The 57671-nt window shown below is 40.7% G+C and carries 43 protein-coding genes (2 of these 43 running past the window's edge); 27 read left to right on the forward strand and 16 right to left on the reverse strand.

Annotated elements, in window-relative coordinates; genetic code table 11:
- A protein-coding gene (ileS, locus tag AC1DOK_RS16525; RefSeq protein WP_477555400.1) for an isoleucine--tRNA ligase crosses the window boundary here: on the forward strand, positions 1–2131 show its 3' portion. It extends 959 nt beyond the left edge of the window; 2131 of the gene's 3090 nt are visible here — the last part of the coding sequence; its start codon lies off the left edge, out of view; its stop codon occupies positions 2129–2131.
- 61 nt (positions 2132–2192) lie between these two features.
- Here ileS and AC1DOK_RS16530 read toward each other — a convergent pair whose 3' ends face one another.
- The 4 genes from AC1DOK_RS16530 to AC1DOK_RS16545 form a co-directional block, all read right to left on the reverse strand.
- On the reverse strand, positions 2193–2462 hold the full coding sequence (locus AC1DOK_RS16530; protein WP_477555401.1) for a YqkE family protein: 270 nt from the start codon (positions 2460–2462) through the stop codon (positions 2193–2195).
- A gap of 199 nt (positions 2463–2661) precedes the next feature.
- Entirely contained in the window at positions 2662–3204 is a 543-nt protein-coding gene (locus tag AC1DOK_RS16535; protein WP_477555402.1) for a DinB family protein, read from the reverse strand.
- A gap of 65 nt (positions 3205–3269) precedes the next feature.
- Positions 3270–4217, reverse strand: a complete 948-nt coding sequence (locus AC1DOK_RS16540; protein WP_477555403.1) for a helix-turn-helix transcriptional regulator — start codon at positions 4215–4217, stop codon at positions 3270–3272.
- A gap of 55 nt (positions 4218–4272) precedes the next feature.
- Positions 4273–4473 (reverse strand): hypothetical protein, encoded by a 201-nt coding sequence (locus AC1DOK_RS16545; protein WP_477555404.1) that lies wholly within the window; start codon positions 4471–4473, stop codon positions 4273–4275.
- Positions 4474–4773: 300 nt separating this feature from the next.
- On the opposite strand from AC1DOK_RS16545, the gene AC1DOK_RS16550 reads away from it, so the two are divergent.
- The 3 genes from AC1DOK_RS16550 to AC1DOK_RS16560 all read left to right on the forward strand — a co-directional run bounded on the left by AC1DOK_RS16550 (position 4774) and on the right by AC1DOK_RS16560 (position 7921).
- Positions 4774–6078, forward strand: a complete 1305-nt coding sequence (locus AC1DOK_RS16550) for a serpin family protein (RefSeq protein WP_477555405.1) — start codon at positions 4774–4776, stop codon at positions 6076–6078.
- Between the two features lie 71 nt (positions 6079–6149).
- Entirely contained in the window at positions 6150–7064 is a 915-nt protein-coding gene (locus AC1DOK_RS16555; RefSeq protein ID WP_477555406.1) for an ABC transporter ATP-binding protein, read from the forward strand.
- Entirely contained in the window at positions 7064–7921 is an 858-nt protein-coding gene (locus tag AC1DOK_RS16560; RefSeq protein WP_477555407.1) for an ABC transporter permease, read from the forward strand. Before AC1DOK_RS16555 ends, AC1DOK_RS16560 begins: the two co-directional genes overlap by 1 nt.
- Positions 7922–8011: 90 nt before the next feature.
- Here AC1DOK_RS16560 and AC1DOK_RS16565 read toward each other — a convergent pair whose 3' ends face one another.
- The 4 genes from AC1DOK_RS16565 to AC1DOK_RS16580 all read right to left on the reverse strand — a co-directional run bounded on the left by AC1DOK_RS16565 (position 8012) and on the right by AC1DOK_RS16580 (position 12630).
- Positions 8012–8818 carry a histidinol-phosphatase gene (locus tag AC1DOK_RS16565; RefSeq protein WP_477555408.1) on the reverse strand — a complete coding sequence of 269 codons (807 nt, stop codon included), beginning with the start codon at positions 8816–8818 and terminating at the stop codon, positions 8012–8014.
- Positions 8819–8852: 34 nt separating this feature from the next.
- Positions 8853–9755, reverse strand: a complete 903-nt coding sequence (locus AC1DOK_RS16570) for a LysR family transcriptional regulator (RefSeq protein WP_477555409.1) — start codon at positions 9753–9755, stop codon at positions 8853–8855.
- Positions 9756–10146: 391 nt separating this feature from the next.
- On the reverse strand, positions 10147–10947 hold the full coding sequence (locus AC1DOK_RS16575) for an HAD-IIA family hydrolase (RefSeq protein ID WP_477555410.1): 801 nt from the start codon (positions 10945–10947) through the stop codon (positions 10147–10149).
- A gap of 6 nt (positions 10948–10953) precedes the next feature.
- Complete coding sequence (locus AC1DOK_RS16580) at positions 10954–12630, reverse strand: PAS domain S-box protein (RefSeq protein ID WP_477555411.1); 1677 nt, start codon at positions 12628–12630, stop codon at positions 10954–10956.
- Positions 12631–12763: 133 nt separating this feature from the next.
- Here AC1DOK_RS16580 and AC1DOK_RS16585 point away from each other — a divergent pair, with 133 nt between their 5' ends.
- A complete protein-coding gene (locus AC1DOK_RS16585) occupies positions 12764–13606 on the forward strand; it encodes a VanW family protein (RefSeq protein WP_477555412.1) in 843 nt (280 codons plus the stop codon).
- 8 nt (positions 13607–13614) lie between these two features.
- On the opposite strand, the gene AC1DOK_RS16590 is transcribed toward AC1DOK_RS16585, so the two are convergent.
- The 3 genes from AC1DOK_RS16590 to AC1DOK_RS16600 all read right to left on the reverse strand — a co-directional run bounded on the left by AC1DOK_RS16590 (position 13615) and on the right by AC1DOK_RS16600 (position 20234).
- Positions 13615–14592 (reverse strand): LacI family DNA-binding transcriptional regulator, encoded by a 978-nt coding sequence (locus AC1DOK_RS16590; protein ID WP_477555413.1) that lies wholly within the window; start codon positions 14590–14592, stop codon positions 13615–13617.
- Positions 14593–14701: 109 nt separating this feature from the next.
- Positions 14702–18046: a GH36-type glycosyl hydrolase domain-containing protein gene (locus tag AC1DOK_RS16595; RefSeq protein ID WP_477555414.1), complete on the reverse strand. Its 3345-nt coding sequence runs from the start codon at positions 18044–18046 to the stop codon at positions 14702–14704.
- 25 nt (positions 18047–18071) lie between these two features.
- The gene (locus AC1DOK_RS16600; protein WP_477555415.1) at positions 18072–20234 is read right to left on the reverse strand and encodes a glycoside hydrolase family 3 N-terminal domain-containing protein; all 2163 of its coding nucleotides are present in this window, start codon (positions 20232–20234) and stop codon (positions 18072–18074) included.
- 464 nt (positions 20235–20698) lie between these two features.
- On the opposite strand from AC1DOK_RS16600, the gene AC1DOK_RS16605 reads away from it, so the two are divergent.
- From AC1DOK_RS16605 to AC1DOK_RS16635, 7 genes are all read left to right on the forward strand, one after another.
- Complete coding sequence (locus tag AC1DOK_RS16605) at positions 20699–21967, forward strand: sugar ABC transporter substrate-binding protein (RefSeq protein WP_477555416.1); 1269 nt, start codon at positions 20699–20701, stop codon at positions 21965–21967.
- An 87-nt stretch (positions 21968–22054) separates the two neighbouring features.
- Positions 22055–22942, forward strand: coding sequence for a carbohydrate ABC transporter permease (locus AC1DOK_RS16610; protein WP_477555417.1), 888 nt, complete (start codon positions 22055–22057; stop codon positions 22940–22942).
- A 16-nt stretch (positions 22943–22958) separates the two neighbouring features.
- Positions 22959–23816 carry a carbohydrate ABC transporter permease gene (locus tag AC1DOK_RS16615; RefSeq protein ID WP_477555418.1) on the forward strand — a complete coding sequence of 286 codons (858 nt, stop codon included), beginning with the start codon at positions 22959–22961 and terminating at the stop codon, positions 23814–23816.
- Between the two features lie 165 nt (positions 23817–23981).
- A complete protein-coding gene (locus tag AC1DOK_RS16620) occupies positions 23982–24440 on the forward strand; it encodes a chemotaxis protein CheX (protein WP_477555419.1) in 459 nt (152 codons plus the stop codon).
- 104 nt (positions 24441–24544) lie between these two features.
- Positions 24545–25327, forward strand: a complete 783-nt coding sequence (locus tag AC1DOK_RS16625; protein ID WP_477555420.1) for an SDR family NAD(P)-dependent oxidoreductase — start codon at positions 24545–24547, stop codon at positions 25325–25327.
- A 94-nt stretch (positions 25328–25421) separates the two neighbouring features.
- Positions 25422–26882 (forward strand): DEAD/DEAH box helicase, encoded by a 1461-nt coding sequence (locus tag AC1DOK_RS16630; RefSeq protein WP_477555421.1) that lies wholly within the window; start codon positions 25422–25424, stop codon positions 26880–26882.
- Between the two features lie 118 nt (positions 26883–27000).
- A complete protein-coding gene (locus AC1DOK_RS16635) occupies positions 27001–27543 on the forward strand; it encodes a hypothetical protein (protein ID WP_477555422.1) in 543 nt (180 codons plus the stop codon).
- A gap of 2 nt (positions 27544–27545) precedes the next feature.
- Here AC1DOK_RS16635 and AC1DOK_RS16640 read toward each other — a convergent pair whose 3' ends face one another.
- Positions 27546–30458 (reverse strand): MMPL family transporter, encoded by a 2913-nt coding sequence (locus tag AC1DOK_RS16640; RefSeq protein ID WP_477555423.1) that lies wholly within the window; start codon positions 30456–30458, stop codon positions 27546–27548.
- Between the two features lie 191 nt (positions 30459–30649).
- Between AC1DOK_RS16640 and AC1DOK_RS16645 the strand changes: the two genes are divergently transcribed.
- The 7 genes from AC1DOK_RS16645 to AC1DOK_RS16675 all read left to right on the forward strand — a co-directional run bounded on the left by AC1DOK_RS16645 (position 30650) and on the right by AC1DOK_RS16675 (position 38515).
- Entirely contained in the window at positions 30650–31225 is a 576-nt protein-coding gene (locus AC1DOK_RS16645; protein ID WP_477555424.1) for a TetR/AcrR family transcriptional regulator, read from the forward strand.
- Positions 31226–31338: 113 nt separating this feature from the next.
- Positions 31339–32271 carry a sugar-binding protein gene (locus AC1DOK_RS16650; RefSeq protein WP_477555425.1) on the forward strand — a complete coding sequence of 311 codons (933 nt, stop codon included), beginning with the start codon at positions 31339–31341 and terminating at the stop codon, positions 32269–32271.
- A gap of 3 nt (positions 32272–32274) precedes the next feature.
- Complete coding sequence (locus tag AC1DOK_RS16655; protein WP_477555426.1) at positions 32275–33738, forward strand: sensor histidine kinase; 1464 nt, start codon at positions 32275–32277, stop codon at positions 33736–33738.
- Complete coding sequence (locus AC1DOK_RS16660; RefSeq protein ID WP_477555427.1) at positions 33713–35023, forward strand: response regulator; 1311 nt, start codon at positions 33713–33715, stop codon at positions 35021–35023. Before AC1DOK_RS16655 ends, AC1DOK_RS16660 begins: the two co-directional genes overlap by 26 nt.
- 215 nt (positions 35024–35238) lie before the next feature.
- Positions 35239–36609, forward strand: coding sequence for an ABC transporter substrate-binding protein (locus tag AC1DOK_RS16665; RefSeq protein ID WP_477555428.1), 1371 nt, complete (start codon positions 35239–35241; stop codon positions 36607–36609).
- 98 nt (positions 36610–36707) lie between these two features.
- Positions 36708–37694 carry a carbohydrate ABC transporter permease gene (locus tag AC1DOK_RS16670; protein ID WP_477555429.1) on the forward strand — a complete coding sequence of 329 codons (987 nt, stop codon included), beginning with the start codon at positions 36708–36710 and terminating at the stop codon, positions 37692–37694.
- Between the two features lie 50 nt (positions 37695–37744).
- Positions 37745–38515, forward strand: a complete 771-nt coding sequence (locus tag AC1DOK_RS16675) for a carbohydrate ABC transporter permease (protein ID WP_477555451.1) — start codon at positions 37745–37747, stop codon at positions 38513–38515.
- Between the two features lie 122 nt (positions 38516–38637).
- On the opposite strand, the gene AC1DOK_RS16680 is transcribed toward AC1DOK_RS16675, so the two are convergent.
- The gene (locus AC1DOK_RS16680) at positions 38638–39933 is read right to left on the reverse strand and encodes an aminotransferase class I/II-fold pyridoxal phosphate-dependent enzyme (protein WP_477555430.1); all 1296 of its coding nucleotides are present in this window, start codon (positions 39931–39933) and stop codon (positions 38638–38640) included.
- A gap of 248 nt (positions 39934–40181) precedes the next feature.
- On the opposite strand from AC1DOK_RS16680, the gene AC1DOK_RS16685 reads away from it, so the two are divergent.
- Positions 40182–40664: a GAF domain-containing protein gene (locus tag AC1DOK_RS16685; protein WP_477555452.1), complete on the forward strand. Its 483-nt coding sequence runs from the start codon at positions 40182–40184 to the stop codon at positions 40662–40664.
- 703 nt (positions 40665–41367) lie between these two features.
- Here the strand turns inward: AC1DOK_RS16685 and AC1DOK_RS16690 are convergent.
- Together AC1DOK_RS16690 and asd are read right to left on the reverse strand one after the other, a co-directional pair.
- Positions 41368–42630, reverse strand: a complete 1263-nt coding sequence (locus tag AC1DOK_RS16690) for an MFS transporter (RefSeq protein WP_477555431.1) — start codon at positions 42628–42630, stop codon at positions 41368–41370.
- Positions 42631–42659: 29 nt separating this feature from the next.
- Positions 42660–43454: an archaetidylserine decarboxylase gene (asd, locus tag AC1DOK_RS16695; protein WP_477555432.1), complete on the reverse strand. Its 795-nt coding sequence runs from the start codon at positions 43452–43454 to the stop codon at positions 42660–42662.
- Positions 43455–43503: 49 nt separating this feature from the next.
- Here asd and AC1DOK_RS16700 point away from each other — a divergent pair, with 49 nt between their 5' ends.
- The 5 genes from AC1DOK_RS16700 to AC1DOK_RS16720 all read left to right on the forward strand — a co-directional run bounded on the left by AC1DOK_RS16700 (position 43504) and on the right by AC1DOK_RS16720 (position 54413).
- Positions 43504–44400 (forward strand): DUF6612 family protein, encoded by an 897-nt coding sequence (locus tag AC1DOK_RS16700; protein WP_477555433.1) that lies wholly within the window; start codon positions 43504–43506, stop codon positions 44398–44400.
- Between the two features lie 135 nt (positions 44401–44535).
- Entirely contained in the window at positions 44536–51180 is a 6645-nt protein-coding gene (locus tag AC1DOK_RS16705) for a WIAG-tail domain (protein ID WP_477555434.1), read from the forward strand.
- Positions 51181–51472: 292 nt separating this feature from the next.
- Positions 51473–52597 carry a CgeB family protein gene (locus AC1DOK_RS16710; RefSeq protein WP_477555435.1) on the forward strand — a complete coding sequence of 375 codons (1125 nt, stop codon included), beginning with the start codon at positions 51473–51475 and terminating at the stop codon, positions 52595–52597.
- Positions 52598–52787: 190 nt separating this feature from the next.
- Positions 52788–53108: a hypothetical protein gene (locus tag AC1DOK_RS16715; protein ID WP_477555436.1), complete on the forward strand. Its 321-nt coding sequence runs from the start codon at positions 52788–52790 to the stop codon at positions 53106–53108.
- A gap of 90 nt (positions 53109–53198) precedes the next feature.
- Complete coding sequence (locus AC1DOK_RS16720) at positions 53199–54413, forward strand: glycosyltransferase family 61 protein (protein ID WP_477555437.1); 1215 nt, start codon at positions 53199–53201, stop codon at positions 54411–54413.
- Here AC1DOK_RS16720 and AC1DOK_RS16725 read toward each other — a convergent pair.
- Positions 54391–55089: a class I SAM-dependent methyltransferase gene (locus tag AC1DOK_RS16725; protein ID WP_477555438.1), complete on the reverse strand. Its 699-nt coding sequence runs from the start codon at positions 55087–55089 to the stop codon at positions 54391–54393. The two genes, AC1DOK_RS16720 and AC1DOK_RS16725, sit on opposite strands and share 23 nt — an antisense overlap.
- A 577-nt stretch (positions 55090–55666) precedes the next feature.
- Here AC1DOK_RS16725 and AC1DOK_RS16730 point away from each other — a divergent pair.
- Positions 55667–56830, forward strand: a complete 1164-nt coding sequence (locus AC1DOK_RS16730; RefSeq protein ID WP_477555439.1) for a glycosyltransferase family 61 protein — start codon at positions 55667–55669, stop codon at positions 56828–56830.
- A 29-nt stretch (positions 56831–56859) separates the two neighbouring features.
- A protein-coding gene (gene galU / locus AC1DOK_RS16735; protein WP_477555440.1) for a UTP--glucose-1-phosphate uridylyltransferase GalU crosses the window boundary here: on the forward strand, positions 56860–57671 show its 5' portion. Its footprint extends 85 nt past the window's final position; only the first 812 of its 897 coding nucleotides appear in the window; its start codon is at positions 56860–56862; its stop codon lies off the right edge, out of view.

Consider the following 57671-nt stretch of genomic DNA (forward strand, 5'->3'; position numbering starts at 1 on the left):
GGAAGACGATTATAAAGTTGCTAGACAGAATGGTATTGGCATGCTGAGCGTTGTGGATAATGCGGGCAAATATACGGACGATGTAACTGATTTTGCTGGACGTTTCGTTAAAGATTGTGATATCGATATCGTTAAGCTGCTTGCTGAACGTGGGTTATTATTCTCTAAACAAAAGTATGAGCATAGCTATCCTTTCTGTTGGCGCTGTAAATCACCACTACTCTATTATGCGATGGAGAGCTGGTTCATCGAAACAACGGCAGTTAAGGAGCAATTAATCGCCAATAACAATCAAATCAATTGGTACCCGTCTCACTTAAAGGAAGGTCGCTTTGGTAAATTCCTAGAGGAGCTAGTGGATTGGAATATTAGCCGTAACCGTTATTGGGGAACACCTTTAAATATCTGGACATGTAACAGCTGTCACTCAGAATATGCACCTAACAGCTATGAGGATTTGAAGAAGCATGCAACAGAAGAGATTGGTGATCATTTGGAGCTTCATAAGCCTTATATTGATGACGTGAAGCTGCGTTGTCCCAAGTGCGAGGGTACAATGGAACGGACCTCTGAAGTGATCGATGTATGGTTTGATAGTGGCTCGATGCCGTTTGCGCAGTACCATTATCCATTCGACAATCAAGAGATGTTCCAAGAGCAATACCCTGCTGATATGATCGTAGAAGGAATTGATCAAACTAGGGGCTGGTTCTATAGCTTACTTGCAGTTTCGACACTGTACAATGGTCAATCTCCGTATAAAGCCGTTCTAGCTACAGGCCATGTACTCGATGAGAGTGGGCAGAAGATGTCCAAGAGTAAGGGGAATGTCGTTGACCCTTGGGAGATTATCGAGGAATATGGTACGGATGCATTCCGCTGGGCTCTGCTTGCTGATAGCGCACCTTGGAACAGTAAACGATTCTCGAAACAGATTGTAGCAGAGGCTAAGTCGAAGGTTATCGATACCCTGAATAATACGCATGCATTCTTTGCACTATATGCGTCGCTTGATTCATTCCGTCCAGAAGAACATCCTTTGCTGCCTAAGACCAATAAGCTTGATCGATGGATTATTTCCCGATTGAATTCGTTGATTAACAACGTTCGCGCTGGACTCGATACCTATGACTTTATGAATCCAGCTAAACTAATGGAAGCTTATATCGATGAACTCAGTAACTGGTACATTCGCAGATCGAGAGATCGGTTCTGGGGAAGTGACATGACAGAAGACAAAATCGCTGCTTATCAGACATTACAAGAGGTTTTATTGACATTAAGTAAGCTTATTGCTCCTTTTGCGCCATTTATTTCCGAGGAAATATTTGAGAATTTAGGTTGGCGAGAAAGCGTGCATTTAACTGATTATCCAACCGCGGATGAATCCTTAATTGATCTTCAATTAGAAAAGGAAATGCAAACGACTCGACAAATTGTAGAGCTAGCTCGTAATATTCGTAATGAAGTGGCGATTAAGACACGTCAACCATTGTCTGAGATGTTCATTTCCATGGATGAGGATTTTGATCTGTTAGGATACAGCACGATCATCAAGGAAGAAATTAATGTCAAAGAAATTCATGTCGTTCACAGCGATAGCGATTTTGTTGAGTTTTCCTTAAAGCTTAATCTGAAGGTTGGCGGTCCTAAGTATGGCAAACACGTAGGATTGATCCAAAAGCATCTACAAGGACTTACGCCAGATGAGGCTCGTAAGGTTGTTGAGCAAGGTTACGTAGATCTACAGGTAAGTGATGAAGAGAAGCTGCATATCACAAGTGATGAACTGCTTACACAAAAGCAATCTAAGCAAGGCTTTGCATCTGCGTCTGGATACCAAATGGCGGTTGCGCTTAATACAGAAATCACCCCTGAATTGGAACAAGAAGGTTTAGTACGTGAGGTAGTCAGAGTGATTCAAGATTACCGGAAGAAGCTGGATCTGCCGATTGAGGAACGGATTAACTTGGTGCTTGATGTTGATTCGGAGGTTAGAGAAGCGATTGAACGCAATGAAAGCTTGCTCCGCGACAATGTACTACTCTTGAATCTATCCTTTAGTAAAAAGGATGGAATGGAGTATGCGACATTCGGTGATAAGGCCGTAGGGATGCTGCTTGATAAATAAAATAGTATAAAAATAAAATAAGCTCTTGTGGATCTAGCCAGATGGTCAGATCCACGAGAGCTTATTTAAATTTGCGCCAATCCATCTTACTATTTTCAAGTAGATGCTCAAAATTATTATCGAGTCGCTTTTGCTCTTCCTTACGAGCTTCTTCGGCTTTTTGTCTGGCTTCTTCTTTCTGCCTTGCTTCCTCAGCCCTCATGTCATCTGCTTGAGCTTTAAGCTTATTGACAAGCTCGGGATTTAATAAATCCTTCAGCGTTGCTGGTTTATCCTCTTGGGAAGCTCCTTTCCGAGTAGAAGCGGGGACCTGTCTTTTTTTCTTAGCCATATTAATCACCTCGGTAGTTAGTTATCAACATTTTAACACAAATGAAATATTCCTGTTATAGTTCCATAATGTTGATCGGGTAATATAATTAACAAGACCCCCTTTTAATATAAAAATCTTGAGGACCTGCCCCGTAGGGAAGGTCCTCCTTTTTTTATGATATAGATTTTATATCGCTAGCTTTCTTTTTAATTCTTATTTATTTACTGTTGTACCAATCAATGAGTCTTGCTTTCTGGTGCAGATGGTGACGGTAATGCATTTCGACCAGTGTGAACCATTCTATGGCATTTAATTCACCGAATCTGGGGTGAGGAATGGTTTGATTACTAGGTATAGCATGGAGCGTAGGTTCAATTTCATTCATCCTTTGAATAACAAGTTGAATGCCCTCTGTTAGCTGCTCTTTGGTTGCAGGCTGTTCAGGGGTATATTCATTGGAAGCTGGTACGGAAATACGGATTGGAGGAAAACTACCTAATGCGAAAATCGCATTTCCTTGCTCTGTCTTGGCTTTAGATGCATCACCGCTATGAGGCTCTTGCATGCGACAGGCTTCAATATTGCGAAGCTGCATATAAAGAGCAGATTGAATCAGATGGAGGTGCATTTGTCCAAGCGACCATTCTTCTTCGCTCGGCTTGCAGACAAGTTGTTCAATGCTGAAGTTGTCTAATTCCTTCAAGTATTGAGTGGCTGTTTCTTCAAATCGCAGTAACGTTTGTTTAGTATTCGTAATCATGTAGGATAACCCCTTTCATATTTAAACTATCCCCAATATACTAAAACGCTACTGACAACAGTATGTCAGTAGCGTTTTAGTATATTCTCAGCATGATCACGGATAAGCTTCTTTAGTGAATCAGGTTCAAGTATCTCTGCATTCGCACCAAAGCTTAGTACCCAAGGTAATACTTCCTCGGCCGTCCTTACTCGAAGGGTAACTAGTAAGCTGTTTTTATTGTTCTCGATTGATTCTGTATAGTAGTACGAATTAATTGTCCATTGATCCGCAACTTTGGAATCGATAAGAACACGAACAAGCGTATGACGATCGTCAACAGGTTTATAGGAACGTAGTTGAAAATCAGTTGGCCGTATGAATTTCTCCTCTAACAACTGAAGCTCTGTCATACGACTTAAGCGAAAATGACGAATACTGTTCCGTAAATTACAAAATGCAATTAAAGCCCATGAATTATTAACGTATACAAGTGCATAAGGATCCACAGTTCGCGTGCTATGGCGCTCATCATTAGCCGCTGATACACCTTTCATGTAATGAAAGTGTACCTTGCGCTCTTCAAGTACAGCACGACGAAGAGAAGCAAGTGCCTCTAATTGAAGTTCTACATTAAGTGAGATTTCAGAATTAATTAGCTTCAGCCCTTGCCTTACACGCGCAGTTTCTTCTTGTATTGCTCTAGGTAATATAGCTTCAATCTTCGCCCTAGCTACCCGTGCTTTGATTCGGTAATCCTGATCAAATTGCTGCTCTACAAAGTCGATACCAAGTGACAGTGTTATAGCTTCTTCTGTAGTCAAACACACGGGAGGAAGAAAGTAGCCCTCAAGCAAACAATAGCCTTGACCAGGAGAACTAATAATCGGTACGTTCGCTTCGCTTAGAGCTTGGATATCTCGATATATCGTCCTCCTACTTGTTTCGAAGGTAGCTGCTAAATCTTCAGCACGCTGTATTCCTTTGCTCTGAAGCTCTAGAATAATGGCGAGTAGACGATCTGTCTTATTCATAATCCCAACCATCTCCCTCTAAGATTCATTCTTCATATAAGGCTCAACACCAAAATCAGTACTTGAAAAATTGTAATGGTGCCGATAGATTACCGCTGCGTGGACGGATTGTCCTTACGATCGCTGTTGCCCCCAGATTTCTTGATCGTATACCGCATATAGCGGTAGAAATCCGGTGGCAAAGGCGAACGCTTCGCTTCTCCAGGACAATTCCGTCCCCTCCGCTACCATCTGCATATAGTTCTGTCTTTAGCAAGCACTGATTATGATTCAGAGCCTCGTATAATATACTGTTGTTTACTTAAAACAAACGTATGTACATCGTATTTTTAACACAAATGAAATATTCCTGTTATGGTTCCATAATGTTGATCGGGTAATATAATAAACAAGACCCCCTTTTAATATAAAATTCTTGAAGACCTGCCCCGTTGGCGAGGTCTTCCTTTTTTTTGGGGGGATACAGAACAGTTAAAGCAACAATTGAGAGTAGACATTCGTCTAATAAGCATAATTCAAAATTGGAATATCGCAAGATGTAAGGGAGGATTGTAGCATGACAGATACAATACGTAAGACCATTACTTATATATATACGGCTATCTCTGCAGTTGCAATTGTTCTCTCATTTGCTGTTATTTACAGTGATAAAGCAGGACAAGTTCCTACTATTGAGGCGGATAGCCTGCAACAAAATATTCAGCCGAATCAAGTCGAACCAGTCAAGCTGAGTGAACCATTTATTGAAGCTACATCAAATTTTTCAATAGAGTTATTCAAACAAGTTAACAAGAACGAAGAGAATGTGCTGCTATCCCCAACTTCAATCTATTTAACACTTGGAATGACAGCTAATGGCGCAGCGGATAACACATTGAAGCAATTCGAGACTTTGCTTGGCGGGGATAAGCTTATATTAACTGAGCTCAATCACTATTATTATTCGCTAACGAATAAGCTTAAGAATATATCTTCAGGTACAATGAATCTCGCAAACTCGATTTGGTATCGCGATGATAAGTCCTTGCAGATTGAGGAGGCTTTTATACAGTCGAATGTTGATTATTACGGTGCATCTACATATAAAGCCGATTTTAACTCTGACCAATCCATTACAGACATAAACAATTGGGTTCGGATGAATACGGATGGATTAATTGACAAAATCATAGATCAGATTAATGAAGATACCATGATGTATCTGATGAACACGGTGTTATTCGAAGCGGAATGGGATCGTATTTACCGAACTGATCAAATTCGTGCCCAATCATTTGCAATCGATGATAGCTCTGAGATCACGGTTGATTATATGTATTCGGATGAGTTTGGCTATCTGCAAGATGATCATGCACAGGGTTTCGTGAAACCATACAAGAGAGAAAGTCCATATAGCTTTGTAGCTATGCTTCCTGATAAAGGGGTTGAACTACAGGAGTATGTCAAATCGATGAGCGGTGATAAGTGGTTAAGCTTGATGAAGGGTAAGACTGATGAGATCGTGGCGGTAGCTATACCAAAATTTAAGATTGCCTATGAAGCATCGCTTACTGAGCCTCTACAGGCAATGGGATTAACGGATGGATTTAGTGAGTCTAAGGCTAATTTCAATCGTATGGGGCATTCAGATCAAGGTAATATGTATATAGGTGATGTGTTGCATAAAGCCTACATCCAAGTGGATGAACGTGGCACCAAAGCAGGTGCTGTAACGATGGGAGAAATAGCTTCAGAGAGTGCGGTGGTGAACCAAAAAAGAGTGATTCTTGATCGACCATTCCTGTATGCGATTATCGAGAACAAGACCAGTTTACCTATATTTATTGGTACCGTAACTAATCCTGCAGAGACTAAGTCCTAATAGACTTATATAGACAAATCAAATAATTCCATCTATGATCAAGGAGGAATGTCTAAGAAAGGTGATGACAATTGAGCAAAGTAATTGAAGTTTCTAACTTGAGAAAATCATATGGTAGCATAGAAGCTGTCCAAGGAATTGATTTCTATGTTGAGCAAGGATCTTTGTTTGCTTTTCTTGGTCCCAATGGCGCAGGTAAATCGACTACAATTGATATCATATGTACATTATTAAAACCTGATAGCGGCAAAGTAGTGATCAATGGATATACGCTAGGTAGGGATGATGACAAGATTCGATCTACAATTGGTGTTGTATTTCAGGACAGTGTACTTGATCCCTTGTTAACCGTTAAGGAAAATTTGCTTACAAGAGGTAAATTCTATGGTTTCTCACGCGGACAACTGCAAGAAGCAGTCGAACAGGCTGCCGTTGCTGCGGATGCTGTGGAATTTATGAATCGCCCTTATGGTAAATTATCTGGTGGTCAGCGTAGAAGAGCAGATATCGCAAGAGCACTTGTAAACACACCTCAAATTCTATTCTTAGATGAACCTACGACCGGTCTTGATCCTCAAACACGGAAGAGTGTATGGCAGACGATTCAGAATCTACAAGCTGAGAAGGGAATGACCGTATTCCTCACCACGCACTATATGGAGGAAGCAGCGAATGCCGATTATGTTACGATCATTGATCATGGCAAGGTTGCCGCTAAGGGGACCCCTTCCGAACTGAAAGGACAATATAGTGCCGATTATTTAAAAATCAATCCGAGCGACATGACACAATTAGTCCACATACTAGATGAATCGGATACAGATTACACCTTTATCGGCGGTGTATGTTTTATTAAATTAACTTCTACGTTGGAAGCTATACCACTTATTAATCAGTGTGAACCATACATAACAAGCTTCGAAGTCGTTCGTGGTACGATGGATGACGTGTTCATTTCCATTACGGGTTCAGAGGTGAGAGAATAATGATTAATATGGCTATGCGGAATCTGAAAATATTTTTTCGCGACAAAACGGCTGTCTTCTTCTCCTTACTTGCCGTATTTATCATTATTGGTTTATATGTACTGTTCCTAGGAGATACACTTGCAGCCAACTTCACAGAACTCGGGGACAATGCTAAGCATCTTGTGAATAGCTGGATTATGGCAGGATTATTAGCCGTAACCTCGATAACAACCACGATGGGTGCGTTCGGGATTATGGTGGAGGATCGTTCGAAGAAAATACTTAAGGATTTCTCTGCTTCTCCAATTAAACGTTCGTCCCTAGCCGCCGGATATATTTTGAGCTCATTTGTAATAGGAATAATCATCAGTTTGATCGCATTTGTACTAGCTGAGATTTATGTCGTTGCGTATGGTGGACAATTGCTATCGCTCCTCAGTTTCGTTAAAGTGTTAGGTTTGATTGTGCTTTCTGTAATCTCGGGCAGTGCGATGGTATTCTTTATGGTTTCATTCTTTAAGAGCCAGAATGCTTTCGCGACAGCTAGTACTGTCATTGGTACTTTAATCGGATTTATAACGGGTATTTATATACCGATTGGAGCACTTCCAGAAGCCGTACAATTTATTGTCAAAATATTTCCAGTCTCTCATTCAGCCGCTTTATTACGTCAAGTATTCATGGAACAACCCATTGCTACGGCTTTTGCAGACGCACCAGCTGAAGCTTTAGAATCATTCAACGAAACGATGGGCGTTACTTATCGCTTTGGCGATTATACGGCAGGTGCAGGTGCGAGTATAATCGTACTTATTATTACAACAGCAGTGTTCTATGGCCTTGCGATACTAAGTCTTTCACGTAAAAACAAGTAATAGTTTAGTCTTAGTAGACTACTTAAGATGTAATGTACATGCAGAAAAGCCAGTCCACTTTATTGAATGGGCTGGCTTTTCTTTATCCTATTATATGGAGACAACTTGTCTTTGCTTTTGTTTAAAATAAACCCATTCTTTAAATCCGATCTCCTGGAGACGTTTGCGTACAAGTTCAAATTCATCGCCGACCCGCGATGCAACGTGAGCATCCGATCCAAAGGTAACATCTACACCGTAGTGTAGTGCCATTTCTAGCATGCTGTCTGAAGGATACCAGCCACCTACATCTTTGGTCTTTCCTGAAGTGTTAATTTCAATTGCCAGCTTACATTCACCAATTACTTGCAAAGTTTGCTCGACTTTTGGTGTAAGCAAATCGCTAAAAGCAGGATAGTAGGCTTTCATCGCGTCAATATGACCGAGGATTTGGAACATACCGCTGCGAGCTGATTGTTGAATAAGATTGTAGTAATCCTCTTTATGTTCGATTTGTTGCTGCTCATTCAACTTTTTCCACCGGTTGCGATTGAAAATACTGACCCCACCGACCTGGTGAACCGAACCAATAATATAATCGAATGGATAGCGTGCATATATATCGGAATAAAGCGTCGCATGTTCAGGGAAAAAGTCTGATTCTACACCAAGCAGTACATCAATTTTTCCTTCATATTCAGCCTTTAGTTGAAGTACTTCTTCTACATATTGCTGGAATTGGCTTTTGGCCATAGCGACGTAGGGAAAGGCATGATCTTCATTTGAGCCGAAGTAGGGGGAATGATCAGAAATGCCAATTACTGATAAACCTTCTTTTATTGCAGCTTCAATATAATTACGAATTGTTCCTTCTGCATGACCGCATCGTTCATTGTGTGTGTGTAAATCAAATTTCATTCAATGTACCTCCCTAATCGCCATGAAATTGATTCTATTCTGTACCAATAAATTGTGTTTCAGGCATTCCCTTTAGGTCGCGCAAAAATTGCTGCATAGCAGAATTGACGTATCTGCCTGATTTGAACATGAGACCTACTGGATGTGTGGTATCAAATTCATCTACCTTCACGCACGCAAGCGTACCTGTACGCAATTCTTTATTAGCTGATAGCTTGGAGATAATGGACGCCCCTAAGTTAAGCTCAACCATCCGTTTCACTTCCTCAGAGCTTGATAGCTCCATCACTACATTAGGTACAAATCCATAGGATTTAAATACTTGTTCTACAAATCGTCTAGCTGCTGTTTCAGGTGTAAGAAGGATAAATGGAACGTTCCGTAGATTCTCGACGGAAAGATGATTGTATTTACTGAGAGGATGCTCATGAGACACAATCATTTCGAATGTATCGTAATACAAAGGCGACATCTCTAAGTTCGGGTTTTTATCGAATAAATAACCAATCCCAATATCAATGGAACCATTCTCAACCGCGGTCATGATCTGGGCTGAATTCATGGAGTGAATGGTTGTTTTAATATTCGGGTATTCCTCTTGAAAGTAGGACAGAATTCGAGGCAGGATTTGCATGGCAATTGAAGTTGTTGTCCCGATTTGAATATGTCCTTGTGGTATTTGACTCATGTCAGCGAGTTTTTGTTTGAGTTCATCAACAGTTCTTAATATCTTTTCAGCATGTTCCAAAAAACATTTTCCACTGTCCGTTAAAGTAACAGGCTGATTGCGATCAATTAGTACGGTTGCAAATTCATCTTCTAGACTTTTAACTTGAGCGGAAACCGCTGGCTGAGTTAAATTAAGAATTTCACCTGCCTTGCGGAAACTCATCGTTTTCGAGATCGTTAATAAGGTTTCCAATTGATTTATGTTCACGATTATGCCCCCCATTATTATAGATAAAATTTATCAAATATATTATGGATATAATTAAAGTTTCTCATAACCATTATATGTCATCATTCATAAGTGGGCAATGCAATTTAAATAGGAAGGATTGTTTTTTTGTTGTTAATATATGGTTTAAGTAATATTCATGATTAGATTATATGTACAGAGCAGCGAGCTTTATCCAGATGAAACAGCAATGGTGCCGATAGATGACCACTGCGTGGACGGATTGTCTTTACGATCGCTGTGATCTGCATATGGCTCTGTCTTTAGCAAAAACTGATTATGATTCAGAGCCATAAATTAAGCGCCAAGATCAACATTTTCTGTGATAGAAATGTGGATTTCGGCGCTCTTTTAATTGAAAGAAGTGGCGTTATAGCTTGTTTTCTGCAACTTTAGCGAACACTGAGCTTAGCACTTCGTCAAGTCCATGACAGACGAGGTCTGGTTGTACACCGGCGTCAGCGGCTTGTTGACGCCAGTTGCTCACCGTGGCTAGGCCGGTGAGCACAAGGGCGGTGCGGCATCCTGCGGCCGCACCGCCACCGATGTCGGTGACACAGTTGTCACCGACGACCCAGGTGCTGCTTGCAGCAGCACCAAGCCGCGCCATCGCATATCGCATGATGATAGGCGATGGCTTGCCAATCACGACCGGCTGCACACCGGTCGCTCGCTCTATAGCCGCGGCGATCGAACCCGCGCCGGGAAGCAGCTCGCCATCTGATGGAAGCAGATGGTCAGGGTTGGTGACAATTGAGCGTGCGCCTGCGCGAATATGTCTGACGGCAGCTGTTAGCTTAGCATAGTTGAAATCCCGGTCGATTCCTTGGATGACCGCGTCAGGATTTTCCTCGACGAGTTCAAAGCCTCGGCCCCTCATCGCTTCCTTGAGCCCAGCTTCACCAACGATGAATACCCGCCGGCCAATTTGTTGCTCGTCCCAGTACTGTGCAGCTGCTTGTGCTGACGTAAACATGTCTTTCTCCTCAGCTGGGATTCCCATCGCTTGCATATGCTTAGCAGCTTCAGCAGGTGTTCGTGAGGAATTATTCGTCATAAGTAAGAAAGGGAGCTCTCGCTCTCTGAGTGCCTTAACAAACAGGTCAGCACCTGTGATCATTTCACTACCTCTAAATAAAGTTCCGTCTAAATCAATGATGAATGCTTTCATGCTAGTTCAATCCTTTCGATGTTCTTCTCTAGGTGGTGTAGGTAAATAAATCTCGACCCGCGTGCCAACATTTAGCCTGCTATTGAACGTTATGTTTCCACCATGTGACTCTATAATTTTGTAGGATACCATGAGTCCAAGTCCAGTACCTTTTTCCTTCGTGGAGTAGAAGGGCTCTCCAAGCTGTTCTAACCGTTCAGGAGCAATACCACATCCGTTATCCTCGAATTCTATTTTAACTCTATTGTGTTCAATTTGATGTGCGACATGAACATCAATATTACCATCATCAGATATGGCTTCGAGTGCATTCTTTATGACATTGATAAATACCTGTTTCAGCTGGTGAGCATCACAAATAATTAAAGGTAATGGTGTCTCATAATGAATAGTGATTGTGACTGAGTTCATGAGAGCTTGTATGTTTAATAGTTCAATTGTTTCATTCAAAATGGAATCTAAGTGATGCAATTCAAACGTCGAAGTATGCGGTTTAGCTACGAATAGGAATTCATTCACGATCGATTCAATTCGGAGCAACTCACGATCCATGATAGAGACATAGTTGTGTTCCTGAAGGTTCGTTTTGGGAAATAAACGCAAGAAACCTTTAAGTGCCGTTAATGGATTACGAATTTCGTGAGCAACACCTGCGGCAAGCTGACCTGCAGCTGCAAGTCGATCGGATTTGCGAAGCAGTTCCTCCGTTTCCCTGTATTCAGTTATGTCCTCGAACGTACACACTACGCCAATCTGTTTACCATCATATTGAATCGTTGGTGCAATGATAAGTGATGTAGGAATTGTGGAAGCATCTTTCCGATAGAGCATGACTTCATCAAATACACGTTGTTGTCCATCTGATAAGCATTGAAGTATTTTTTGACATATAGTCTTATCTGACGCTTGATCTATCAAATTGGAGCATGAACTGCACTGGCAGAATTTCATGAAATTCTGTTGGTAAACCTCATCGGAGCTGTATCCGAGAATTCGCTCTGCTGTACGGTTCCAGAAGTTAATTTTACCATCGACGCCTATTCCTACTATTCCCTCTGTAACGGAGTTGAGCAACAGCTGATAGTGCTTATGGAGCCGTTCTATTTCAGCTTTATGTTGATTTATATCTGTTATATCCCTGCATATAGCATATAAACCGACAATTTTACTATTTGACACCATAGGTACTAGTGTAGTACTAACCTCGATTGTGTAGCCCATTTTATGCTTATAGAGGACTTCAAAATTCAATGATTTTCCTCTTAATGCTTCAAAAAAATTGGATCTTAGCATATCCAATTGAGACTTGGTTAAGTGGGACAAGTCCTCATCCCAGCTTCTATTTGTAAAATGCTCAATATTATAACCAAATAATTTCTCGTATTGTTGATTGAGATTGGTGACTTTGCCCTTTAAATTGATCGTGAGAATGGCTTCTGCATGATACTCATACAGAGATCTGTATTTTTGCTCACTAGTGGTAATACGATTCAAAGCATAAATGGCAATACATATAATGAGGACGATGCACGGAATGATTTCCCATTTAATAGATGAATAGGGATTAAGCAATGTATCGGATAAAAAATAAATCAATAAGATATAGATTGTACAGGCTGTAACGAACAGAGCCACTTTAGCATTTAGGACCCATTTAAGAATTACTTGAAAGATGTTGCGCATAGGATTATCTAACGACTCCTCCGTAAGGGTGATTAAACGATTAACATGTCGAATAAAGGAATATATAGTAATATTCTATCAGTATTTTGGTGGATATGATAGAATTATCTGATAAATACTTGGAGGTTTATGTATGTTGAAGCCAAAGCAAAGATCACGAATTCGACTTTACATGGGTACTGCTTTTTTTCGAATAAAAAGAAGACTTAATTGGTATTTGGATTCTAGCAAATATGCATTACATAGAAGCAGTGATTTATTACTCCATGAAGTTGCCTCTCATCAAACGCCTTTACGTAGACAATTACAATCAGTTGAGATGTGGCTGCAGGATAATAAAACGATTAATTTACGACTAGCAACAGCTAAATTAAATGGGATTACAATTCATCCAGGTGAGACATTCTCATACTGGCGTTTAATAGGGAAGCCAACACGGAGGAAAGGTTATGTAGACGGGATGATTCTGAGTCAAGGGAAAGTAACAGTTGGGATTGGTGGAGGCTTGTGCCAGCTATCTAACTTGATTTATTGGATGACCTTACATACACCACTTACAGTAACTGAACGTTATCGGCATAGTTATGATGTATTTCCTGATGCGGGTAGGAGTCAACCATTTGGCTCGGGTGCAACCTGCTATTACAATTACATCGATTTACAAATCATGAATCATACAGATGCAGTCTATCAGCTTCAAATTGAATTAACAGACACAGAGCTAGTAGGTAAATGGAGAGCCTCAGAGGAAGCTAGGTATCACTATCACATCTATGAGCGAAGACATTGGTTCTCGCAAGAGTATTGGGGCGGTTATATACGTCATAACGAGATTTACCGGACAATCAGAGATAAGGAAGGGCAAGTAGTCGAGGACGAATTAGTGACAGAGAATCATGCTTTAATGATGTATGAGCCTTATCTTCCAGAGTCAACATTATCGATAAATAAAGCAAAAGATGAACTACACCAGTAGGTGTTTGCTCATCTTTTGCTTTGTTTAGGCTGTACGGATTCGCCTAGAACTAGCTTGACATAGATTCGTTCTTGTTCAACTTTAGTCCCTGCAATAAGCTTTAAGATTTGATCTGAAGCAGCAGCTCCCCATTTATGCTTCGAATAGTCAATTGTGGCTAAGCGAGGCTGCGTATATTGCGTTAGTTCAATATTATCGAATCCTATTAAATGGATGTGCTCTCCAATTCGCAAATCAGTTTTGGTTACAGCATTATAAATTCCAATTGCCATTTCATCATTTAAACAGAAGACGGCAACTGGCTCCTGATATTCGTTAATAATCTGCTGAGCGGCTTCTTCTCCTGATGATTTGATAAAATTACCTTGGATTTGAACGAGATCAATCGGCTCATTGCGACCAACCGTTTGGATAACTGCCTGCAACCGCTGAAGGGAATCGAAGGAATCCTGAGGTCCGGTGACTACATATATTTTGCGATGTCCATTTTCGATTAGATATTCAATAGCAAGACTCGCTCCTGCTTTATTATCAAGTAGCACTTGGCTTATATTTGGATGATAAACCTCTCGATCGAGAACGACTAATTTATGTCCTCTTTCCGCATATGTTAGTAATTCTTCGTCAGGAAAAAGTGCATCTAGAACAATCGCACCATCGATCATTTTCTCTGGTAAGAGTCTATGAGAAGGAGTTCCACTGCATACGATTAGATCGTAGCCGTTCTTATTAAGTACTTCTTTCATACCTTGCAGTAATTCACCATAGAAACTGCCATAATAATCTGTCAAAAAAGCACCAATCAGTTTAGTTTCTTGCTTTTTTAAATTTCTGGCGGCCGCATTAGGCACATAATTTAATTCTTTTGCAATGGCTAAAATTTTGGAAGATGTTCCTGCGGATACTTTGGGGTTCCTATTTAAAGCATAGGAGACCGTCGAGATTGAAACTCCTGCTTTCTTAGCAATATCTTTAATACTGACCACGACATTCTCTCCAATCATTCACGCTATCTTAACTCTCATTCTACTATAGCAATGGCGATCTCAAAAGAAAAGATCGCCATTACATATTTTTAGTAGTTAAATTGATTTCTTACATATGAATAATCAGTTCGTTACATTCTTGGTTCATTAATCGGTGTAACTCTTGCTCCTCAATACGAATACCACCTTGGCGGTAACGATTTGGAGTGCGGCTTACTTGAGCTTCTTGACCATTAATTGTAACACCTTGAACAGGTTGTCCTGTGATGTGGTAAATAACGCGAGCCTTAAGTCCATTCAGCTCAAAATCAAATTCAATGCCATCGCAGTTTTGCGGAAGTACTGGGTCAAGGATAAGATCTGCTCCTTCATGGCGAATACCAAGACAGTTCGAAATCACTTGATTCATGTAGATTCCAGGTCCGCTGGAATAAATTCTCCAGCCTCCTTTAACTGCTACATCACCGGTACGAAGCTCGTTGAATCGATCCTGTGCTTCATAACGAGTATTAAATTTGCCGTCTGAACTACTGAAGTAAGCATTGCTTTGTCTTAATTCAGCGTTCGGTACGATGTCCTGAATGCCAACAGGATTAATCATTTCGAGGCCTTTCCAAGCTTCTTCTGATTTACCGATCTTAGCCATTGCTTCAACGAATCGAATATGAGCATGAACGTATTGCAGACCTACTTCGCGACCGAAGTTCGATGCTTGTTCAGCACGTTTGAAATGTGTACTCACGCCGCCCACATATTTAGCAGGTCGATTCATTAAACGTACACCATCTGGGCAATACAACTCTTTCTTGATCAGCTCGTAATGCGCAGCCGCTTGTTCTTCTGTGAGAAGTTCAGCAATCATACTACGAGTCATTGGCAATAGACGATATTGGATGCCTGTCTTAGTGTCAGTAGGATGCAGCATTAGTTCAGCTTGTCCTGGCTGCTCCATGTATACAAATCCAGGAATAACATCGGTTTGCAGCATGTAACGGTTGAAATCTGATTTAATGCCAGCTGCAAGTTCGCGCAGTTCTGCAGACATTGCTTCATCTGTTTCTGCAAATGCAGCAGAGAGCTGATTAAATACTTGATAGGTTAGAGCAACTGTCCAGCTGCTGACCATATATTGCTTTAATTGTGCATTGGCAGGCTGAAGCGTATCATCCCAGTCACCATCACCGTAGGAGGACAGATGCGTATCATGCAAGAAATGGCTCTTGATATATTCGATTTCTTTCTTAGCATGATCGTAAATCGTATATTGTTCCTTCGTAAACTCAGCACTATGACGATCTGTATAAGGAACTAGTTCGTTCAAGATGCTGTAGTCCTTGGTGAAGTTTAAGTAATCACTTAGTACTTTGAGCGGCCATACGATGATATCGCCATGACTTTCTTCTTGCTGGATGCGGTAGTATTGATCGAACATAAACCATTGCGGCCAGTTACCTTCATCCTCGTATTGGTGGCTGTATACCTGCTTCAGAATGCCACGTACCTCATCATATTTTTGGGTAGCCATGAAATATTCTGTAGGACCTTGGCACACATCACGTGTTCCCCATGCAGCTCCGCCATATTGCTCAAGGCCGTGAGGCACTGAATAGTGGACCAGCATATTATGTGTATACCACCATGCAACAGCATTAACCTTCTGCAGCTTGTCTGAAGTACCTTCAGGGTGTGACAGATTAAAGCCATTCATCACCTTGCGATAAAATTCACGGTAGCGTTCGATTTCACTGTTTGCTTCTACATTGCCGAATGGTAGTTTTTCTCCATTAAGTGAGCCCTGAATAGACAGGTTCCATTCACTGCTTGCGCTAAGTGTAAGAACAACAAGAGAAGTAGAACCAGCTTCAATGTTTGATACAAGCGCAGTTTCATCTTGTACAGAAGCATCAGTCCCAGTAACCTTCATGCGGTAGCAAAGGTTCGGTAATACTTGTGCACTATCGGATGCAGCATCAGCACGGAAGGTAAGTACATCAGCTTCTTGCTCTATATGGAAAGGTACCACATATTCATTATTGTTCATCGTTACTTGGCTAGTCACCATGTATTCATATGCTTTGCCGCTTGCAGAACGAACTTGTAAATGCAATTCAGGTGTATCTACAGTAGTGAAGTTCGTAATTACGAGCAGATCATCTGCCATTTTGTAATACCAACGAGCATAATTGAAGCCCATTTCAAACATGGAAGGCATCGTCAACAAATGATATTCGCCGTTAATTTGGATATAAATACGTTGTCCGGATGTTTTCATTATGTTAAGTGCACTACGAGCATTGGTCATCATCTTATTATTTGATGTGTTTCCTAACACTACCTGAGAATTAAATATACCGTACATATAGGAAGTAGTCGTTAGAATTTGATCATTCATTCGCGCATTATCACCAGTCATTAGAATATGACCATGCGGACGCTCAACAAGCAGCTCCTTAGCTTTAAGTACGATATGTTCATGTGTATCGGTAAAGAAGGCTAGTAGCTCCTCACCTTGCCATTCCTCTTGATGACGGTTAGGGAAGAGGCTCTTCACGTCATCAATTGACATCGGTTCTGTAGCTAGAGGCGCTCCAATCGATGCACGAATTGATGCTTTGTTTACTGTTTGGGTATCACGAACAGCTTGCTTATTCACTTGCTCCCAAGCTTCAGAAATCTCGCTATCGTATTCCAAAGCAGTGATTGCAGCTGGATGGTTAGGGTTGAATAGTCCATAGAATACAAACTGAGCCGATCCATTCAGTGTTACACGCCCCGATTGCAACGCCGTATACGCGAATTCATATTGGTAAACCTCATTCGCTAAATGTTCTTGACGTAGTGCAAGAGGTTGATCTGTTTCCTTATAGGATAGTCCGAAGAATTGGAATCCATCTGTTGAATATCCAGTTGCGTTCGTTAATGAACCTTGTTGAATATAAGGGAAAGTACCTTGCTGTGGTTGATTTTGGCGTGAGCATACAACATACCCTTTGGCCTTATCTTCGAACACAGCATGATCAATATATTGCGAAAGGTAAGCTTCGTTCGTACGAACTGCACCCTTGTCAGCAATCCCAAGGTCTTGTCCATAAATAACATCGATCACTTGACCTTGACCTTCAACCTTAACATCCCAGAACCAAATATTGTGAGAGGTAAGTGTAAAGGTTACTTGGTAGTTTAATCCGTGAGCAGTACCTTTCCAAATAACCTCGGAGTCAGTACGGCTAATTTCACTTTTAGAATGAATACCGAGCATAGGTACAGCTTGAATACCATCTGCAGTATGCAATCGAAGATAGAGATTGTTTAATGCACCATCGAGTGGATTCGCAATCCACTGGTTAATCATGATGTTATTCATAGTGATTTCGCGGATATCGCCACTAGATACAAAGTTAAAGTTTAAGTCACCGGAGGAAAGATGAAAATTCATATTCGTAGACTTGGTCATCATTGATCACTCGCTTTCTTCTTGCTTATATTAATTTGAATTTCAATTCTGCACACGCTTGGCTGCTGGTTCCAACATAAGCAATAAAATCTCCAGGGTCACTTGTATATTGCAGGTCTTGATGATGATACCTGAGTTGTTCTTCTGTTAATGTGAAGGTGATTTTTTGACTCTCACCTGGTTCAAGTGTGATTTTACGGAAATCCTTCAATTCCTTCACAGGTCGTACAACATCACCAACAAGATCACGAACGTATAGCTGTACAATTTCTTCCCCAGTAATATTTCCAGTATTCGCCACCTGTACACTAATAGTTAGTGGCTGCTCCATCGACATCGTCTCAGAGGAAATGTGTGCTTCGCTGTATGCAACGGTTGTATAGCTAAGACCAAACCCAAATGGAAGAAGCGGTTCATTTGGAATGTCTAAATACTGTGAAACGTAACGTTCCTGAGCATCTGCAGCACCTTGTGGACGCCCTGTTCTAAAATGATTGTAATAAACAGGAACTTGTCCCACTGAATAAGGGAATGACATGGTGAGTTTTGCTGATGGATTTCGTTTGCCATATAACAGTTCAGCGATCGCGATACCGCCTTCCGTTCCCGGATACCAAGCTTCAAGCACTGCGTCAACTTGATCATATACACCGTGTAAATCCAGTGGACGTCCGTTGAATAAAACAGCAACCATCGGTTTATTTAACTGTTTAAGCTTCGCGATTAGATCGAGCTGAACTTGTGGTAAGCGAATATCCGCACGACAGCCGGCCTCACCGCTCATTAAGGAATCTTCGCCTAGAGCGAGTACGATCACATCAGCGCTGCGTGCTGTCTCTAAAGCAGCGTCCATTTGAGATTCTGTTGCCGTCTCGATTCCGCAGCCTTGCGTAACGCTAATCTTGGATGAATCAGTAGTGGTTGTCATACCGCTGTATAATTGAACAGCTTCTTCCTTAGAACCCATCCAGGACCAAGGTCCGAGAATATCTCCGCTTTGAGCGAATGGACCGATCAATGCGATCTTTTGTTCAGCTTGTAAGGGTAGAACGTTATCATTCTTTAGCAAGACACAAGATTTAGCAGCTGCATCTCGGGCAGCACTACGATGCGCTTCGGACAGCGTAATCTCTTGTTCAAGCTGAACGCTAGCTCCGCGGGTAGGATTATCGAATAATCCAAGTTCAACTTTAAGTTTTAAGATTCTTAGTACGGCTTCATCTATTAACGCTTCATCAACCTGACCCTCTTCGATAAGCTGCTTTAAATGATGTACATAGGCAGGTGTCATCATTTCGATATCGATTCCGGCATGGATTGCTTTATATGCTGCTTCCTTCTCATCAGAAGCTACGCCATGAGGAATCAATTCTTTGACTGCACCCCAATCGGAGATGAGCACACCATCAAAGCCCCATTCATCTCGAAGTAAATTACGGAGCAAACGCTTATTTCCTGTTGCTGGAATACCATCAACCGTATTAAAAGCTGCCATTACCATTTTGCAGCCTTCTTCAAGTGCTGCTTTATAAGCAGGCAAATACGTTTCACGTAATCGCCATTCGGACATGTCGACCGTGTTATAATCGCGTCCACCTTCTGCAGCCCCGTATGCTGCAAAATGTTTGACACAGGCAGCTACACGAGAATGATCATTCGTTAAATCCTCTCCTTGGAATCCTCGAACAAAAGCTCTAGCAAATTGGCTGTTAAGGTAAGGGTCTTCTCCTGTAGATTCCATCACTCTTCCCCAGCGAGGATCTCGGACAAGATCGACCATTGGAGCGAAGGTAACGTGAACACCAGCTGCTGATGCTTCTGCCGCTGCTACTACAGCGCTATTCTCGGCTAATTCCATATCCCACGAGCAGCTGAGCCCAAGGGGGACTGGAAAAATCGTTTTATAGCCGTGAATGATATCCGCCATGATTAACAGAGGAATTCCTAACCGACTTTTACTTAAATAGGCTTTCTGTACTTGCAGAACCTCTTTGGCACCTGATAAACCAAGTACAGAACCCGAATTGTTTATTATGTCATCGGTGATCCCCATGGCTTCCATGGGGCCTGTAATTTGACCTTCACTTTCAGCCACTTCATAAAAAGGAGTTGCTAACTGCATTAATTGACTAATTTTTTCCTCTATAGACATCTGTTCTATTAATGAAATCAATTTGAGTTCATTCATCTGACATCCTCCATAACGTTTGGGAGTACCCAACTTATTATTTGTATATTATACATAGTAACACACGAATCGAAACGTTTCAAAATGAACAAATTCATTATAAACAGCTTTCATATTAACGTCAATAAATCATTTGAAATCGTTTTAATTGGAATAGAAACGTTTAAATTATTTCTTCAAGCCGCTTGAATACGATTACATTTTATTATATAATGATCATCGAAACGTTTAGATAAAGTCTGTAATGAGATTTTTAGAAAAAATATTAACCGATTAGCGGCTTGTAAAAACGTTTCAACAGCTATATTATTTTGATTGTTTGATAAGGGGAAGTTATACTGGATTTTTTAGGGGGTGCTGGTAAAGATCTGCATTACTAATTGATACTTATTGTTCTTTTCTTTAGAAATAAAATTTGCCAAAAGGCAAACAATAACAACTAAGAATACTTGGGAGGAATTAAAATGCGTAAAAAGACATTAGCAATTAGTTTAGCTTCATCATTACTACTTACTGGAGTATTAACAGGATGTTCGTCATCTGATAAAGATGAGACAGAAAAAGGTGCTGCTGGCACTGACAAGCAAGTTGAAATCAATGTATGGGGAATGGGTGAAGAAGCCAAATCCCTTCCAAAAATGGCTGAGATGTTTGAAAAAGAAAACCCTGACATTAAGGTTAAAGTACAAGCATTGCCTTGGGATACAGCTCATGACAAATTACTTACAGCAGTAGCATCCAAAAAAGGTCCAGACGTTGTACAAATGGGAACAACTTGGATTCCTGAGTTTGCGAATGCTGGAGCACTTAAAGACTTAACACCGTTCCTGGATAAATATCCAGAACTTAACCAAGATAACTTCTACCCTGGATCCATCCAAACGGGTACTTATGAAGATAAATATGTAGGTGTGCCTTGGTACATCGATACTCGCGTTCTATACTACCGTACTGATTTGCTGAAAGAAGTTGGTTATAATGAAGCGCCAAAAACTTGGGATGAAATGTTGGATGCTTCCAAAAAGCTAGCAGAGCGTGGCAACAATAAATTCGGATATGCACTTGACGTTAAAGAACAATCATTAGGCTTCATGTTTGCTCGTCAAAACGGTTCCGAACTGATCGATGCTGATGGCAAACCACAATTTAACAAGCCTGAATTCGTTGAGGCAGTAAACTACATGAATAAATTCTTCCAAGATAAATCCGCTCCAGTTGATCTCGGTATGGACGTAATTCAAGGCTTCCGTGGCGATGGTGTAACACCGATGTTTGTCAGTGGTCCTTGGATGGTTAAATTGATCAATGAACAAGCTCCTGAACTAGAAGGTAAATGGGCAACTGCAGTACTTCCTTCAGGTAAAAAGAACAACTTCTCTTCACTTGGCGGATCGAACTTGTCCGTATTCGAGTACACAGAGAATGAAGAAGCAGCTATGAAATTCGTATCGTTCATGAGCAAGCCTGAATCTCAATTGAAATGGATGGAACTTACAACTTCACTTCCATCTACCAAAGTAGCTTGGGAAAATGAAAAATTGAACTCTGATGCAAACTACAAAGTAATCGGTGAGCAATTGCAAACAGCAGTTCCTATGCCGCTTATTAAGCCATTTGAGGAAATTGCTCAAAACTTCATAAGCAGCTTCGAGCGTATCTACCGCGCTGGTGCTGATGTACAAACTGAAATGGATGCATTCAACAAAAAAGCGGAAGAAATTATGAAAAAATAATGTTGGTCCACGAAGCTAACCGGCTCTAGTAGTCGGTTAGCTATCATTATCCATATACCTTGGACTAAAGGAAGTGACTGACTCGACATGAAAAGCTTGTCTGGCAAAAAAACACCTTATTTCTTTATTGCGCCAGCAATTATATTGCTGACTATATTTTCAGTGCTACCAATCTTCATAGCACTTTTTATCAGTTTTACTAATATGGACTTAGCAGGACTCGCAGATTATTCCAACGTGAAGTTTGTGGGGATTAAAAATTATTTGGATGTTCTGGCTGACCCTGTATTTCTAAAATCTATTTTAAATACACTGTTCTACGTTATTATTGGTGTACCTCTTGTCGTTATCCTTTCAATGAGCATCGCGGTACTAATCAATCTCGGAACCTCCAAGTTCTTTAAAGTGTTCCGCGTTGTATATTATTTGCCTTCTGTTACAAACGTTGTCGCGGTTGCGGTTGTTTGGGCCTTCTTGTATAACCCTACTTATGGGCTGTTCAACTATATACTTGAAGCGATTAATTTGCCTGCGGTCCCGTGGCTGACAGACCCAACAATTGCGAAATTATCTCTGATCCTTCTCGCAATATGGAGAGCGATTGGTTTGAATATGATTATTTTCATTGCTGCTTTGCAAGGTATTCCTAGGTCTTTGTACGAAGCAGCACAGCTTGACGGAGCGACAACATGGCAGCAGATCGTTAAGATTACACTTCCGATGCTGCGCTTTGCGATTTTCTTCGTATCGATTACGACGATGATCGGATGGCTGCAGTTCTTCGAGGAGCCATTGATTATGACTAAGGGCGGACCGCTTGATGGTACGATGTCAGTAGCCCTATTTGTTTATAAGAATGGTTTCCAATTAAGTAACTTCGGTTATGCAGCGGCAGGCTCATTCGTCTTGTTCATCGCAATCATTACGGTGACTTTGTTCCAATTCCGTATGCAAAATAAAGAATCAGATTATTAAGAGCGGAGGTGTAAAAGTGAAATCAGCTGCCGTATCAACAAAGCGTAGTAAAGCTCCTAATAAAGATAGAGTTTTTCAATGGACAGCCGGAATAATTTTGGCATTGGGCGGGATTCTTTTCATCTTACCATTTGTCTGGATGATTCTCTCCTCGCTTAAAACGGAGCAAGAAATTATTTTAATTCCGCCGACATTGTTCCCTCAAGAAATTACATTTGAGAACTTCAAGAAGCTATTTGAAGAAATGAATTTTGCGGTTTATATGAAGAATACGCTGATCATCGTTATGTTCTCGTTCGTCGGGATGTTCCTGAATGCGATGGCAGGCTATGGTTTTGCCAAATACAAGTTTAAAGGCAGTAATAAATTATTTATTATGGTGCTTGCAACTATGATGATCCCTGGTCAAGTAACGATGATTCCTGTTTATTTGATTCTGAATGAAATGGGTTTAACCAATACGATGATCGGTATTGTACTGCCGGGTCTCGTCGGTGCATTCGGGATTTTCTTGTTCAGACAGTTTATGACCACGATTCCAGATGAAATTCTGGAAGCGACAAGACTCGATGGAGCAAGTGAATTCAGGACTTTCTGGCAAATTGTTGTTCCTGTCTCCAAACCGATTCTTTCAGTGCAAGCAATTCTAACCTTTATTGCAGGGTGGAACAGCTTCCTGTGGCCGTTAATTATCGCGAGTGATGAGAAGTACTATACACTCTCTGTCGGTTTGTCTCTATTGAAAGGCCAGTATGGAGGAAACAATGCCCTTCAAATGGCAGGTGCTACTTTCATGGTTTTACCAGTAATCATTGTGTTTATCGTATTCCAAAAAAAAATTATCGAGAACTATACAACTTCAGGCTTAAAATAAATCTTAAATGGAACCTTGAGCAATATGCTTTTGCAGCTCAAGGTTTTTTTGCGACAAAATATTCTTAATAAGTATACTTATTGGACAATTTTAGTTATAATGTAAAAATAAAATGTAGAAATAAATCGCATATTCATGTATCCTCTTCGATAAGGAGTAAATCCGATGAAAGCTGAGTTAATCAATCCATTTCTAGAATCGGCAAGATTTGTGATTGAACAGGTTGCGAATGTAAAGCCAACGACTGGACAATTAAGCGTTAAGAATATCGGCTTGCTCGATCAATATATTTGGATTCAAATTGGGATGACTGGACAATTAGAAGGCGATATAGTTTTCGGCTTGGAAGAGTCTGTAGCACTCAAGGTTGTATCAGCAATGATGGGCGGATTTATTCTACATGAAATGAATGAAATTGGTCATAGCGCAATTTCAGAGCTTAGTAATATGATTTCGGGTAACGCTACTACATTACTGTATAATCAGGGCGTGAAGGTCGATATAACCCCTCCTAAGTTAATGGAATCGTTGCAACGCAAATCTATTGATGGCAAGAAAGCACTCACGATTCCTCTCATAATGGATGGAATTGGTGAGCTTAACATTCAGGTAATTATTTCTTAAAAGTTATATAATAGAGAAAAAATCTGGGGCGGCTAACAAATAGTCGTCTATTTTTTTGGTGTTGGCGGCGAAGCCGATTCTACTTACTTGTGTGAGGACGGTGAATGGTATTGAATTTATCGGGTAAAGTAGTTGTCATAACTGGGGGAACCAGTGGGATTGGCGCTGAAATGGCGAGAGAGCTAGTAGCAATCGGTGCGATTCCGATCATTACGGGTAGATCGCATGAGCGTCTGCAACAAATGGTTCAGCGTTTAGGTGGATCAATCGGTATCTATGCGTTCGATGTCAAAGACGATAATTCTACTCGTCATGCATTTGAACAAATAGAGCGAGATTATGGTCAAATCGATATTCTCATTAATAATGCGGGATTTGGTGTGTTTGAAACATTCATGGATACTCCAATCGAGAAATTCGTAGATATGATGGATGTTAACTATATGGGAATAATACGTTGTACGAAGGCTGTGCTTCCGGGAATGATGAGAAGAGGAAGTGGACATATCGTTAATATTGCTTCGATTGCTGGCAAAATGGGAACAGCTAAATCAACTGGTTATTCTGCTTCGAAGCATGCTGTACTTGGCTTAACGAATTCTCTTCGTCAAGAATTAGCGGCTACAGGCATCAAAATAACTGCGATTAATCCTGGACCAATCGATACGCCATTCTTTGCAACAGCAGATCCTTCGGGTAATTATGTGAAGAGTGTGAAGTCCTTTATGTTGAAGCCTGAGAAGGTAGCGAAGGTTGTCATTCAATCGATTAAACGTGGGAGTCCTGAGAAGAATTTACCGAAGCTATTCGCTTTTGGTGTGGTGTTATCGCAGCTATTTCCACGTACATTTGATCGATTTGCGGGTCGCTTTTTGAATAAGAAATAAAGCGTGTGAGCTTTGTGGTTTGTGTGTATACAGAGCGATAGCTTATAATTGGACTTTGAGAACAAAGTGTACGTACAGAAAAGAGGATTAGGCGTTGACATTAAATAATGGATTTCGTGAATTAGGAATTAATGATAGATGGATAGATGCACTTGAGGCAGAGGGGGTCACATCTCCAACGAATGTTCAAGCTGAAGCGATTCCGGCTATCCTAGCTGGAAAGGATGTAGTTGCTCAGTCTCAGACAGGTACAGGGAAGACGCTTGCTTATCTTTTGCCCATGTTACAAGCAATTGATCTATCGAGTAAGCATCTGCAAGCTCTCGTTATTGTGCCGACTAGAGAACTTGGCGTTCAAATTCTGCAAGTAATTGATTCTTTGACAAATGGAATGGATAAGGAGCATAAGGTTCGCTCTCAGGCACTTATCGGTGGGGCAGCATTATCCCGTCAAGTGGATAAGCTCAAAGAGCATCCACATATAGCAGTTGGAACACCGGGAAGAATTGTAGAATTACTTCGGATTCGTAAGTTGACCGTTCATCATGTGCAATCCGTTGTAATAGATGAGGTTGATCAGGTCTATGCTTTAGGTTCAGTTAGTGAACTTGATACGATACTCAAAGGCATGCAGAAGACAAGACAGCTGTTATTCTTCTCAGCGACTGTAACGGATACAGTCTATCGTGCAGCACACGAACGTATGGAAGAGCCAGTAGAAGTAGCGATTAACCCTGAACAACTCACTTCAGCAACAATCGGGCATCAGTACTATGTATGCGAGGAACGCAATAAGCTAGATACCTTACGTAGACTGATACATATACTGAAACCGACCTTAGCCATCGTGTTTATTAATTCAACATCGGATGTTAGTGACGTCCTGTCTAGATTACAGCATGTTGGTTTATCTGCACATGCTTTATCGGGCTTTGGTGGCAAAGGTGACCGTGCTCAAGCGATGCAAGGATTCCGTGATCAGAAGTTCCAACTGTTATTAGCGACGGATGTAGCCGCGCGGGGACTTGATATCGAAGGTGTTACTCATATTTTCCACTTGGATCTTCCAATTAACAACGAATACTATTTACATCGTGTGGGTCGTACTGGACGTATGGGTCGCAAGGGGATGGCAATATCTATCGTTACACCGAAGGAAGTATGGATCGTTGAGAAAATTGCGAAGCAATTGAATATCGATATTGCGCTTAAAGAGATGTTTGGAGGTAAGATCATCGAACCAGGTGGAGCTAAGAAGCCTGCTTCATCGAAGAATACATCTCATTCGAATAAAGCTTCCTTCGAGCAGGTTGGGGCTAAAGCTAAGTCAACCAGTAGGGATCAGCCTACGAATAGTTTGACCTCTGGTCAAGCGTCAACTGCAGCTTCAGGAGCGAATAAGTCATCGAATACGAAGGATAAGCACAAGCAACCTGGACAAGTTACTCCTCCTAAGAGAAAGAGTAATAAAGAGCTTGAACGTGAACGTAAGAACAAAGGTGCACCCAAGTGGCTTAAAGCCAAGCGAGATGACAGTTCTTCCGATAAAGTATAAGACTTATGTTAGTTGTAATCACAGGAGCTTTCCCAAAAGTAGAGTTTTCTATTTAAGGGGCAAGCTCCTTTTTCACTCAAGATTTTAGCCTAACAAAGATTAAAGGAGCGTATGTGATATGCTTAGGAAAATTCTATACACGCTCTTCATCCTAATTCTCGTACTAGTGATTTTTGCTGTAGGTATACTGTTCTATATAAAGCCTGACCGTGAGCTTAACTGGACCTACAATAAGGTTTCGATTACAGATAAAGCGTGGCAGATGGTGAAGGACTTTAAATTAGAACTCGATCTATCAGAAGATGAGCTCAATGATTTGTTCAAAGAGCATTTTGCTGATAAAGCTAAATTGCCTAATGGTATTGAAATCTTAGGTACACATTTTGATTTGCAAGGAAATAGTGTAGTCGCTGATATAAACTTAGAGTGGAACGGTATGGTTGATGTTGGTGCACGAGTCAGATTTGATCTGGAATGGCAGCAAGGAAACCTCGTAGTGAAGCATTCTCAGACCAACTTTAAGGCGATCCGCATTCCAAGCAATATGTTTCATATTCCCACTGTTCGTATACCGATTGATTCTAAGCTGCCTGAATGGGTAGCCATTAAGGATCTCACCTTTGAACCCAATCATATCCATATTAAGTTTAAACTAAAATAAAATTATTTCTCGAATGAATTTATGGTTGGTTTCATTGGTTCCTTCTGTGCACGTGGGCGTAGTGGCCACCAATTCGCTTCACCGAACAATACTGTAATCGACGGAATGACAAGCCCCATCATCACTGATGAGTAAACGATTAATCCGATCACGATTCCAGCTCCGAGCTGGAGTAAGGTGGTAACCCCAGCAGGCATGAGAGCTGCGAAGGTTCCTGCCATAATGAAGGCAGCAGAGGTGATGACGCCGCCTGTTGTTCGCATGGATTTGCTAAGTGCACTAACCACGTTTCCTTGGCCTAGTTTATATTCCTCTTTGAAGCGGGACATCAGGAATATATTGTAGTCTACCCCTAGAGCAACTAGGATGAGGAAGAGGAAGAAGGAAACGGACCATGAAAGCCCACTGAGTCCGAGCAGTCTAACGAAAATAAACTCTAGAATCCCCATCGTCACAAGATAATTAAAGGCAAGTGAAGCTAATAAATAAATGGGCATTACGAGTGACCTTAATAAAAGAATAAGAATGACAAATATTCCCGCTAGCATAAGTCCACCAGTATAAATGAAATCACTAGCTGAGATTTCCTTTAGTTCCGTATATTCAGCTGTTGTTCCTGTTAATTTAATCTCCGCTTCTTGAATGGAAGTACCTTTCAAGCTCTGTTTAATCGAAGCTTGAATAACGGGAATAGCGTTCATAGCGTCAGCGGAATAGGGATTAATGTTAAACACAATTTCTAATTTAGTAATTTGACCATCCTTAGATACATAAGCATCCAATGCTTTTTGGATCTCTTCGTTCTCAGTAAGCATAGTAGGAGGTAAATACCAACCAGCAATTTGTTTAGATCCATCATCCACTATGCCTTGCTGAGCTTCCGCGATTTGCCCTAAGCCCTCTGTCATTTGGGATATCGCATTACTACCTTCTCCAAGACCAGAGGAAAACTGTGTAATTCCTTTCTTCAGTTCTCCGACTCCTATCACAACTTTAGATTGACCTGTAGCAAGTTGCCCTATTCCATCCGAAATCTGTCCAATAGAAGGGGCTAGCTGAGAAATCCCTTGATTTAATCCTTGCAGCCCTTGGCTAGTTTGTGTTAAACCGCCAGAAATGCCTTTACCTTTGGTTACTAGACTCGTATAGAGAGGCTCTTCTGCAAGGTCTGGATATTTTTGAACTAGTGCATCTAGATCACCATTCATGGACAACGCTGTTTGCTCAAGCTGAGAAGCTGCGCCAGTTAATTGCTGAGCACCTTGCTTAGACTGATTTAGTCCACCCGCTATTTGCCCTAAGCCTTGCTGAGTTTCTTTCATTTTGTTAGCGATTAAGTCAGCGCTTTGTTGTAGTTTGTCTATATTGCCTATATTACTGTTTAATTCAGTATTCGCCTTTTGCAAGCCTTCACCAAGCTGTTGTACGCCTGAGCGTACATCCGTTATGGCTTTGGTCGTTTGCTCAAGCTGACTTGGTACAGTTAACTCTTTGATTTGCTTACCAAGTGGTCTTGCAGCAGATCGAACTTCTTTGACATGTGCCAGCTTGCTAATGTCACTGCTAACTTTCTCTAGTGCAGCGATACTTTCAGGCGTACGCATCGAAGCGTTAGCTGTAATAACGGCTGTAACCGGAAGCACTTCACCAGAAGAGAATTTGTCTTCAACGGTACGGAAGCCCTTCACAGCAGATGAGCTTTGGTTCATTTCGCCAAGATCATCGAAGGATCGATTTCCTTCGTATAGAAGTGTTACAGGTGTCAGTACAACAATGCAGCATATTAGAACTAGTAGAGGACGTTTAGTCGATATTCGATTAAACGCGGTCCATACCTTCGAATCTCGATGCCCTTCTCCAGACTTCACTTTAATCGGCCAGAACATAGCTGGTCCTAGAATGAGCATAATGGCAGGAGCCAGTGTGACCGCAGCTAATAAGGTAATCGCTACACCAACAGCAACTCCAGCGGCAGATTGATATAGACCAAATTTGGCAAATCCGATAAGAAAGAATGCGATAAACACTGTGCTACCGGCGAATAGGACAGTTCTACCAACCGATTTGACCGTTTGGATAAGAGCAACGATGCGATCAGGCGTCTTGGATAATTCTTCTCGGAATCGATGAATGAGTAGGATACAGTAATCTGTACCGGCACCGAACATGACTGCGATTAGGAATGTTTCTGTGAATGTAGATACGGGTAATCCTAGTTTAGCGAATGCTGCAACAAGACCGCGAGTGATGATGAAGGAAGCTCCAATTGTAAGTAGCGGGACAAAGGGTGCAACTGGTGACCGGAACACGATGAGCAGAATGAGAACTACAAGAATAATTGTTAAAACTTCCGTTTTACGAAGGCCATCTTCAGCGGAATGACTATAATCAATATAGATTGGTGCTGAGCCTGTGAATTCAATTGAGGCACCTTGGGGTACATCTTTCATGAATTCTTTCAGTTTACCAATACTATCCGAGGTATCAGCGACCTGTACGTCCTTAGGTAATTCAACGACAAGCATCTCGGTTGTCTTATCTTCAGAAACAAACTTATCGACTAGGGAAGGATCATCAAATTGGGATAAGACTCCCGATATGCCAAGAGTAGATTGATCACGTTTTAAATCGCTAATTTTATTCTGGAGCCATAATTGATCGTTCTCTGTTAATCCGTTCTCACGATTAAAGACGATCACTGCATTTGATTTGGACTTGTGGTCAGGACTCATCGAATCGAGAATTTGTTGTGCTTGAACAGAGGCGGCATCCTTCGGAACGAAGCGCCATTCTGTTTGTCTAACGATTTGACCTAGATCAGGAAAAACGAATACAGAGCCGATTGCAGCAACGATCCAGATGATTAGGACAATCCATTTTATTCTGGCAAGGCCCTTTAACCAAGCATCAATCATAACCCACCTCTTATCTCCATGTAAGGATGATTTTACCATATATATTTTAGTTATATCCATAATATAACTCGTGGTCAAGTGAATTTTGTACTCATGGTCATAATTTATATATATCACTGGTGTTCTTATTTTTGTATACTGAAGACAGTAGAAGCTGTACACTTTTCAATCCAAGTGGGTGAGCGTTTCCTATGAATCGTGAGGTTAAGAAGCAATTAACACGCCAGAATGTACTTAAGGCTGCTATTGAATTATTTGCAGAGCAGGACTATGAAGCGACCACAATTAATCAGATTTCAGAGCGAGCGGGGATTGCCAAAGGCACGTTCTTTAACTATTTTGCCAATAAAGAAGATTTAATTTGTGATATTCAGGTGATGTGGGCTGTAGATGAGGTGCGCAAAATTAAGGAGCAGCCAGGGCTTCTTATTCCGCATTTACGTTATTTGATTATGCAAATTGATCAATTTCATATGACTAGGCAGTTCATCTTAGCCGTGAATCAGGGGAATCTCTCAAGTCCCAAAGCGATTCGTAATCAGCTGGAGCAAATTGATGAGCTGCTTGTAGCATTGACAGAAGTAATTGCAGAGGGTCAAAGGCGGGGAGAATTTACTCGTTCGATGCCCCCTGAAATGATTGGTGAAATTGCCATACAAACGTATCTCGGAACGAGATTATACTGGGGGATGGGAAGAGGAAATTCGAATATTGGAACCCAGATGGCCGTAACTTTTGAATTGTTATTTAAGTCGATCACTAGCTAGATCAAGCTACTTAGAGTTGTCTGAAGTCTTACGGACTGAATGGAGGGAGACATATTCGTAAAATAACAGATATCAAATGGACGGTTAGTTTAACGGTGTTACTTGCTATTTTTGTGTATTTGTTAAGCTATTTTGCTTACTCCTTCTATACGATTCAGGGGATTGTTAGGGAAATTGAGGATATTGGAACGGATACCGTTAAGCCTAAGCATATTGTGCTTATTTCTCAAGAACTCGATAATACGTTCTGGCGAACAGTCGAGAAGGGTGCACGCGAGGCGACTAAGCAGTGGGATATTCAAATGGAATATATCGGACCTTTTAGACTCAATGTGGAGGAACAGACGAAGCTATTAGATAAATATATTGCTGCGAAAGTAGACGGTATTCTCATACAAGGCGTACATGGGGATTCTTATCGTAAGCTGATTGATAAAGCGATTGAGAAGGGAATTCCAGTTGTTACGATCGATACCGACGTTCCTTATAGTAAACGTATTGCACATGTAGGAACGAATCATTACGAAGCGGGGAAAGGGCTCGCTGAGCTAGTCGTGAAGTCTAGTGGTACGTCGGGTAAACTGGGGATTATAGTCGGCAGTCTAGAAGCACTTGATCAGCAGCTTCGATTAGAAGGATTTCGTTCTGTAACTGATTTATATCCAGGCCTACAAATTGTTCATATTGATGTCTCGAATATTTCTAGGATACAAGCTGCACAGACGGCACAGACAATGCTTACGGAATATCCCGATTTGAATGTGATGGTCGGACTTAGTTCACTTGATGGGCTTGGGATTATGCAAGCTGTAAACACATTAAATTATCAGAATAATTTGAAAATATATGCCTTTGATGATCTGCCTGAGACTCGTCAAGCACTTGCTAAACAAGAAATAGAGGCTAGTGTTATGCAAATGCCTTATATTATGGGCCAAGAAGCTGTTCGATTATTGCATCAATCTATGGAGGGACAGCAAGTACCAAGCAGCCAGTATTCGGAAGTGAAGATTTTAAATCATACGAATGCATTACGAGGGGGATAACCGATGAGTATTCGCATGAAATTGTTTATTTTTATCCCTCTGATGGTCATTATGGTGAACTTAGTTACAATCATTATTTATCAAAGTGGTCGATCCATTCAGGAAAGCTACAACTTAATGCTTGATCGCATCCTATTATACAAGCAAATCTCGCATAAGACGGAGGATAATTTACGTATTCTCAGTAGCTATGTGGTGGAGAAGTATCGTTCGCAGTATACGGAGTTTGAAGAATTGCAGACAGAGCTTAATGGTCTTAAAGGTCAATTGTCGGAGAAGAAACGGAATGCTGCTTACGATCTTGCACTAGGTAATTATATGAATCTCCTCCAAACCTATTTAGATGCTACAGATGCCGTCATCGTTGCACTCGATCAGAATGATACGCAGAACTATGTGAGTGCTTATGAAGAAGCGGAGAATACGGCGACATACATCAAAGAAGATCATCAGAATTTAGTGGATATGGAGCTTAGCTTTTATCAACCCTTATATAAGAAAATGCTGTTGACAACGAACAATATGAACAAGATTGACCAAGGTTTACTCATCACCAACTTGGTGCTTGGATTTTTTTTCACGATTTGGTTATCCCAAAGTATTACAAGGCCAATCGGGGGCCTATTGCATACAGCTAGACAAATATCCAAAGGCAATCTAGAAGTAGCACCTCCTCCAATACATAGAAGCGATGAGATTGGTATTCTAACGATTGCATTCAGGCATATGCAGTTAAATATTAAAGAGCTGATGATCCGGGATCAAGAGAGGATGGAACAGGAGCGCCTTGTTAAGGAACTCGAAATTAAAGCATTACAGAGTCAAATTAACCCGCATTTCTTATTTAATACGCTCAATGTGCTTTCTCGGCTTGCTCTGCTCGAAGGAGCGGAGAGAACAAGTGATTTGACTGTGTCAATGTCCAATTTACTTCGGTACAATCTGCGCAAGCTAGATCAAGCCGTTACGCTTCGGGATGAAGTTGATAATGCCAAGGAATACTTTACAATTCAGCAGGCTAGGTTTCGTGATCGTATTTCATTCCTTACAGAAATTGAAGAATCGACTTTGGATCAAGTTATTCCGAGCCTGACACTGCAGCCTATTATCGAGAATGCTTTTGAGCATGGTATTGAAGGGATGGAAGAGGGGGCTTATATTAAACTGCAAATTCATCAAGAAATCGATCGAATTGTCATTCGAATTATCGATAATGGCGTAGGTATGAATGAGGAGACAAGGCAGCTGCTCCTACAATTCAATGCAAATAACAGCACAGATATTTCTAGAAGTCATTCTACAGGACTCGGTACACGAAATGTATTTAGACGGCTGCAGCTATTCTACGGGGTGAATGATTTGATTGAGATTGATAGTACAGAAGGATGTGGAACTAGCATTTGCATTCGAGTACCTATCCGGACAAAGGGGGATTTACTTCATGTATCGCTTGTTAATAGCAGATGATGAAGCACTCGAACGAGAAGGCTTAGAATGGATGATTTCGCGAATGATGCCTGGCGTGTTCGAGATATATCATGCTGAGAATGGACGGATGGCGATTAAGCAAACCGAACAGTTCCGACCTGACATAGTTCTAATGGATATCCAAATGCCTGGTATCAATGGATTAGTAGCATTAAAGCAAATGAAGGAAAGTCATCCCGCTATCAAAATTGTAATGGTGACAGCATACGATTATTTCTCTTATGCGAAGGAAGCTTTAATACTTGGAGCTAAGGATTACATCCTTAAGCCGGGTAAGCGTGAGCACACGATCGGGACTTTGCAAAGATTAGTTGATGAGCTCGAATTCGAGGATCAGAAGCGAGAATCTGAGCTTAGAATGACCGAGAAGCTACTGCGGGTGATGCCGATTGTTGAGAACGAGCTTGCCCTTATGCTGATGCTGGATCAAGTTATGCATACAAGTATTACAGAGGCATCCGAATTCTTAAATATCAGCTTGGAGCGAGGCTCATCCATCGTTATCTCATGGGCTGAACAGCAAATTGGTAGAGCTGGGATCAAGCTGTTAGATAGTAGAAAAATCCTGCATGCTGTTAGTAATTACATGAAATCTAGAATGAACTGCATTGTAAGTCCTGTCATTGGAAAGCAGATTACATGTTTCCTGTTAAATGATGAGGATCAAATACAGGTCGCGAATAAGTTAGTTGATTATATTGGGAGTCAATTTAATGAAGCTGTTATCATCGGCGTTGGAACGCTGCAGAGCGGTGTTAGGGGGCTTAAACGATCGTATCTGGAAGCTTATTCCTGCTGTACACAATTAGATCTAGACATACATACGCAGGTACGAGATTACCATACCTTCTCTAATCAGCTAAAGAGAGGTTTAGCCTTAGCCGTTAATCATGCTGAAATGACATCTACTATAGATACGATGAAGACTGTAAGAGAGCAGCAGACAATAGTTGTCATTGAGAAAGCCAAACAATGGATTGCTCAGCATTATCAGGAGGATCTCTTAATGGAGACAGTAGCAGAACAAGTTCATTTAAGCCCATTCTATTTCAGCAAAATGTTCAAGCTGCATGTAGGTGATACGTTTATAGATTACTTAACTGATATTCGAATTCACAAGGCTAAACAATTCATTGAGGCAGGGGAATTAAGTCTCAAAGAAATCTGTTATGAGGTTGGCTATAAGGACCCCAATTATTTTAGTCGTGTGTTTAAGAAGATCACAGAAATGACGCCAACAGAGTATAAACAGCAGCGAATTTAATAGAAAGGTAGAGGACTTTTTTGTCTTCGGGCAAAAGAGTGCTAGCAAATGAAAGAAAAGTAAGCTTTCTTTCATTGAAAGCAAATGAGTCTAGAATCGGAGCAAATGAATGCAGGTTATAGGCGAACTGTAAGGTAGATGAATATGTTACGATTTTCATGTAAGCGAATTCATTCTGGAGCTTACACCTAAATCGAATAAAAGGGGAAATGAAAATGAGACATAAGACTTTAACTGTTCTATCAAGTGCAACAATGGCTATGGCGGTGTTAGCCGGCTGTGGAACATCCTCAAGCTCATCAACACCTGCACCATCAACACCGACACCAGCAGCAGCAACGACAACGACGCCAGCACCAGTAGCGACACCAGCTGCAGCGACTGCATCTACTGTTTCGAATAAACAGGTAGAGATTTTTAGCTGGTGGACAGGTGCTGGAGAAGAAGCGGGACTCAAAGGCTTAATTGAATTATTCAAGAAGAAGCATACAGATATTGAAATTATCAATGCCGCCGTGGCGGGTGGAGCAGGTACGAATGCCAAAGCAGTGCTCGCTAGCCGTATGCAAGGCGGAGATCCGCCGGCAACCTTCCAAGTTCATGGTGGAGCTGAGCTCAATACAGGCTGGGTAGCGGCAGGCAAAATGGATGGACTCAATGATCTTTACGAGAAAGAAGGCTGGAAGGATAAGTTTCCGAAGGACTTGATCGATCTTGTTAGTCAGGATGGTGTCACCTACTCTGTACCTGTCAATATTCACCGAGGCAATGTTATTTTCTACAACAAAAAAGTATTCGATGATAATGGGATTAAACCACCTAAGACATTCGATGATTTCTTTGCCGCAGCTGAAACATTGAAATCCAAAGGAATAACAGCATTAGCTTTGGGAGATAAGGAGACATGGACAGCTACACAAGTGTTTGAAGATGTCCTTCTAGGTAAGCTTGGAGCAGAAGATTATCGTAAGTTATGGACGGGTGAATTGTCCTTTGAAGATGCGAGGGTCAAGGATTCTTTGGAGACATTCAAGAAAATGCTAACTTATACGAATAAAGATCATGCAGCACGTAATTGGCAGGATGCTGCTCAGTTAGTTGCCAAGGGTGAAGCAGCAATGAACATCATGGGGGACTGGGCGAAGGGGTATTTCACCACAGATCTCAAGATGGAAGCCAACAAGGATTTCGGATGGATAACAACACCGGGCTCAGAAGGTAGCTTTATGGTCATTACCGATACATTCGGGTTACCGAAGGGCGCTAAAGATCCTGAATCTGTGAAGGAATTCTTGAAAGTACTCGGATCAGTGGAAGGTCAAGATGTATTTAACCCATTGAAAGGCTCTATCCCAGCACGTGTCGATGCTGATCCTAGTAAGTATGATGTTTATGGTAAGCAAACGATTGAGGAATTCAAAGTTAGCAAGTTAACAGCTAGTATGGCGCATGGTTCAGCAGCTCCAGAAGGCTTTGTGACACAAGCGAACCAAGCAATCAATATCTTCGTGAGCAAAGGTGATGTTGATCAGACAGCTAAAGCACTTCAACAAGCAGCAGCTGCTAATGGAATGGTTAAGAAATAACAGCTTCAAAGGCTTATAGATGGAGTCAGGTGGCTTGATTGAGCCATCTGACCCTAGTTGTGCTAGATGATTGTTAGGGTTGAATGGAGGAGCTTAACATGCAAGGTAGCGTAACTGCTCAGAAGCAATCGAACCCAAAGCTCGGAATAGGCCGCAAACAGCGAAGGCTCAAATCGGGTAAACTCGTTCCTTTTCTTATGATACTTCCGTCATTAGCGGCTATAGCTGTTTTCGTATACGGTTTTATCGGCTGGACAGGATACGTCTCATTATCCAATTGGAATACGCTTGTAAAGGATTTATCATTTGCTGGTTTAAGTAACTTTCAATTTTTATTCGATGATTTTCGCTTTCAATCGGATTTACGTAATACGCTTATGTTCACCGTGTTGTTCATTATTGCGACAACGATCATTGGCATGTGGCTTGCACTAATGGTTGATAAGCAAATTCGGGCGGAGACGCTGTTTCGGAATATATTTATTTTTCCAATGGCTTTGTCTTTTATCGTGACAGGTGTGCTGTGGCAATGGATATTAAATCCATCAACTGGAGTGAATCTAATCCTCAAGGCAATTGGCTTTACTGCGGAACAAGTTCCTGAATGGTACACCAGCATCAAGATCGTACCGGCAATTCCTTGGGGTCAAATTGATTTTGGTTTACCCCTAGCGTTAATAGCGGTTGTGATTGCGACTGTCTGGCAGATGTCTGGTTATACGATGGCGATGTATTTAGCGGGTCTTCGGGCAATCCCCGATGAACTGCGAGAAGCAGCACGAATCGATGGAGCTAGTGAGGGCCAAGTATTCCGAAAGGTTGTCTTACCACAGCTCAGAACTGTAACCGTTAGTGTGATGATCATTCTAGGACATATCTCTTTGAAAATTTTTGATTTAATTTTTGCCATGACAGGTTCGGGTGCGATGTTCGTAACGGATGTGCCGGGCGTGTTCATGTTCGAAACGACATTCCGGGGTAACCATTATGCACAGGGTGCAGCGATATCGATGATGTTATTAATTCTAGTATCGATCCTAATTATCCCTTACATTATTTCTAGCATGCGAAAGGAGGAGGGCTAATGCGTTCGAGTCGTGTGAATCGAATTCTGTTATATGCCATCCTCGCTATAATGGCTTGCTTATACCTTGTGCCTATATACGTATTAATTGTTACGAGTCTGAAAGGAACGAGCGAAATTACACTCGATCAAATGTGGCATCTGCCCAGTCAATTCAACTGGAGTGGTTATGCAACTGCATTTAACAAATTGGCGCCGAATCTATTGAATAGTCTATATTTAGCGATCCCTGCAACTCTGTTATCCGCTTTGTTTGGTTCACTAAATGGTTATGTGTTATCCAAATGGAGGTTCAGGGGATCGAATACTTTATTTGCATTGATGTTGTTCGGTATGTTTATTCCCTATCAGAGTATCCTCATTCCACTCATTCAATTTTTGCAGGAAATTAACTTGTATAACTCGATTCCTGGTTTGATTCTTGTACATGTTGTCTATGGTTTACCCATAAGCACACTGATCTTTCGCAACTTCTACGCTGGAATTCCAGATGAAATATTGGAGCAGGCGAAGATTGACGGGAACGGATTTTTTGGAATTTATCGATATATGATCGTTCCATTGTCGATTACGGGGTTTGTTGTTGTTGGGATATGGCAATTCACGAGTGTCTGGAATGAGTTTCTATTTGCCGTTACGCTGACCACACAGAAGCAACAACCAATCATGGTTGCCTTGCAGAATTTATCCGGCAGCCAGATCGTAGAGTGGAACGTGCAAATGTCAGGAGCGCTGCTCGCTGCATTGCCAACATTACTCGTCTATATTTTCCTCGGCAAATATTTTGTTAGAGGCTTACTCGCGGGATCAATTAAGGGATAAGACCAATTAGGTATAGAAGTTGTAGTCATAAATGGAGACAGACATAAGACAGGCAAAGCCAAAAGATCATAAAAAGGGCAGTCTCCTCGTAGAAAAATCTACTTGGAGATTGCCCATTTGTTTTATTTGCTAAGGTCTTGAACACCTTGATAGATGAGGTTGAATAAATCTTCGATATTCTCTTCTTCGATACAAGAGAATGCTACGCGTAGATCTGTTTCGCCTAGTGCGATTGTACCAATCCCGTATGCATCAAGCAGATGAACACGTAGTGCTTCCGCATCGACAGTTTTGAGCTTGAGGCACATAAAGTAGCCGGAGTTGAACGGATAGTAGCCCCAAACATCGTCATACTTGCCTAAATCAAGCACGTTCTTAACTTTATTCGCACGGCCCTTCATGATGTCAAACTTCTCTTGTCTTTGTTCGGCAAATTCAGGAGATTGAAGTGCATGTAGCACGAAGGTTTGGGAAGGATGCGGGCCAGATGAAATCGTTGCACGAATGATTCCCATTGTTTTCTGCTCTAATGCGGCGAGAAGAGCTTGACTGCTACCACCATATGTGATGAAACCAACGCGGAAGCCCCATACGTATTCTTCTTTAGTGGCTCCATCTACTTTAATTGCTAGAATGCGTGGGTGTAGATTTGCTAATTGTCCGAATAAAGATTCATGCATGGAATCCTCGAAGAATAATCCGAAGTAAGCATCGTCTGTTACTACAACTACGTTAATTCCAGCTTCAGCACCTGCTAGAATAGCTGCAACGATCTCACGGCCTTCTGCAGGTCCAGGAGTGTAGCCTGTAGGGTTGTTCGGGAAGTTAAGCACGACGAACGCTTTGCCTTTGGATTGTTGGGCTAGAATAGAAGCTTTAAGACCCTCTGCATTGAAAGTACCTTGTTCATTGTATAGTGGATAGTTAACGATTTGTGCACCACGACGAATACCGAAGGTCAACTCGTAGTTCTCCCAGTTCTTATCTGGAATAATAACAACATCGCCTACATCAGCGAAGAGGTCAGCTGTTACACTTAGACCATGCGTTAGTGCATTAGACACGATTGGGTTACCAAATGATTTGTCTGCCAAGGAAGGATTATCGTTGATCATCTTTTGGCGCCATACGGTTCTAAGCTCAGGCTTACCAGCAGGAGGAGCATATTCGTATAGATCTTTAGGGTTATAAGCGGATAATGTATCCTGAATAACCTTCAGATGCATAGGTTGTCCGTTTTCAATTGCAATACCAATCGTTGCATTATATTTCTTGGCTTTCACCTTAGCTTCTGCCGATTGGCTCAAGATTCCCTCTTTTGGGAAATAAATCTGTTTACCAAGGTCAGAAAGCATTTCGAATACATGTGGATTCTCGCGTTGTAAAGACTCATTCAATGATTTAGCTAGTTCGTTCATGAAGTTCATCCTCTCAAACCTTAGCGTTTTTACGGATAATTATACCACTTTGCTAAAGTCCCGTCACTGTAAGTTGTGTAAAAATGCTCAATATACTTGTATCAATTTTATCCGAGCTAAGTTATTACTTAATTATTCATACAATTTATAAATTTACTGGCACCCCCCTGTGGTATAATATGGGATGATTTGAACATATGCGAGGTACCAAGATACCGATCTAATTGAGAAAGCTAGAGGTGTTAAGATTGTTCCATCCAGAAATGTATTCAGGTACCAAAGAAGAACAATATCAACTGCTCATTAATCAGCTTCATGCTCTACTTGATGGTGAGCCTAATCGTATTGCGAACTTATCCAATTCCTCTGCTTTGTTAAATCAGTTTCTAACAGATATTAACTGGGTGGGCTTCTACTTACTTGACGAGAAGGGAGAGTTAGTTTTAGGACCGTTCCAAGGACTACCAGCATGCACGCGGATTAAACTTGGCCGAGGTGTATGCGGGACTTCAGCTGCGAATAGAGAGACATTACGAGTCCCTGATGTTCATCAATTTCCTGGACATATCGCATGCGATTCCGCATCTCAATCCGAGATCGTGATTCCGATTATCAAGGATCACCAGCTTATTGGTGTACTTGATATCGATGCTCCGATTAGGGAACGATTCGATGCAGTTGATCAGCAACAGCTTGAACAATTCGTCGAAGCGCTCACTCGTTATATCTGAATAACGAAAGGGGCTGACCTATAAAGTCATTTATATGACTTACACGTCAGTCCCTTTGCGATGTATATAAGAAAATTGTTCGTAAGTGAATTTTTTAGCTAATCTGACATGTAATAACTGGAATTTCTCCCTCTAATCTCAGACGTTCATCGCTATAGATTAGAATAGCGGGAAATCTTCCATCTATTTCATTAGGTCCAGCTGATTAGCTTGCAAAATCGTTAAAATAACAGGAGAATTTCCGGCTAATCTCCTTGGAAATCTGTATTTTTGGATAATAACAGGAACTTTTCCTGTTAATGAAGAGTTCGGCCGAGCGTAAATGCCAAACGTCAAACTTTGGACGTCCGACGATAAGCATCAAAAGGTTCAGCGTCAAACGTCTAACGAAATATAGCAAGCGTCATACGCCCAACCCCTGATAGCTAACGTCCAATGATTACTGTCCTTCGTCCATCATCCATCGTCCAACGATTACTGTCCTTCGTCCATCATCCATCGTCCAACGATTACTGCCCTTCGTCCATCACCCATCGCCCAACGATGTTCCGCTCCGTCTCTAGGCCCTTATGTGGGAATACCGAAACTAAAATCGTGTGCTTGGTCTATAAGCGTGACAAAGGGGCTTGCCCTTAAATAGAAAAGTCTATTTAAGAGTCAGCCCCTCTGCTATGTAAATAAGCAAGTTTATATTTAGTTCTGGTTAAGCAAGTTCCTTTTCTGTCCATGATTCAAGCTTCTTGTCTGATGGAAGCAGTAAAGATAATATCCCGAGTAGAGGAAGGAAGCCAACGGTTTGAATAACGGGTGAGATCCCGAAGTATTCAATTAATTGACCGATTGCGAGTGCCCCAACACCACCAAGACCAAAGGCAAGACCGATAATTAAACCTGATACAAGTCCCACATGACCGGGTAATAATCCTTGTGCATAGACGACAGTTACGGAAAAACTGGAAGATAGAATAAATCCTGTTACAGCTAATAAAGGATAAAGCCAATATTCATTCGTGAATGGCACGAGTAATGCGCAAGGTGCAGTAGCAAGCATAGACAATGCAATTACATTACGTTTGCCGAATCGGTCTGCAAGTGGACCGCCAAAGAATGTGCCGACTGCTCCTGCAATCAAAAATACAAGTAAATAAATTTGTGCACTCCCAATTGATATTCCATAAGCTTCTTCCAAATAGAATGCATAGAAGGATGAGATGGATGCGGAGTACCAAGAACGAACGAGCACGATCGCGATTAATAGCATCATACCCATAAGTATGGCTTTTTTATGTTCGGGCTTCATCTTCTTCTTTACTTTCATCTTAGTCGGAAGAACGGTTGTTTGCAGAACGCCGCGATACCATCTGGCAACGTAGATCTGCAGGAACACACCTAATGCTGCAATAAGAGTAAAGAAAATTGCGCCTATTTGTCCGAGTGGTATCAACACCCACTTGGATATAACGGGCTGCATGGAAGAGCCCGTGTTACCACCAACTTGGAATATGGACTGTGCAAGACCTTTGCGCTGACCAGCTGCCAAATGCGCAACTCGTGAGCCTTCTGGATGAAACACAGCTGAACCGAGTCCAATAAATACAACGCCAAGAAGTACAAGCGCGTAATTGGGTGCTAAACTTAAGAGCAGCATTCCGACTAACGATGAAGCCATGCCAAGCGGAAGCAGCATTGGGGTTGGCCTGCGGTCAGCATATAAACCGAATACAGGCTGCATGATCGATGACGTCAGTTGTATAGTAAAGTAAATCCACCCAATTTGCGAGAAGGATAGTCCCATTGACTCCTTGAGTACAGGGAATATCGCAGGAACTACGGATTGCAGTGTATCATTGCACATATGCGCTAATGAAATAGCGAATAAAATACGATAGGTGGTTGCATTCGTATTCGTTGTTGATTTTGGAGCTGCTGGCGCTTGCTGTACACTTGTATTCAAGCTGCTTCCCATGTTTGAACGATGCTCCTTTCAATTAATAGCTAGTGGGAGGCATTTATCAGAGTGCCCAGTTTTTCACCCATTTTCACTTTACTGCCTACATGTAGATCTTCACGTGGATTAAACGTATCATTCTCCATTAACAGTACTACCGTTGATCCAAACTCAAAAAAGGCAAGCTCATCTCCACGCTCTAATGATTGCTGAAGTCCACTTACGTATTGTATGGAAGAAACATTGAGAGCCCCTACTTTAATAACAGCAATTTCACCTTTATCATGCTGCATAATCGTGATTAGTCGTTCATTACGACTAAGTGTTTTAGGCATATGACGAAGTCCGAAATCGTTAACCGGATATACTTTACCAAGTACATGCTCAGACTCGATAATCGTTCCTGTTACTGGGGTGTGAATGCGGTGATAATCCGTTGGTGATAAATAGAGCACATAATAGAAACCGTGGTCATAATTAATTTGTCTCGGACTATGGTTGAGTAAATCTTCTACAGTGTAATCTTGGCCTTTGACGTTAACGATTAGACCAGCTTCAATTGAACCCATACCTGTGATCATACAGTCTACAGGTGAGATTAGTTGATCGGCACCTTGATCAATAGGGCGAAGTCCAGGCTTTAATCTACGTGTAAAAAAGTCATTGAGCGATCTATATTCGCTTAAGCCTTTCTCAGCATCTTCTATACGGATACCGTATGTTTTAGCAAACCGAGTAATGAATAGACGACTTGCAGAGGATTTAGCAAAGCTGCCTGTAATTTGAGAGACCCACTTTCGGGATGAGAGCTCTGTTAGTAGGCGAAAAAACGGTTTAGACATGGGTTCTTACTCCAATCTCCTTGTAATAATCAATATCTTGCCACAGATAATGGTTTTAAGCAATCTAGAAGTAAGTGGTACCAAATTGGAGAAATATGTGGTATTATGTACAATTGGTGGTTATTATCAAAATATTTTAAAAGGAAGTGCAATGATGGAATTATCTAAGAAAATGATGAAAATGTTGACTGTTCTTATGCTAGTGGGGGTACTTGTATTAAGCGGTTGTTCTACTGAACAGCTTAAAGCAGCTGATGTGTACAAGAAGACAGCAGAAGCTAGCCAAACAATGGAAAGCTTTAATATAGACATGGACATGAAAATGAACATGGAAGCAGGCACTGAGAAGATGGATTTTGATACAAAAATTGCAGCTGACATCATCATGAAGCCAGAAATGCAAATGGATATGAAAATGGACCTCTCCGTGCTTGAACAGAAAGTGAACATGCAAATGGTGCTTGTTAAGGATGGCTTTTATCTAAAGAATCAAACAGGCAATTGGACGAAATTACCTAAAGAACAAGTGGATCAGATAATCGGCAGCTCGATGAAAGACCAATATGATCCTTCTGCTCAAATCGATCAATTGAAGGAATTTGCTGATGATTTCTCCATGACAGAAACAGATGATGCTTATACGTTAAAGTTGACAGCAACAGGTGATAAATTTAAGAATTTTATGCAGGAAGAAGTCAAGAAGCAGCTGTCTTCCCAGCAAGCTTTTAGCAGTATGACTGCTGAAATGCCTGAAGTGACTTTTAACAAAGCTGAATATACTTATGTGATCGACAAGAAGACTTACTATCCAAAAGCACTCGATATGATTATGGATGCTGAGTTCACCATTGAAGGCCAAAAAGTTCATATGATCATGGATATGAAGTCCAAGTACAATAAAATTAATGAAGTGAAAGAAATTAAAGTCCCTGAGGGCGTTAAATAAGATGTTAGGTGAAAAAGCCTGTGCAGGCTGCTTATCAAAAGCAGTTTGCGCAGGCTTTTTTTTTGGAACATATGACCAGTAACTGGGTGTTTGCATATGTTACAAAAGACTAGAATTACTGGGAAGGAGAACCTTATGAAAAAGTGGAAAAGCCGCAATGATGTGAAATCATCGAATACAAAGCTTAGCAAATATAGTTCCAGAACAAATGAGTTGAGTTTTCTCGATGAGGATCGGAAGCCAGCTAAAGAAACCAAAATTATAGAATACATGTCGAAAAAGCTTACAAAGCAAGAAGAACCCGTTCAACAAAAGCAACCAGAAGCTAACAATGAACCGATCGTAGAAGCTGATAAGCTATTAATTTCTTTAGCAACCGTTGCTCCTGTTCTAGAATTACCGGATTCACCAATTAATGAGGTGCCAAAGCAAGTCTTACCGCAGGTTATTCAGCAGCAAGAGGAAATTACGCCACAGAACATTCTTTCTACTGAGAAAGTTGAAGTAGTTAAGAAAGTTGAAGTAGTTAAGGAAGTTAAGGAAGTTAAGGAAGTTAAGGAAGTTAAGGCAATTGTAGAAGCAGAAGAAAAAGCGGCAGTAGAGGTAATAGAAGCAATTATTGCGAGTGAGAGCATTCAGCGTATGGAAGAGAACACGGCTCTAATGGCCTTGATGGCTCATCGTAAGAATGGGAAGCTAGCTCAGCCTGTTGTATATACGGATGATATAGTGGAAGCAGCAGTTACGAACGAGAAAATTGCTTCGCGGGCAATTGATGAAACTAAGATTAAGCCGCAAAGTATCGGTACAAAGTTACTAAAGGATCATTCAGTTGATCAGTCCAAAATCGTAACAGGTTCTGTTACGGGAGATAAAATTGCAATTGGTGCTGTTGATCAAGAGCATATTGCGCTTCATGCGATCACTGGGGATAAAATTCAGGATCGTACGATTACTGGGGAGAAACTGATCGATTCGTCGATTACCTCCAATAAGTTAGCAGATGGTGCGATTGATTCAACCAAAATTGCGTATCGTTCGATTCAAGCGGTTCATTTATCAGAGTTCTGTATTTCTCCGGAATTAATTGAAGATCAAGCGATCACCTCGGATAAAATAAAGAGTGGCGCGATTCAGTCCAGACATTTGGTTAATCAAATTATCGATACAGCTAAATTAGCAGATGGAGCTATAGCGACTGAGAAGTTACGTGATGAAGCCATTACTGCTGCTAAACTATCACCTCAGAGTGTATCCTCGGAGCACTTGCAGGATGGCGCTATCGGACATCAACACTTATCATCGGGTATTATTCAAAGTGATAATATTGCTCTTGAGCAAGTGACTTCTGAACATATTGCGGCTGATTCAATTCGTACAGATCATCTTGAGGATGGAGCTATAACTTCTCTTAAATTAGCAAAACATTCGGTGAATGGGGTTCATTTGAAGTCTGGTTCTGTACTTGGTGAACATCTTCCAGATGAGGTAATTCAGGAGAAGCACATTAGTAATCAATCTGTTTCAACTCGCAAGCTGGCCAAAGGTGCAATCACAGAAGAAATCATTTCTAATTATGCTGTAACAGCTAAGAAGCTGGCTAATCATTCCGTAACAGCTGACAAAATTGCTCAAGATGCAGTTGATACAGACCATTTGGCGAAATCGGCAGTGACTAGGGATAAAATTGCCGCAGAAGCAATTCAATCAGTGCATATTTCTTCTGGCGCAATTGGTCCGGCACATATCCAAGGTAAGGCGATAGCTTCTACTATGCTACAGGATGGAGCTGTTACTTCGAGCAAACTACAACAGAGTGTTGTTCAGAGTCAGCATTTAAACGATGGAGTCGTTCAGATACATCATTTGGCCTCGCATGCGATAACAACATCCAAATTAGCACCAGAATCAGTATCGACTGATAAGCTCACAGACCGTGCTGTCATTGCAACAAAGCTTGGTGAAGGCGCTGTAACGTCAGATAAACTTGCAGCAGGAAGTGTGCATAGCCATCATATTGCAGACGGTGTAATTAGCTCTGAATTACTTGCTGACAATAGTATAACGTCTACGAAGATCATGGATCATGCAGTTGTTACCGAACATCTCGCTAATCAGGCGGTAAGTTCTGAGAAGCTCATGAGCTCTGCAATTCTCTCTGAGCATATTGTAACGGGCGCAATTAAAGGTGAACATATTGAGCAGTCCGCGATAAGAAACTACCATTTGGCGGATCATTCAATTGATACGCGAGTTCTCATGGATGATGCGATAACCGGCGATAAAATAGCTGATGAGACGATTACAGGAGATAACCTTAAGAATGATGTGATTGGTGGCAAGCATCTTCAGGCGAAGTCAATTGAAGGGTTTCATATTAAATTCCGCTCTATTTCGCAGGAGCATTTACAACGAGGGGCATTCACATTAGAGCAGCTCAGCGATCAGAGTATTGATGGTAATAAGCTGAAGCTATCTTCCATTCAGACAGAACACATTCAAGATTGTGCCATTACATCTGAAAAGCTTGCAGAAGAAGCCATCGGTTCAAATCATTTACAGAATGCTTCCGTTCAGTCTCCAACCATTGCCGATGGGGCGGTAACACGAGATAAAATAGCTGATGGAGCCATTATTGGAGTAAAGCTCAGCAAGGAGATTATTAATGCCTTGCATATCGTACCTAATTCTGTGCAGTCTCAGCATCTTCAGCGTTCATCGGTACAGCGTGCCCATTTATCTGCTGAATCCGTGAGTAGTGAGAAGCTTGCACTAGGTGCTGTTCAGGATGTTCATATTGCAGAACGAGCCGTATCTTCAATCCATTTGGCTAAGCGAGTTGTTGGTTCAATTCATATTGAGGACGAAGCTGTAACTGCTGAGAAACTACAAGATAATGCGGTAACGACAGATAAATTAGCTAGTGAAGGCGTGACAACTAATAAGCTGGCTGAAGAAGCAGTTACATTCGATAAGTTAGCAAGGGCGAGTGTAGATGGTAGTAAATTGCGCTCTGAATCGGTTGGAACTGAGCATTTAGTTCAAGCTTCTGTCACGAGTGAGAAGCTTGCGCCCTCAGCGGTAACAGAACTGAACATTGCAGATCATGCGGTTGGACTGAATAAATTGGCACATGGTTCTGTGCTAAGCGAGAATATTATCAAGCATGCAATCCAAACGGAACATTTGCGTGAAGCAATTGTCGGACGTGAACACTTGATTAATGGTGCAGTCACCTCAGAGAAGCTAAGTCTTGGGGCAGTACAACGTGACAATTTGGCGGATCATTCGATAGCAACTCAGCATCTTACTGAAGGGGCTGTTAGTGAAGAGCACTTGGTCGATCGTGCCGTTACATCCAAGAAGCTTGCTCCTAAAGCTGTTAGAGCGTTGAATATTGCAGAGCGATCTATCGTATCTGAGCATCTAACAGATGGGTTATTAAAGGAGAGACATCTAGCTGATGCTTCTGTTACAAGCTTAAAAATAGCAGGCAATAGCATTCATGCGATTCATTTAGCTAATAATGCGGTGATTAACAATTCAATCTCACCTGAAGCTATAGAAAGTGCTCATTTGGCTAAAGAGATAGTAAGGACGGAACACTTAGCTGATCAATCGATTTCTTCGGATAAATTACAAGATAGAGCTGTTGCCTCAAGGCATTTGGCAGATCAATCAATCGGTAATAGAGAGCTTGGTTATCAAGCTGTATCCTATGATAAATTGGCCGACAATAGTGTGGATGGTACGAAGCTGCAAGTCGGTGCTGTTGAATCTGACCATTTACTTGATCATGCAGTGACCCGCTACAAAATTGCACGTGGCGCAGTAGCAGATATTCATCTTGCAGAGGAGTCAGTCACATCGGAAAAAATTACTCCGCAAGCTATAGAAGCTCATCATTTAGCTAAGGGTATTATTGATTCGTCTCACCTTACACCAGGTTTAATTCTAGAGTCTCATTTATCTATTGGATCGATTTCTGGTGAAAAGCTGTCAGATGGTTCTATTTCCTCCATGAAGCTGACACCAGGATCTGTTAATACAGATAAATTGGTACATGAAAGTGTAACTTTTGAGAAATTATCAGTTTTAAGCGTGGATGGCTCCAAAATACGACCTCATTCGATAGCTGGTATTCATCTGAACGATGGCATTATTGGAACCGATCATTTGATGAATGGCGCAGTGAATAATTGGCATCTTGCAGACAATAGTATCTCAGCTGAGAAGCTGGCAGTAAATTCAATACGTAGTGAGCATGTTGGAGCGGGAAGTATTGACTCTATCCACATTGTAACTGGAGCAGTTAATGGTCAGCATCTAATGGATCATGTGATCTCTGCTGATAAGCTGCAGGATGGTTCTGTTACTAGCGGGAAGCTACTTAGCAACAGTGTGGATACTGCCAAATTACAAGATGAGTCAGTTACGTACGAGAAGTTAGCGATTAATAGTGTTGACGGAGCTAAATTACGCCATGCATCTATATCCTCCATCCATTTGATCGATGCTTCTGTGACTGCAGATCACCTTGCTCCAAGCTCCGTTACCCATAAGCATCTTGCACTAGAAAGCGTTACAAGTGAGAAGCTTGCAGCTAGTGCGGTTGCGCAGGAACATATTGCACGAGGATCTATAGTAGCAGAACATTTAACACCAGAAATTATAAGCGAAAAGCATCTTACAGTTGGGTTAATTCGTGAGCAGCATTTAAGCTCTGGTTCTATAAGTGGTGATAAACTTATGGATGGCTCCATTTCCGGTGAAAAGCTTGCCCCTTGGAGTATCGGTACAACTCAATTAACTGAAGAGTCAGTAACGCTTGAGAAGCTAGCTGAAGGTTGTGTGGATGGTACTAAGCTTCAAGCTGGCAGTATTAGCAACATCCATTTGACAGAGGAGTGCGTAGATGGAGAGCATTTGTCATTCGAAGCTGTCAGTGAACGTCACTTATCGGCTGGCAGCGTAACAGGTGAAAAGCTTGCGCCTGAGTCTGTTAGTGCAGAGCATATTAATGAAAGCTCAATTGTAAGTGAACATTTAACACTTGAATTAATTAAACAAGAGCATATAAGCAGCGGCGCTATATCAACTGATAAGCTGCAGGATGAATCTATCAGCAGTGAGAAGCTGATGGATGCAAGCATAACAAGTCGTAAACTCGCATTGAATGCTATTTCCGGTGATAAGTTGCTGGATGGAAGCATTGAAGGCTCTAAATTACAAGCAAACTCGGTTAACCATACACATTTGATTGATGAATCGGTAACTTCTTGTAAATTGGCATATGGCTCAATTAAAGAAGAGCACTTAGTTAATGGCTCTGTGACAGCAGACAAACTAGCGGTTCAATCTATTTCTGCAGAGCATATGACGGAGGGTGCAATTCAAGGGAACCACCTAACTCCTAGATCGATTCGAGAAGAACATCTGAATGCAGGTTCTATCAGTACGGGGCAACTGCAGAATCAATCCGTAACTGCAGCCAAATTAAGTGATAGCTCTGTAACGACAGACAGCTTAACAGATGAATCAGTTACTTACGACAAGATTGCTCAATTGAGTATAGATGGTTCTAAATTACGTAAGTTTGCTGTTTCTACAGATCATTTAGTTGATGCGTCGGTTACAGGAGATAAACTAGCAGCGGGCTCGATTACAGCAGAACATATGACCGAAGCAAGTATACAAAGTGTCCAGTTAGCTCATCAATCGGTTTTGAGAGAGCATCTTACAGCAGGCTCGATTACAGCAGAACATTTGCGTGATAGCATTATAGAAGAAAGACATTTGGGACCAGGGTTAATCCGAGAAGAGCATTTAAGCCAAGGTGCTATATCTGGCGATAAGCTAATGGATTACTCCATTACTGGAGATAAACTCGTTTCTTGGTGTATCGATACAGATAAAATAGCTGATTACTCCATTACGAATGTTAAACTTGCATCAAACAGCATTGAGTCGGCTAACCTTTGTATCAATAGTGTCAAGGAAGAACATCTAGAACAAGGCTCTGTATCTGGAAACAAAATCGCCCCAAATGCGATTTCGTCTATACATTTAATGAATAATAGTGTTACGAATCGACATCTGCTGGCTGATAGTATAGATAATGAACATATTCGGGATGATGTAATTGAAAGCAGGCATCTAAAGTCAGAGCTGGTTGCTGAAATTCATTTGTGTGATGAAGCAGTTTCCAGTCGTAAGCTAATTGACAGCTCTGTTACTGAAGCTAAGCTTGCTGACTATTCCGTAACCTGCGATAAGCTCGCTGCTAATGTAGTGACATTCGATAAGCTTGCAGAAGACAGTGTAGATGGTTCTAAGCTTCGCAAAGGATCAATTTCTACGATTCACTTGTTAGATCAATCAGTCACTTCAGCTAAATTAGCCTTACACGTCATTCATTCAGAGCATATTGCAGATAGTTCAGTTGGGCAAGAGAAGCTGGCAACAAGTTCCGTATCTGAAGATAAATTAACGTTCAAGCCTGTACAGACCAGCAGTACCAAACCTCTTGCCTTACAGCAATTTGGTCTCGCTTCGTACCAAATGAGCGTTCAGGATGAAAGTGTAGACATCGAACTTATCTTCGACGATCCTTTCGCAAACGATCAGTATTCACTTGTTGCGATGTCGAATCACCCAGCCTGCTATGTGGTTGTGAAGAGCAAAGAAGTGGACTATGCGATTGTATCCGTTATACGTGCTAAATTCTCGCCGGAACTCTTCGGAACAATTAATTGGATTGCAATTGGAATGAAGATATAACCTAAAAAAACGCTTGATGGACTATTTATGCATATCCGAGATTTGCGGGTATGCTTTTTTGCGTGATTCAGAAATTTCACCTTCAACTTCACTACGCATGCTCTTATTTATCTAGTCATAAGCCGATTTTTACGCATATTAGTTATAAGTCCATGTTACCTTCTTAAGGTTCGCATATGCTTTAAACAAGTATAAAACTGCATGATGCAGGTATCCAAAGACTATTCGTCTTAGAGGCTTATGAAATTGATTCAATGACTTGAGTTTATAGGGTGGAATGGAGGAGATAATCGTGCAGCTCGACATTCAATCTCAATATAACAGTAGTGTGAAAGGCTATTATACAGGGTACCAGAAGGGATACAGGCTAGGATGCTGTAAAACCATTAGAAGGCTTGTTTTACAGGATCCCCTCGTATATCACGATTGCAAGGTTTTATTCATACCCCAAGGCTTAGAGGCAATTGATACTGGCGTAATCGAAGGCTTTCGGGGCTTGATTCGAGAACTCATCATCGGGAACGCTCAAGAAATGCAAGAGATAGCGCAAGCTTATCAGCCTGATCTAGTGCTTGTAATGAATGGTTTGCATGTATTTCCAGATAATCATTTGGACCAAATCAATGCGATTCGAGCAATGGGAATCAAAACCGCTATTTGGTTTGCTGATGACCCATACTATACGGACTATACGGTTAAGATCGCGCCATCTTACGATTATGTGTTTACACATGAGATATCCTGCGTTTCTTTGTATCAATCGAAGGGCTGTCAGCAAGTGCATTACTTGCCGCTTGCAGTTCGAAATACACTGTACCGTCCATTAGAAGTTAGTACCAAATATATGAATGATATTTGTTTTGTGGGGAATGCTTTTCCGAATCGAATTGAATTTTTCAATAGCTTAGTACCCTATCTAGCGAACAAAAAAGTAATGATTGTTGGAGCACAATGGGATCGGTTAAAGCAATATAGTTTACTTGCCAAGCAAATTCATTTGGAATGGATACCAATTGAGGAAACGATTAAATACTACAATGGCGCCAAAATTGTCGTTAATTTACACCGAGGAGTTCAGGATAGAACCTACAATCGAAATAGTGAAGGGATATCTGGATGTTCAACAAATACAAGAACCTTTGAAATTAACAGTTGTGGAGTTTTTCAATTAACGGATGTTCGAGATGATTTGCAGAGCTTATATTTGGCTGGCGTTGAGATTGAAACGTATGGATCTCCACTCGAATTTGTACACAAAGCTGATTATTACCTGTCACGTGATAAGGAGCGGTCACAAATTGCTTATCGTGGGTTCAAGCGAACATTGAAAGACCACACATTCAGACAGAGAATCCATCAGCTACTTATGAATACTTTAGTTAATCAGAATCAATTTCATAACTCATTAAAACGATAAAATGGAAACTATATATAGACAAATTAAAGCGTTTTGATCTATATATAGCCTTGATTGAAGCAGCTAAAGGTATTATGAAATTGATTCAATCAGCAAGTTTATGAGGAACATCCTTGCTAGGCAATTGCGGAGAGCATATTGTCTATGGCTGCATACCTTAAAGGTATACGTGTGGGAGGTTGCTATAACGATGAAAAAGCGCAAATTAACCAAAGGTAAACATGCCAAACGTATTAAAAAAAACTTACGTCAAACATCAGAGAAGCCAAAAAAACAATTGAACAAGCACAAGCATAAGCATAGTAAACAAAGTAAATACATTAATAAAGATAAAAATCATAAACGTGACAAAAAAAGCAAGCATCATAAACATAGCAAGCACAAAAAAAGATCCAATAAACTCCAAATTAAGCAGCAATCTAATAACCAAAGGGAATTCAAAAAAGAGTATCAGATAGGATTTCAAAAAGGATTTGATCAAGGACTATTAGACGGTGCAAAGTATTTATAGTCAAGCATTTCTATACAAAAAAATAGCCGACCTTCATAGGAAAAGAGGTTGGTTTATTCTTATGTATAGGTATTGGAGGTGATATGGGGGATGTTAGGGAGAACTCGCATATACAAGAAGAAAACATCTAATCAGCGTACTCGAAAGAAACAAATCATTAGGAGAAATCCAAAATGGTTTTATCCGACTACTTGGGATTACATTATTGCCCAATATGCAAATGTACATCGCGCTAAAAAATATTATAAAAAGTTATATTGTGATGAAATCAATTATTGTATGGAAGCAAAACATTTAGAAACCACAATTCATAAAGACTTTCAGTTTCGTACAGTGAAGTCGCCATCTCCATTTGTTGCAGTGCTAAAAGATGGTTGTGTATGGGGCAAAAATGCCTTTGTGTTCTCAAGAGAACATAAACAGATTCAAGACGTATCCTTTGAATTTCGTATAGAAAATTTTAAAAAAATAAAAAAGCATTTCGTATTTAAAAAGTGGAAATCCCATCCTCCCCAATACTTCCCAGGAAATGTAGCCGTTCTTACTTTTTGTTCTGCTCAAAATTATTTCCATTGGATGTTTGATATTTTGCCTCGTATTGATTTACTTCGTCAAAGCAACATACAGATCGACAGATATATTATTAATCGTAAAAGCCATCTTCCATTTCAAGATGAAACACTTGTTACACTCGGTATTCCAAATGAAAAAATAATTGAAACAAATAATAAATTTCAGCTACAAGCTAAGAAACTAATAGTTCCGTCGCTGGTAAACCACTATATAATAAAACCGCACACGTATGTAAGGCCTTATGCAATACCGAAATGGGTTTGTGATTTTCTCAGAAAAGAGCTTTTGTTAAAGACAAAAAGTGACTTTAAAGAACAAAATGAATACATTTATATAAGTCGAGAAAATGCGTGGGTTCGAAAAATACTAAACGAGGAAGAAATTATGAATTTTTTAGCAGTATTTGGGTTTAAATTAATTAATTTGGAACTTATGACAGTTGCCCAGCAAATTCAATTATTTGCTTCTGCCAAAGTCATCGTTGCGCCACATGGAGCTGGTCTAGCCAATTTGGTATTTTGCAGACCTGCCACAAAGGTAATCGAAATTTTTTCACACAAATATATGCCTGCTTACTACTGGATGATCAGCAATCATGTTCATTTGGATTATTATTACATGGTTAATGAAGTAGAGGATTCAAGTCTTGCATCATCAGATTTTTCAGTGAATATAGGGAAATTATTAGAGGTTCTTAAACTTGCTGGTCTTAGTACTTTTGAAAAACCATGACTCCATTCCAAAAAGTAGGATGTCCGTTATAAGAAGTAGTAACATCTAATAGTATTTTATAATCATTTATACTGTTCGAAATAAAGTCAAGAGTAGCTTGCCTTGGTTGTTCCCAGTTCGTATCATCAACCAATATAATGCAGTTTTTTGTAAAAAAAGGTTCAGCCATTTTTAGTCCCTTTAATTGATTATCGTAGTCATGCGCTCCATCATAAATATAAAATCCAATAAGTTCCTTGTGCAATTGATTGAAGTAATCAACATAATCCATATCATAGAAGGAATGAAATTCACTTTTATAGAGTGAAAACCTTTTTGAAAATTCTTCCCGTGGGCCTCCGAATTCCGAGAAGTTATCAATGCCGATACACTTTTTATTCCTATTATTTACCATGCCAGAAATTAAAGTAAAACCATTCCAAACCCCTACATTAACAAATGCCTGATGATCTTCCATCTGCGAAACGCCCCTATTTATTATAGCTCCTAATGCAAGGGTCGACATTCTTGGGAACTTACAAATTTCATATAAATTTCCTTTTATTTGTTGATCCTTATCTGGAAATACCGTATTTGAAAACTCAAAATCAGTCATATCATCAATCTGAAAACTAGGGGACATGTTCGGCTGTAATAAATCGAAATAAATGCCATTAATAAATGTCTTAAAGTTCATTGCGGAGTTCCTCCTATTAAGAGCAGATTTTTATTTTGTTATGTATACGAGTCTTACAACCTTTTGATGACTCTTCTACGAGGATAACTTCCATTTTAAATCATAATGACGGCACTACTGTAGTTATATGTTTATCCAAGATCGAGTGACACGGCAGCTTCATCAATTCAATTATATTAGTACATTGGCTGATAGCGAAGTATCTCTAACCTTCATACGATATGATTAACGATTCGGTTGATAGTTTTGAGAATTAGAATTAAATTATGTTCTCAATATTGGAGAGGGATGAGATATGGAAATAAGCGCTATAAGGCAAGTATCAAATGTTAAAAGACGTAGAAGAAAGCCGACAAGAACAAGTTATAAATTAAAACTTTTGAAGAATCATTACGAAAAGCTTCTAAAGAGATGTAAGGTAAAGCTTCTAAAGAGACGTAACATAAATCTTCTAATGAGACGTAAGGTAAAGCTATTAAAGAGACGTAACATAAAGCTTTTAAAGAGTTATAAGGTAAAGCTTCTAAAAAGTCGTAAGGTTTTGGCATACAGGAGAAGACGCAAAATTCAGATACTCATGAGACATAAATATAAAATAATAAGCAGCAGACGTCGATCCCTCTATGAAGGAGCGCCAGATGGTTTATATGATTCGACCAAGAAATGGCTTGAATCAACCTACGGTCAGGAAAAATCCAATTGCTATTACAAAGAATTTTATACAGATGACGTAACGCATCTGAACGATAGTATTGGAATTGATAATGCCGTTCATGAGCATTTTCGCTCGAGTATCGTATACGGACAGCCTATGTTCACTGCTGTAATAAAAAATGGGCGAGTGTGGGGGAAGAATGGAGCGGTAATCAGCCCGAATAATAAGCTCTTTGGGGATGTTTCATGGGATTATAATAAAGAATTCGTCTCTGGCAATAATCATACCGTATTCCATAAATGGAACAATCCTGCTTTGAATCGCATTAAGGAAACAACTGCTCTTCTTACATTCGTTTGGAGTGGTAATTATTTTCATTGGTTATTTGATGTCTTGCCCCGTGTAGACTTGCTGCGTCAAAGTGGAATTGAAATCGATAAATATATCGTACCTAGAGATAATTTGGCAATTCAAGACGAGACATTGAACATGCTTGGAATTCCAAAAGAAAAACGGATTTATACTGATCGTGATTTTCATGCTAGATGCGATCAACTCATTGTTCCTTCTTTTGTGAGATCGGAGAGGGAGCATCCGTCCGAATACCCCAAATGGGTTACCAATTTTCTGCGCAACGAATTTTTGTTGACGAGGGACGTTCCTTTGTCTGAAGATTACGAACGTATTTATATTAGTCGATCCAAAGCTTGGCAGCGAAGACTTCTCAACGAAGAGGAAGTTCAAACGATCATGAGAGAACGCCATTTTCGTATTGTCACGCTGGAAGATTTGTCATTCATGGAACAGGTTCGAATTTTCGCATCAGCTCAAATCGTTGTTGCACCCCATGGCGCAGGTCTTGGAAACCTAGTTTTCTGCAAACCGGGTACCAAAGTTGTTGAAATGTTTTCTCCAGATTATGTATCCAATTACTATTGGCATCTTTGTAATCAAGTAGACCTGAAGCATTATTATTTAATCGGTGGAAATGTTACTAAGCCTAATGAATCATGGTGGGCAGGGTCATCGGATTTCAAAGTGGATACCGAAAAACTAATTTGGCTACTTAACATTGCAGGAATCTAAAAATGGTTTAAAGCAAGGGGGGAGTATAGATGAAAAATATAAATAAAGCTGTCATTCCTGCAGCGGGATTAGGAACTCGTTTTCTTCCTGCTACCAAAGCGATACCCAAAGAAATGCTGCCTATTGTCGATAAGCCTACCATTCAATATATCGTTGAAGAGGCAGTGCAATCTGGAATTACAGACATTTTCATTGTAACGGGAGACAACAAAAGATCAATCAAAGATCATTTCAATAAAAATAACAAGCTTGAATTAGTGCTTAAAGAACAAAATAAGCAAGAATTATTAAAATTTGTGCAGGAAATTAATAATTTAGCCAATATTTATTTCGTTCGTCAAGAGCAGCCACTAGGACTTGGTCATGCAGTTTGGTGCGCTCGTAATTATATTGGGAATGAGCCTTTCGCAGTTTTACTGGGAGATATTGTGATCGACAGCCAAGTACCGTGCTTGCAACAGTTAATAGAAGTTTATAACGAGAAGCAGTCATCGGTTATCGCAGTCGAAGCTGTAGATTGGTCGGAAACAAGCAAGTTTGGAATCGTAGATGGAAACCAGGTAAGCGATTTATTGTGTCTTGTGACTCATTTAATTGAAAAACCCAAGGAGAACCCTCCTTCCAATAAAGCGATTGTTGGGAGGTATATTCTCGAACCTGAAATTTTCGAGTATATCGAGAAAACGAAGATCAGTGTTGTTGGAGAAATTCAACTAACGGATGCATTGCAACAACTTGCGCGTGAACAACCCTTATGGGCTTATCAATATCAAGGAAAGTTATTTGACATTGGCGATAAATTTGGATTTCTTCAGGCAAATGTGGAACTAGCTATCAAGAA

The organism is Paenibacillus sp. P5_B5 (assembly GCF_056400365.1).

Bases quoted from the DNA above. Each gene is read 5' to 3' on its own strand.
- AC1DOK_RS16730 (WP_477555439.1), top strand. From the start codon at position 55,667: ATGAGACATAAATATAAAATAATAAGCAGCAGACGTCGATCCCTCTAT.
- AC1DOK_RS16690 (WP_477555431.1), bottom strand. From the start codon at position 42,630: ATGGGAAGCAGCTTGAATACAAGTGTACAGCAAGCGCCAGCAGCTCCA.
- AC1DOK_RS16565 (WP_477555408.1), bottom strand. From the start codon at position 8,818: ATGAAATTTGATTTACACACACACAATGAACGATGCGGTCATGCAGAA.
- AC1DOK_RS16560 (WP_477555407.1), top strand. From the start codon at position 7,064: ATGATTAATATGGCTATGCGGAATCTGAAAATATTTTTTCGCGACAAA.
- AC1DOK_RS16680 (WP_477555430.1), bottom strand. From the start codon at position 39,933: ATGAACGAACTAGCTAAATCATTGAATGAGTCTTTACAACGCGAGAAT.
- AC1DOK_RS16585 (WP_477555412.1), top strand. From the start codon at position 12,764: ATGTTGAAGCCAAAGCAAAGATCACGAATTCGACTTTACATGGGTACT.
- AC1DOK_RS16645 (WP_477555424.1), top strand. From the start codon at position 30,650: ATGAATCGTGAGGTTAAGAAGCAATTAACACGCCAGAATGTACTTAAG.
- AC1DOK_RS16635 (WP_477555422.1), top strand. From the start codon at position 27,001: ATGCTTAGGAAAATTCTATACACGCTCTTCATCCTAATTCTCGTACTA.
- AC1DOK_RS16610 (WP_477555417.1), top strand. From the start codon at position 22,055: ATGAAAAGCTTGTCTGGCAAAAAAACACCTTATTTCTTTATTGCGCCA.
- AC1DOK_RS16535 (WP_477555402.1), bottom strand. From the start codon at position 3,204: ATGATTACGAATACTAAACAAACGTTACTGCGATTTGAAGAAACAGCC.
- AC1DOK_RS16640 (WP_477555423.1), bottom strand. From the start codon at position 30,458: ATGATTGATGCTTGGTTAAAGGGCCTTGCCAGAATAAAATGGATTGTC.
- AC1DOK_RS16700 (WP_477555433.1), top strand. From the start codon at position 43,504: ATGGTTTTAAGCAATCTAGAAGTAAGTGGTACCAAATTGGAGAAATAT.
- AC1DOK_RS16725 (WP_477555438.1), bottom strand. From the start codon at position 55,089: ATGAACTTTAAGACATTTATTAATGGCATTTATTTCGATTTATTACAG.
- AC1DOK_RS16530 (WP_477555401.1), bottom strand. From the start codon at position 2,462: ATGGCTAAGAAAAAAAGACAGGTCCCCGCTTCTACTCGGAAAGGAGCT.
- AC1DOK_RS16575 (WP_477555410.1), bottom strand. From the start codon at position 10,947: ATGAAAGCATTCATCATTGATTTAGACGGAACTTTATTTAGAGGTAGT.
- AC1DOK_RS16540 (WP_477555403.1), bottom strand. From the start codon at position 4,217: ATGAATAAGACAGATCGTCTACTCGCCATTATTCTAGAGCTTCAGAGC.
- AC1DOK_RS16580 (WP_477555411.1), bottom strand. From the start codon at position 12,630: ATGCGCAACATCTTTCAAGTAATTCTTAAATGGGTCCTAAATGCTAAA.
- AC1DOK_RS16670 (WP_477555429.1), top strand. From the start codon at position 36,708: ATGCAAGGTAGCGTAACTGCTCAGAAGCAATCGAACCCAAAGCTCGGA.
- AC1DOK_RS16715 (WP_477555436.1), top strand. From the start codon at position 52,788: ATGAAAAAGCGCAAATTAACCAAAGGTAAACATGCCAAACGTATTAAA.
- AC1DOK_RS16605 (WP_477555416.1), top strand. From the start codon at position 20,699: ATGCGTAAAAAGACATTAGCAATTAGTTTAGCTTCATCATTACTACTT.
- AC1DOK_RS16660 (WP_477555427.1), top strand. From the start codon at position 33,713: ATGTATCGCTTGTTAATAGCAGATGATGAAGCACTCGAACGAGAAGGC.
- AC1DOK_RS16625 (WP_477555420.1), top strand. From the start codon at position 24,545: ATGGTATTGAATTTATCGGGTAAAGTAGTTGTCATAACTGGGGGAACC.
- AC1DOK_RS16665 (WP_477555428.1), top strand. From the start codon at position 35,239: ATGAGACATAAGACTTTAACTGTTCTATCAAGTGCAACAATGGCTATG.
- AC1DOK_RS16620 (WP_477555419.1), top strand. From the start codon at position 23,982: ATGAAAGCTGAGTTAATCAATCCATTTCTAGAATCGGCAAGATTTGTG.
- AC1DOK_RS16600 (WP_477555415.1), bottom strand. From the start codon at position 20,234: ATGAATGAACTCAAATTGATTTCATTAATAGAACAGATGTCTATAGAG.
- AC1DOK_RS16550 (WP_477555405.1), top strand. From the start codon at position 4,774: ATGACAGATACAATACGTAAGACCATTACTTATATATATACGGCTATC.
- asd (WP_477555432.1), bottom strand. From the start codon at position 43,454: ATGTCTAAACCGTTTTTTCGCCTACTAACAGAGCTCTCATCCCGAAAG.
- AC1DOK_RS16595 (WP_477555414.1), bottom strand. From the start codon at position 18,046: ATGACCAAGTCTACGAATATGAATTTTCATCTTTCCTCCGGTGACTTA.
- AC1DOK_RS16655 (WP_477555426.1), top strand. From the start codon at position 32,275: ATGAGTATTCGCATGAAATTGTTTATTTTTATCCCTCTGATGGTCATT.
- AC1DOK_RS16720 (WP_477555437.1), top strand. From the start codon at position 53,199: ATGTTAGGGAGAACTCGCATATACAAGAAGAAAACATCTAATCAGCGT.
- AC1DOK_RS16675 (WP_477555451.1), top strand. From the start codon at position 37,745: ATGGCTTGCTTATACCTTGTGCCTATATACGTATTAATTGTTACGAGT.
- AC1DOK_RS16705 (WP_477555434.1), top strand. From the start codon at position 44,536: ATGAAAAAGTGGAAAAGCCGCAATGATGTGAAATCATCGAATACAAAG.